General features: G+C 70.0%; 57 protein-coding genes and 2 tRNA genes (2 of these 59 only partly in view). 33 read left to right on the forward strand and 26 right to left on the reverse strand.

From position 1 onward, the window contains the following. The 4 genes in view from cobC to AB0M47_RS00815 are tightly spaced (at most 16 nt apart) and all read left to right on the forward strand, a layout consistent with a single transcriptional unit that may run on beyond the window. Positions 1-96 carry the 3' portion of an Rv2231c family pyridoxal phosphate-dependent protein CobC gene (gene cobC / locus AB0M47_RS00800; protein ID WP_363406174.1) on the forward strand. The gene continues 978 nt to the left of window position 1, outside the view, so the window shows 96 of its 1074 coding nt (coding positions 979-1074); its start codon lies off the left edge, out of view; it ends in the stop codon at positions 94-96. Positions 97-101: 5 nt separating this feature from the next. Next, a complete protein-coding gene (gene cobT, locus AB0M47_RS00805; RefSeq protein WP_363406413.1) occupies positions 102-1151 on the forward strand; it encodes a nicotinate-nucleotide--dimethylbenzimidazole phosphoribosyltransferase in 1050 nt (349 codons plus the stop codon). Next, positions 1148-2359, forward strand: coding sequence for a uroporphyrinogen-III C-methyltransferase (gene cobA / locus AB0M47_RS00810; RefSeq protein WP_363406177.1), 1212 nt, complete (start codon positions 1148-1150; stop codon positions 2357-2359). Before cobT ends, cobA begins: the two co-directional genes overlap by 4 nt. 16 nt (positions 2360-2375) lie before the next feature. Beyond that, positions 2376-3296 (forward strand): polysaccharide deacetylase family protein, encoded by a 921-nt coding sequence (locus AB0M47_RS00815; RefSeq protein WP_363406180.1) that lies wholly within the window; start codon positions 2376-2378, stop codon positions 3294-3296. Between the two features lies 1 nt (position 3297). Here AB0M47_RS00815 and AB0M47_RS00820 read toward each other — a convergent pair whose 3' ends face one another. The 8 genes from AB0M47_RS00820 to AB0M47_RS00855 form a co-directional block, all read right to left on the reverse strand. Continuing rightward, positions 3298-4449, reverse strand: coding sequence for a beta-propeller fold lactonase family protein (locus AB0M47_RS00820; RefSeq protein WP_363406183.1), 1152 nt, complete (start codon positions 4447-4449; stop codon positions 3298-3300). Between the two features lie 27 nt (positions 4450-4476). After that, a complete protein-coding gene (locus AB0M47_RS00825) occupies positions 4477-5124 on the reverse strand; it encodes a hypothetical protein (RefSeq protein WP_363406186.1) in 648 nt (215 codons plus the stop codon). Between the two features lie 342 nt (positions 5125-5466). Continuing rightward, positions 5467-8019 carry a trehalose-phosphatase gene (gene otsB, locus AB0M47_RS00830; RefSeq protein ID WP_363406189.1) on the reverse strand — a complete coding sequence of 851 codons (2553 nt, stop codon included), beginning with the start codon at positions 8017-8019 and terminating at the stop codon, positions 5467-5469. After that, positions 8019-9413 carry a trehalose-6-phosphate synthase gene (locus AB0M47_RS00835; RefSeq protein ID WP_363406192.1) on the reverse strand — a complete coding sequence of 465 codons (1395 nt, stop codon included), beginning with the start codon at positions 9411-9413 and terminating at the stop codon, positions 8019-8021. Before AB0M47_RS00835 ends, otsB begins: the two co-directional genes overlap by 1 nt. 84 nt (positions 9414-9497) lie before the next feature. Beyond that, positions 9498-11267, reverse strand: a complete 1770-nt coding sequence (locus AB0M47_RS00840) for an NAD+ synthase (protein WP_363406195.1) — start codon at positions 11265-11267, stop codon at positions 9498-9500. Between the two features lie 4 nt (positions 11268-11271). Continuing rightward, positions 11272-12288, reverse strand: a complete 1017-nt coding sequence (locus AB0M47_RS00845; protein ID WP_363406198.1) for a hypothetical protein — start codon at positions 12286-12288, stop codon at positions 11272-11274. After that, positions 12285-13196: a hypothetical protein gene (locus AB0M47_RS00850; protein WP_363406201.1), complete on the reverse strand. Its 912-nt coding sequence runs from the start codon at positions 13194-13196 to the stop codon at positions 12285-12287. Before AB0M47_RS00850 ends, AB0M47_RS00845 begins: the two co-directional genes overlap by 4 nt. Before the next feature lie 15 nt (positions 13197-13211). Then, on the reverse strand, positions 13212-13973 hold the full coding sequence (locus AB0M47_RS00855; RefSeq protein WP_363406204.1) for a hypothetical protein: 762 nt from the start codon (positions 13971-13973) through the stop codon (positions 13212-13214). A 188-nt stretch (positions 13974-14161) separates the two neighbouring features. Between AB0M47_RS00855 and glnA the strand changes: the two genes are divergently transcribed. The 3 genes from glnA (at position 14162) to AB0M47_RS00870 (ending at position 16886) form a co-directional block, all read left to right on the forward strand. Continuing rightward, a complete protein-coding gene (gene glnA, locus AB0M47_RS00860; RefSeq protein ID WP_363406207.1) occupies positions 14162-15514 on the forward strand; it encodes a type I glutamate--ammonia ligase in 1353 nt (450 codons plus the stop codon). 95 nt (positions 15515-15609) lie between these two features. Continuing rightward, a complete protein-coding gene (locus AB0M47_RS00865; protein WP_253757139.1) occupies positions 15610-15930 on the forward strand; it encodes a PadR family transcriptional regulator in 321 nt (106 codons plus the stop codon). After that, positions 15927-16886, forward strand: a complete 960-nt coding sequence (locus AB0M47_RS00870; protein ID WP_363406210.1) for a hypothetical protein — start codon at positions 15927-15929, stop codon at positions 16884-16886. The genes AB0M47_RS00865 and AB0M47_RS00870 overlap by 4 nt, the downstream gene beginning before the upstream one ends. On the opposite strand, the gene AB0M47_RS00875 is transcribed toward AB0M47_RS00870, so the two are convergent. Continuing rightward, positions 16840-17748, reverse strand: coding sequence for a 3-methyladenine DNA glycosylase (locus AB0M47_RS00875; protein WP_363406213.1), 909 nt, complete (start codon positions 17746-17748; stop codon positions 16840-16842). The two genes, AB0M47_RS00870 and AB0M47_RS00875, sit on opposite strands and share 47 nt — an antisense overlap. A 68-nt stretch (positions 17749-17816) precedes the next feature. Here AB0M47_RS00875 and AB0M47_RS00880 point away from each other — a divergent pair, with 68 nt between their 5' ends. After that, complete coding sequence (locus AB0M47_RS00880; RefSeq protein ID WP_363406216.1) at positions 17817-18620, forward strand: fumarylacetoacetate hydrolase family protein; 804 nt, start codon at positions 17817-17819, stop codon at positions 18618-18620. Positions 18621-18627: 7 nt separating this feature from the next. Here the strand turns inward: AB0M47_RS00880 and AB0M47_RS00885 are convergent, their stop codons facing one another. Continuing rightward, positions 18628-19302, reverse strand: coding sequence for a DUF1345 domain-containing protein (locus AB0M47_RS00885; RefSeq protein ID WP_363406219.1), 675 nt, complete (start codon positions 19300-19302; stop codon positions 18628-18630). 114 nt (positions 19303-19416) lie between these two features. On the opposite strand from AB0M47_RS00885, the gene AB0M47_RS00890 reads away from it, so the two are divergent. The 3 genes from AB0M47_RS00890 to AB0M47_RS00900 all read left to right on the forward strand — a co-directional run bounded on the left by AB0M47_RS00890 (position 19417) and on the right by AB0M47_RS00900 (position 20355). Continuing rightward, a tRNA-Gln gene (locus tag AB0M47_RS00890) sits at positions 19417-19488 on the forward strand. Between the two features lie 97 nt (positions 19489-19585). Beyond that, positions 19586-19658 (forward strand) — tRNA-Glu (locus tag AB0M47_RS00895). 148 nt (positions 19659-19806) lie between these two features. Next, the gene (locus AB0M47_RS00900) at positions 19807-20355 is read left to right on the forward strand and encodes a hypothetical protein (protein ID WP_363406222.1); all 549 of its coding nucleotides are present in this window, start codon (positions 19807-19809) and stop codon (positions 20353-20355) included. Between the two features lie 36 nt (positions 20356-20391). Here the strand turns inward: AB0M47_RS00900 and AB0M47_RS00905 are convergent, their stop codons facing one another. The 3 genes from AB0M47_RS00905 to AB0M47_RS00915 form a co-directional block, all read right to left on the reverse strand. Beyond that, the gene (locus AB0M47_RS00905; protein ID WP_363406225.1) at positions 20392-20571 is read right to left on the reverse strand and encodes a hypothetical protein; all 180 of its coding nucleotides are present in this window, start codon (positions 20569-20571) and stop codon (positions 20392-20394) included. A 1072-nt stretch (positions 20572-21643) separates the two neighbouring features. Next, positions 21644-22186: a hypothetical protein gene (locus tag AB0M47_RS00910; protein WP_363406228.1), complete on the reverse strand. Its 543-nt coding sequence runs from the start codon at positions 22184-22186 to the stop codon at positions 21644-21646. A 495-nt stretch (positions 22187-22681) separates the two neighbouring features. Continuing rightward, a complete protein-coding gene (locus AB0M47_RS00915) occupies positions 22682-23368 on the reverse strand; it encodes an IclR family transcriptional regulator (protein WP_253763665.1) in 687 nt (228 codons plus the stop codon). Between the two features lie 49 nt (positions 23369-23417). Between AB0M47_RS00915 and leuC the strand changes: the two genes are divergently transcribed. From leuC to AB0M47_RS00930, 3 genes are all read left to right on the forward strand, one after another. Then, positions 23418-24830, forward strand: a complete 1413-nt coding sequence (leuC, locus tag AB0M47_RS00920) for a 3-isopropylmalate dehydratase large subunit (RefSeq protein ID WP_363406232.1) — start codon at positions 23418-23420, stop codon at positions 24828-24830. A gap of 25 nt (positions 24831-24855) precedes the next feature. Beyond that, positions 24856-25443, forward strand: coding sequence for a 3-isopropylmalate dehydratase small subunit (gene leuD, locus AB0M47_RS00925; protein WP_253757127.1), 588 nt, complete (start codon positions 24856-24858; stop codon positions 25441-25443). Positions 25444-25634: 191 nt separating this feature from the next. Further along, positions 25635-26276, forward strand: a complete 642-nt coding sequence (locus tag AB0M47_RS00930; RefSeq protein WP_363406235.1) for an HU family DNA-binding protein — start codon at positions 25635-25637, stop codon at positions 26274-26276. Positions 26277-26332: 56 nt separating this feature from the next. Here AB0M47_RS00930 and AB0M47_RS00935 read toward each other — a convergent pair whose 3' ends face one another. The 4 genes from AB0M47_RS00935 to cofC all read right to left on the reverse strand — a co-directional run bounded on the left by AB0M47_RS00935 (position 26333) and on the right by cofC (position 30247). Further along, positions 26333-28390, reverse strand: coding sequence for an RNA degradosome polyphosphate kinase (locus tag AB0M47_RS00935; protein WP_363406238.1), 2058 nt, complete (start codon positions 28388-28390; stop codon positions 26333-26335). Positions 28391-28445: 55 nt separating this feature from the next. After that, on the reverse strand, positions 28446-28643 hold the full coding sequence (locus AB0M47_RS00940; protein WP_363406241.1) for a cold-shock protein: 198 nt from the start codon (positions 28641-28643) through the stop codon (positions 28446-28448). A gap of 9 nt (positions 28644-28652) precedes the next feature. Beyond that, the gene (locus AB0M47_RS00945) at positions 28653-29486 is read right to left on the reverse strand and encodes a CHAD domain-containing protein (RefSeq protein WP_363406244.1); all 834 of its coding nucleotides are present in this window, start codon (positions 29484-29486) and stop codon (positions 28653-28655) included. A 173-nt stretch (positions 29487-29659) separates the two neighbouring features. Next, on the reverse strand, positions 29660-30247 hold the full coding sequence (gene cofC, locus AB0M47_RS00950) for a 2-phospho-L-lactate guanylyltransferase (protein ID WP_363406247.1): 588 nt from the start codon (positions 30245-30247) through the stop codon (positions 29660-29662). A 130-nt stretch (positions 30248-30377) separates the two neighbouring features. Here cofC and AB0M47_RS00955 point away from each other — a divergent pair, with 130 nt between their 5' ends. From AB0M47_RS00955 to AB0M47_RS00965, 3 genes are all read left to right on the forward strand, one after another. Further along, complete coding sequence (locus AB0M47_RS00955) at positions 30378-31031, forward strand: lysophospholipid acyltransferase family protein (RefSeq protein WP_363406416.1); 654 nt, start codon at positions 30378-30380, stop codon at positions 31029-31031. Further along, positions 31028-32017 carry an NAD(P)H-dependent glycerol-3-phosphate dehydrogenase gene (locus AB0M47_RS00960; RefSeq protein ID WP_363406250.1) on the forward strand — a complete coding sequence of 330 codons (990 nt, stop codon included), beginning with the start codon at positions 31028-31030 and terminating at the stop codon, positions 32015-32017. Before AB0M47_RS00955 ends, AB0M47_RS00960 begins: the two co-directional genes overlap by 4 nt. Before the next feature lie 122 nt (positions 32018-32139). Next, entirely contained in the window at positions 32140-33243 is a 1104-nt protein-coding gene (locus AB0M47_RS00965; RefSeq protein ID WP_363406253.1) for a cystathionine gamma-lyase, read from the forward strand. Between the two features lie 103 nt (positions 33244-33346). Here the strand turns inward: AB0M47_RS00965 and AB0M47_RS00970 are convergent, their stop codons facing one another. From AB0M47_RS00970 to AB0M47_RS00980, 3 genes are all read right to left on the reverse strand, one after another. Next, positions 33347-34486, reverse strand: a complete 1140-nt coding sequence (locus tag AB0M47_RS00970) for a D-alanine--D-alanine ligase family protein (RefSeq protein WP_363406256.1) — start codon at positions 34484-34486, stop codon at positions 33347-33349. 75 nt (positions 34487-34561) lie between these two features. After that, complete coding sequence (locus AB0M47_RS00975; RefSeq protein ID WP_363406259.1) at positions 34562-35131, reverse strand: DUF3515 domain-containing protein; 570 nt, start codon at positions 35129-35131, stop codon at positions 34562-34564. Beyond that, on the reverse strand, positions 35128-35361 hold the full coding sequence (locus tag AB0M47_RS00980; protein ID WP_363406262.1) for an Lrp/AsnC ligand binding domain-containing protein: 234 nt from the start codon (positions 35359-35361) through the stop codon (positions 35128-35130). The genes AB0M47_RS00975 and AB0M47_RS00980 overlap by 4 nt, the downstream gene beginning before the upstream one ends. Between AB0M47_RS00980 and AB0M47_RS00985 the strand changes: the two genes are divergently transcribed. Next, the gene (locus AB0M47_RS00985) at positions 35353-36354 is read left to right on the forward strand and encodes a thiamine-phosphate kinase (protein WP_363406265.1); all 1002 of its coding nucleotides are present in this window, start codon (positions 35353-35355) and stop codon (positions 36352-36354) included. The two genes, AB0M47_RS00980 and AB0M47_RS00985, sit on opposite strands and share 9 nt — an antisense overlap. A 15-nt stretch (positions 36355-36369) precedes the next feature. Next, positions 36370-36834, forward strand: a complete 465-nt coding sequence (locus tag AB0M47_RS00990) for a GNAT family N-acetyltransferase (protein WP_253757100.1) — start codon at positions 36370-36372, stop codon at positions 36832-36834. Positions 36835-37179: 345 nt separating this feature from the next. Here AB0M47_RS00990 and rpmB read toward each other — a convergent pair whose 3' ends face one another. Continuing rightward, a complete protein-coding gene (rpmB, locus tag AB0M47_RS00995) occupies positions 37180-37371 on the reverse strand; it encodes a 50S ribosomal protein L28 (protein WP_253757098.1) in 192 nt (63 codons plus the stop codon). 195 nt (positions 37372-37566) lie between these two features. On the opposite strand from rpmB, the gene AB0M47_RS01000 reads away from it, so the two are divergent. Both AB0M47_RS01000 and recG read left to right on the forward strand, forming a co-directional pair. After that, a complete protein-coding gene (locus AB0M47_RS01000) occupies positions 37567-39156 on the forward strand; it encodes a DAK2 domain-containing protein (protein ID WP_363406270.1) in 1590 nt (529 codons plus the stop codon). A gap of 39 nt (positions 39157-39195) precedes the next feature. Next, entirely contained in the window at positions 39196-41412 is a 2217-nt protein-coding gene (gene recG, locus AB0M47_RS01005) for an ATP-dependent DNA helicase RecG (RefSeq protein WP_363406272.1), read from the forward strand. Positions 41413-41483: 71 nt separating this feature from the next. On the opposite strand, the gene AB0M47_RS01010 is transcribed toward recG, so the two are convergent. Beyond that, a complete protein-coding gene (locus tag AB0M47_RS01010; RefSeq protein WP_363406275.1) occupies positions 41484-43085 on the reverse strand; it encodes a cell wall anchor protein in 1602 nt (533 codons plus the stop codon). A 135-nt stretch (positions 43086-43220) separates the two neighbouring features. On the opposite strand from AB0M47_RS01010, the gene rsmD reads away from it, so the two are divergent. The 8 genes from rsmD to mutM all read left to right on the forward strand — a co-directional run bounded on the left by rsmD (position 43221) and on the right by mutM (position 48571). Further along, on the forward strand, positions 43221-43826 hold the full coding sequence (gene rsmD, locus AB0M47_RS01015; RefSeq protein ID WP_363406278.1) for a 16S rRNA (guanine(966)-N(2))-methyltransferase RsmD: 606 nt from the start codon (positions 43221-43223) through the stop codon (positions 43824-43826). Further along, positions 43823-44305: a pantetheine-phosphate adenylyltransferase gene (coaD, locus tag AB0M47_RS01020; protein WP_363406281.1), complete on the forward strand. Its 483-nt coding sequence runs from the start codon at positions 43823-43825 to the stop codon at positions 44303-44305. The genes rsmD and coaD overlap by 4 nt, the downstream gene beginning before the upstream one ends. 270 nt (positions 44306-44575) lie before the next feature. Continuing rightward, positions 44576-45073, forward strand: a complete 498-nt coding sequence (locus AB0M47_RS01025) for a hypothetical protein (protein WP_253757086.1) — start codon at positions 44576-44578, stop codon at positions 45071-45073. Between the two features lie 89 nt (positions 45074-45162). Next, the gene (locus tag AB0M47_RS01030; protein ID WP_253757084.1) at positions 45163-45729 is read left to right on the forward strand and encodes a DUF177 domain-containing protein; all 567 of its coding nucleotides are present in this window, start codon (positions 45163-45165) and stop codon (positions 45727-45729) included. 5 nt (positions 45730-45734) lie between these two features. After that, positions 45735-45908, forward strand: a complete 174-nt coding sequence (gene rpmF / locus AB0M47_RS01035) for a 50S ribosomal protein L32 (RefSeq protein WP_253757082.1) — start codon at positions 45735-45737, stop codon at positions 45906-45908. 59 nt (positions 45909-45967) lie between these two features. Further along, positions 45968-46981, forward strand: a complete 1014-nt coding sequence (locus tag AB0M47_RS01040; protein ID WP_363406286.1) for a phosphate acyltransferase PlsX — start codon at positions 45968-45970, stop codon at positions 46979-46981. Next, positions 46978-47727: a ribonuclease III gene (rnc, locus tag AB0M47_RS01045; RefSeq protein WP_363406289.1), complete on the forward strand. Its 750-nt coding sequence runs from the start codon at positions 46978-46980 to the stop codon at positions 47725-47727. The genes AB0M47_RS01040 and rnc overlap by 4 nt, the downstream gene beginning before the upstream one ends. After that, positions 47711-48571, forward strand: a complete 861-nt coding sequence (gene mutM, locus AB0M47_RS01050) for a bifunctional DNA-formamidopyrimidine glycosylase/DNA-(apurinic or apyrimidinic site) lyase (RefSeq protein ID WP_363406292.1) — start codon at positions 47711-47713, stop codon at positions 48569-48571. The genes rnc and mutM overlap by 17 nt, the downstream gene beginning before the upstream one ends. Before the next feature lie 16 nt (positions 48572-48587). On the opposite strand, the gene AB0M47_RS01055 is transcribed toward mutM, so the two are convergent. The 3 genes from AB0M47_RS01055 to AB0M47_RS01065 all read right to left on the reverse strand — a co-directional run bounded on the left by AB0M47_RS01055 (position 48588) and on the right by AB0M47_RS01065 (position 49955). Continuing rightward, positions 48588-48866: a hypothetical protein gene (locus AB0M47_RS01055; protein WP_363406295.1), complete on the reverse strand. Its 279-nt coding sequence runs from the start codon at positions 48864-48866 to the stop codon at positions 48588-48590. A gap of 12 nt (positions 48867-48878) precedes the next feature. Further along, positions 48879-49376: a spherulation-specific family 4 protein gene (locus AB0M47_RS01060; RefSeq protein WP_363406298.1), complete on the reverse strand. Its 498-nt coding sequence runs from the start codon at positions 49374-49376 to the stop codon at positions 48879-48881. Between the two features lie 78 nt (positions 49377-49454). After that, positions 49455-49955: a CAP domain-containing protein gene (locus AB0M47_RS01065; protein WP_363406301.1), complete on the reverse strand. Its 501-nt coding sequence runs from the start codon at positions 49953-49955 to the stop codon at positions 49455-49457. Positions 49956-50411: 456 nt separating this feature from the next. Here AB0M47_RS01065 and AB0M47_RS01070 point away from each other — a divergent pair, with 456 nt between their 5' ends. The 3 genes from AB0M47_RS01070 to AB0M47_RS01080 all read left to right on the forward strand — a co-directional run bounded on the left by AB0M47_RS01070 (position 50412) and on the right by AB0M47_RS01080 (position 55245). Then, the gene (locus AB0M47_RS01070) at positions 50412-50612 is read left to right on the forward strand and encodes a hypothetical protein (RefSeq protein WP_290861878.1); all 201 of its coding nucleotides are present in this window, start codon (positions 50412-50414) and stop codon (positions 50610-50612) included. A gap of 449 nt (positions 50613-51061) precedes the next feature. Next, positions 51062-54640, forward strand: a complete 3579-nt coding sequence (smc, locus tag AB0M47_RS01075) for a chromosome segregation protein SMC (protein WP_363406305.1) — start codon at positions 51062-51064, stop codon at positions 54638-54640. Continuing rightward, complete coding sequence (locus AB0M47_RS01080; RefSeq protein WP_363406308.1) at positions 54640-55245, forward strand: HAD-IA family hydrolase; 606 nt, start codon at positions 54640-54642, stop codon at positions 55243-55245. The genes smc and AB0M47_RS01080 overlap by 1 nt, the downstream gene beginning before the upstream one ends. 251 nt (positions 55246-55496) lie before the next feature. Here AB0M47_RS01080 and AB0M47_RS01085 read toward each other — a convergent pair whose 3' ends face one another. Then, complete coding sequence (locus AB0M47_RS01085; RefSeq protein ID WP_363406311.1) at positions 55497-56561, reverse strand: DUF5925 domain-containing protein; 1065 nt, start codon at positions 56559-56561, stop codon at positions 55497-55499. Between the two features lie 104 nt (positions 56562-56665). Between AB0M47_RS01085 and ftsY the strand changes: the two genes are divergently transcribed. Beyond that, a protein-coding gene (gene ftsY / locus AB0M47_RS01090; RefSeq protein WP_363406314.1) for a signal recognition particle-docking protein FtsY crosses the window boundary here: on the forward strand, positions 56666-56941 show its beginning. The gene runs 945 nt beyond the window's last position; the window shows 276 of its 1221 coding nt (coding positions 1-276); it begins with the start codon at positions 56666-56668; its stop codon lies off the right edge, out of view.

Here is a 56941-nt window from a genome sequence, read left to right on the forward strand (position 1 = left end):
TTACGCGTCGCCGTCCGTGACACGGCGACCACCGACGCGTTCGTCGAGGAACTGCGCACGGTCCTGACGGCCGATCGAGGGGAGCTTCAAGCATGAGCGAGTTGGTTCGGCGGACCGTTGACGCGATCGGGCCGCTCGACGTGTCCGCGATGGACGCCGCCCGGGCCCGCCACGGTCGCCTGACCAAGCCGACCGGGTCGCTGGGCACCCTGGAGGAGCTTTCGATCCGGCTCAGCGGCCTGGCCGGGGTATGCCCGCCGCCCTTGCTGGATCCCGCGACGGTCGCGATCTTCGCGGGCGACCACGGCGTCCACGCGCAGGGCGTCACGCCGTGGCCGCAGGAGGTCACCGCCCAGATGGTCGCCAACTTCGTCGCCGGTGGCGCGGTGGTCAACGCGTTCGCCCGGCAGACCGGCGCGCAGGTCACCGTGGTGGATGTCGGTGTCGCGGCGACGCTGCCGGATGAAGCCAAGCTCGTGGCGGCCAAGGTACGCCCCGGCACCCGGGACTTCACCGTCGAGCCCGCGCTCACCCGCGAGGAGACCGAGCGGGCGATCGAGGTCGGCATCACCGTCGCGCATCAGCTGGTCGACGGCGGGACGCGAGTGCTCGTCACCGGCGACATGGGCATCGCGAACACCACGCCGGCCGCCGCGCTGATCTCGGCGTTCACGGGCGCCGACCCCGGCCGCGTGACCGGCCTCGGGACGGGCATCGACAGCGACACCCACACCAAGAAGGTCGCCGTGATCCGCAAGGCGCTGGACCTGCACCGGCCGGATCCGGCCGACCCGATCGGCGTACTGGCGGCGGTGGGCGGCCTCGAACACGCCGCGCTCGCCGGGCTCATCCTCGGCGGGGCGGCGCGTCGCGTACCGGTGATTCTGGACGGAGTCATCGCGTGCTCGGCGGCAGTCGCCGCGGTCGAGCTCGCGCCGGACGCCGCGAGCGCGCTGATCGCCGGTCACCTCTCGGTCGAGCCGGGGGCGGCGGTCGCCCTCGCGCACCTCGATCTCGATCCGCTGCTCGATCTCGGCCTGCGGCTCGGCGAGGGGACCGGCGCCCTGCTCGCGCTGCCCATCGTCGCCTCGGCGGTACGCGTACTGCACGAGGTGGCCACCTTCGATTCGGCTGGTGTCACGGAGAAATGAGCTCGTTGTATCCCCTCGGCCTGCGGCTGGACGGCCGCCGGGTAGTGGTCGTCGGCGGTGGCGCCATCGCGACCCGCCGGATCCCGGCGTTGCTGGAAGCCGGTGCCGATCTGCTCGTCGTCGCGCCTGAGCTGACGCCTGCCCTGCAAGGGTTGCGGGACGCGGGCCGGTTCGAGTGGCGCGGCCGGGCCTTCGAACCATCCGATTTGGACGGAGCTTGGCTGGTGCACGTCGCCGTGGACGATCCGGTGGCCGCCGCCCAGGTGAGTTCGGCCGCCGAGGACTTGCGGGTGTTCTGCGTACGCGCCGACGACCGGCACGCCGCGACCGCGTGGACGCCGGCGGTGACCCGGCACGGGCCGGTGACCGTGGCAGTGCTCGGCGGCGGCTCGCCCCGGCTGTCGATGAACGTGCGCGACCGGATCGCGGCCCTGCTCACGTCCTCGGCGGACACCGATCGGCGACCCGGGACGGTGGCCCTCGTCGGCGGCGGGCCAGGCGACGCCGAGCTGATCACGGTCAAGGGACGGCGACTGCTCAACGCGGCCGACGTGGTGGTCGCCGACCGGCTCGCGCCCGGCGTACTGCTGGACGAGCTGCGCCCCGAGGTCGAGGTGATCGACGTCGCCAAACTGCCCTACGGCGCCGCGGCGACGCAGGAGCACATCAACGACCTGCTCGTCGACCGCGCGCTCGCCGGCAGATTCGTCGTACGCCTCAAGGGCGGCGACCCGTTCGTCTTCGGCCGGGGTGGGGAAGAGGCGCTGGCCTGCGCGGCGGCGGGCGTACCGGTCGTCGTCGTGCCCGGGGTCAGCAGCGCGATCTCGGTGCCCGCCGTCGCCGGAATCCCGGTGACCCATCGCGGGGTCACGCACGAGTTCACCGTCGTCTCCGGACACCTCGCCCCGTCGTCGGCGCAGTCGCTCGTCGACTGGACCGCGTTGGGCCGGTCGCGCGGCACGATCGTCGTGCTGATGGGACTCCGGCATCTGGCCGAGATCGCGTCGACTCTGATCGCGGCCGGGCGTGATCCGGCGACCCCGGCGGCGGCGATCCAGGAGGGCACGACCTCGCAGCAGGTCGTCGTGCGTGCTCCGCTGACCGAGATCGCCACTGCGGCGGCCGATCTGCGTACGCCCGTCATCACTGTCATCGGTGAGGTCGTTTCCGTGCCTATGTCCGGAACTGCGCCATTTGATGATATTTAGCCGATATAACTAGTGGGTGAGTGCTACAGGCAAACTTGGGGCGATCAAGTGGGTCGGCCTGGCGGGCATAGTCGTCGTCCTCCTCGGCACCGGGCACATCCTCGGCCGGATGACCGGCAGCAAACCCCACGCCGCCCCCAGCTCCAGTGCTGCACCCGCTGAGCAGCTGAGCAAGGAAGGCACAGAAGCCGGCGTCGCCCAGGGCCCGGCGCTCGCGGCGGTGCCCGCGCCCCGGCGCGTGCCGATCACCGGGCCGGGTCGGCCACCCTTGCCCCGCGAAGCCCGGGGTCCGTTCGGCAGCCGGGTCACCACCGGCTATCCCGACATCGCGTTGACCTTCGACGACGGGCCCGACCCCCAATGGACGCCACAGGTGCTGTCGCTGCTCCGCGCGTACCACATCAAGGCGACCTTCTGTGTGATCGGCCTGATGGCGGCCGAGTTCCCGCAGTTGGTCCGGGAGATCGTGGCCGAAGGCCACACGTTGTGCAATCACAGCTGGCAGCACGACGTGGGGTTGGGCCTGCGGAGCGAGGCCGCGATCACCGCGGACCTGAGGCGGACCAACGAGGCGATCCGCCGCGCGGTGCCGGCGGCCAAGGTCTCCTACTTCCGCCAGCCGGGCGGGGCCTGGACCCCGGCGGTCGTCGCGGCGGCGACGCGCCTGGGGATGAGCCCGCTGCACTGGCAGGTGGACCCGCGAGACTGGGCGAAGCCACCGTCGCGCAGCATCGCGATGACGGTGATCACCCAGACCGGGCCGGGCTCGATCGTGTTGATGCACGACGGCGGCGGCAACCGGCAGAACACCGTCACCGCCCTGCACTCGGTGCTGCCGAACCTGGTGACCCGCTTCCACCTGGAGGCGCTGCCGCCCGGCGTCGACCCGCCGAAGCTGTACGGTGTCAGCCAGCCGCTGCACGCGGGGCAGGTCTAGCTCAGCGGATGTTGCCCGTGTGGCCCAAGGAGTACTGACCCGGCTGCGGCCAGATGAGCAGCCCGTGCGGACCCGATCCCACCGGGATGCGCGCGCGGAGCTGACCGGTGTTCACATCGATCGCGTACACCTCGCTGTGGTAGCGCCCGGCCAGCCACAACGTCTTGCCGTCGGCCGAGACCCCGCCCATGTCGGGGCTGCCGCCGCCGGGGATGCGCCACTTCGTGATCGGCTTGCGGGTCGCCACGTCCAGCACCGAGATGCTGCCCTCGTCGCGATTGGAGACGAAGGCACGCTTGCCGTCCCGGCTGAAATAGATCCCGTGCGCGCCCTGTCCGGTGGGGATGAAGCCGGTACGCCGATTCGCCTGAGCGTCGAAGACGTAGACCCCGTTGGCGTGCATGTCGGCGGTGAAGAACGCCGACCCGTCCGGCAGCAGCCGTGTGTCCTGCGGCATGCCCTCCGGCACGACATCCAGCGGCAGGTCCCGGACCAGTTTGCCGGTCGCGACGTCGATGACCACCATGCGGTTGGCGAACTCGCAACTAGCGAGGGCGAGCTTCCCGTCCACGGTGAAGTCCATGTGGTTGATCCCCTCGCACTGGGGGAAACTCGCCGACTTCACCAGCTTCCACGACTTCGGGTCGTAGAAGTCGATCCGCTGGTACGCCTCGGCCACCACCCAGGCGTACTGGCCACCCGGGGTGAAATAGAGGTTGTAGACGTCCTGCACCGGGATGATCTTCCCGGGCTTGCCCGTCCGGGGATCGATCGGCAGCACCGACCCGCCCGGCACTCGGCTCGACGTCACATAGAGCGTACGCATGTCGTAGGACGGCACGACATGCTGCGGTTCCGCGCCACCGTAGAAGTGGTCGACCACTTTGTAGGTGACCGGATCGATGACGTCCACATCGTCGCTCTGCGTGTTCGGCACGTAGACCAAAGCCTTGTCTGCCTTCACATCCGCGCGCAGATGATTGGCCGCCGCGTCGGCGTACACGTTGAGTTTGCCGTTGGTGGGGCTCGCGCTCGGACTCGCGGCACTGGCCGGCGGTGCCGCGTTGTCGGCGGTGTCCTTGCTCGGGCTCTCCGCGCAGGCCGCAGGGAGCGCTAGGGCACAGGTCAGCAGGAGAGCGGTGTATCGACGCACTCTGGTGACGATATGTGTGATTTGTGGCTACGGGGTGGCAATTCGCTGGCGTGGCACCGGGTTTCCGCCGATCAGGACGGGCAACGGGTCCTGCGTCAGGCTCCATCCGCGCATCTCCGGCGACAGGTACCCCAAAAGCTTGTGGATGGTGATGTGGTCCGCGGCGAGATGGCGGTGATAAATGGGCTCGTGGTGCCCGATGCGGTTGCGCAGATGGAGCACGAACTTCAGCTCGCTTCGCAGCGTGCCACGTGGGCCGTGGAAGTGGGGGAAGGCCCGGTGCAGGCCGCGGCGCCAGAGTTCGACGTCGAACTGCGAGTTCAGGAGGCCGACCCAGAAGCCGAAGGACATCTCCGCGACGAGTGTGTCGCGGGTCAGCGGCCGCCGCTCGAACTGAAGCCGACTGATTCCTTCAGCGGTCCTGGCGCTGAGCTTCGAATCTTGGCGAAGCGTCGGGTGCTCCCACCATTCATGCGGGCTGGCAAGGACCTCAAGTTGATCGACGAGTGAGTTTCTCAGCGTCACTTCGAGATTGCACAATGGCCGCAGAAAACTCCCCGCGATGTCCTGGTTCCAGCGGTAGAGACTCAACGCTTTAGTAACGTCACCCTCAGTCGCTCTTAGGTAGGTTGCCATGCGTGCAGGCGAGATGGCGTCACACACTTCGGTGAGCACTTGCGAAACCTCCCAGGTGCTGGCTAAACTGAACACAATGGGCCCCGGGACCGCCTCTGCGAAAGCAAGCACCCGGGGCAAGCTCTTTTTCTGGCTCAGGGCAAATTAGACCCTCGCCGAATAGTCGCGCAAGTTGCTCGCGAATCAGCTTGTGGATAACGCTGTTCATTACCGCATTCTGTGGATAAGAAATGGGGTCCGCCTTTTTCTGCGGACCCCATTATTAGTCAGAAGTGCGGTTTGTACGCCGGAGACGGGTGATCTCCGGAAGCCGGCGTACCTCATCCACGAGCGGTTGGGTACACGGGCTTCCGGAGATCACCGAACGAGCCGCGGTGCGGGTTATGAGTCGAGCAGGGTGGCGCAGCGGATCAGGCCGAGGTGGCTGTAGGCCTGCGGGTGGTTGCCCAGCCCGCGCTCGGAGTCGGGCTCGTACTGTTCAGGCAGCAGCCCGGTCGGTCCGGCCGTGTCGATCATCAGCTCGAAGAGTTCCTCGGCGTCGGCCCGCCGGCCCGTCCGCAGGTACGCCTCGATGAGCCAGGCGGTGCAGATGTGGAAGCCGCCTTCGCGACCGGGCAGGCCGTCGTCCCACCGGTAGCGGTAGACGACCGGGCCGCTGCGCAGGTCGGCTTCGATGGCGAGCACGGTGGACAGGAAGCGGGGATCGTCGTCGGCGAGCAGACCGGACAGTCCGATCCAGAGCGACGACGCGTCCATCTCCGGGTGCCCGTACGCCACCGAGTACGCCTGGACTTCCTCGTTCCAGCCGTAGGTGAGGACGTTCTCCGCGATCTTGTCCCGCAGGGCGATCCACGCGCTGTGGTCGGCGGTGCTGTGGTGGCGGGCGACCGAGATGGCGCGGTCGACCGTCATCCAGCACATGACCTTGGAGTACACGTGGTGCCGGGGCGCGATGCGGGCTTCCCAGAGGCCGTGGTCGGGCTCGTGCCAACGGCGTTCGACCGCCTGGACCATCGCCTCGAGGACTCGCCATTCCTCGTCGCGTACCTTGCCGCGCTTTTCGACGACCGCCGCGAGGAGGTCGGCGATCGGGCCGAAGACGTCGAGCTGGAGCTGGGCGTCGGCGGCGTTGCCCACCCGGACCGGCCGGGAGCCGGCGTACCCGGGGAGGGTGTCGATGACCGCCTCAGGGCCGAGCGGGTAGCCGTCGATCCCGTAGAGCGGGTGCAGCCGTTCCGGGTGCCCGCCCGTACGCTCGACGCAGCCGTCGACCCAGCGCAGGAAGGCCTCGGCTTCGTCCAGCGAACCCAGGTCCACCAAGGCGCGAGCCGTCATGGCCGCGTCACGGAGCCAGCAGTAGCGGTAGTCCCAGTTGCGTACGCCGCCCAACTCCTCGGGGAGCGACGTGGTGGCCGCCGCGAGGATGCCGCCGGTGGGCTGGTGGCAGAGCCCGCGCAGGGTCAGTGCGCTGCGGAGGGTCAGTTCGCGGTGCTTGGCCGGCAGTTTCAGCGTGCCCGCCCAGTCCCGCCACGGCCGTTCGGAGGACTCCAGCCGTTCGATGGACGGGATCGGGTGCGGTGTCGCGTCGTGTGAGCCGAACTTGAGGTCCAGGGTCAGCTCCCCGCCGAGGGCGGCGAGGTCGACGCGGGCGCGGGCGGACCCACGGTCGGTGTCGATCTCCCAGTCCACGCCGGGGCTGCAGAGCGCGGCCGGCTCGTTCGAGCCCAGTACCAGGACGCCGCCGTCGCCGATGGGCTGCAGGCTCACCGCCACTTGGCCGAATCCGGGGCGGGGCGCGAACTCCAGCATCGCGGGAACGTTTCCGGTGATCCGCCGGACGAGCGAGTCCCCGGCCAGCCAGTCCGTGACCGTCAACCCCGACCATCGAGTCTCGACAGTCATGGTGCCGGGCCGGTAGCGCTGCCCGAGCGGCGTACCGCCGCGTTCCGGCCGGACCGTGAAGTGCCCGGCCGGCGAACCGCCGACGAGGTCGGCGAAGATCGCGGAGGAGTCGGGTCGCGGGTGGCAGAGCCAGGAGACCCGGGCGTCCGGGGTCACGAGCGCAACGGTGTTGCCGTCGGCCAGCATCGAATGCCGCTCGATCGGGACGGCCCGTTCGCCGAACAGCCAGTGCCGCCGCGTCTCCAGCAGCAGCCCGAGTACGCGAGCCGCCTGGAACGGGTCGGCGACGCGATACGGCGCGGCCGTCTCACCTGGGCCGACCTTGATGCCGACGTCCGGCCCGTGCAACTGCTTGAAGGCGTTCTCGTCGGTGACGTCGTCGCCCACGAAGAGCACTGCGCTCGCCGACAACTGCGTACGCAGAGCGTCGATCGCGGTGCCCTTGTGCGTCGAGATCACCGACAGCTCGATGACCTCCTTGCCGTGCGTCACATGCACATCCGGCCAGGACGCCGGGCCGCTGCGCACCGCGTCGGCGGCGGCCGTCGCGATCGCCGGTTCGACGCCGCGCGTGTGGAAGGCGATGGACGCCGGCTTGGCCTCCAGGCGTACGCCGGGGAACTGCACGCAGATGGCGGTGAGTTCCGCCTGAAGTCGCGTACGCAATGCGACCAGCTCCGGAGCGAGACGTTGGACGAAGCCGACGTCGAACTCCGAGCCGTGCGATCCGACCAGATGGACCTCACTGGGCAGCCGCGACAAGGCGGCGAGGTCACGCAACGCGCGGCCGGAGACGACCGCGACGGTGGTCTGCGGGAGGGCGGCGAGGGATCGGATGGCCGCTACCGCCTCGGGGAGGGGTTTGGCCGCGGTCGGGTCTTCCACGATCGGCGCGAGGGTGCCGTCGTAGTCGCAGGCGACAAGCAGCTGCGGCACCCGGGCGATCCGGGTGACCGCCAGGCGGAGGTCGGGGTCGAAGCCGTCCGCGGAGACCACGTTCTCCGCGGCGGCGATGGAAAGTGCTGTGTTCATTAGAGGCTGCCCAGCTCGGTGAGGAACGATCGTGCCCAGTGCGCCACGTCGTTTCGGCGTAGGTGGCGTTGCATGATGGACATACGTTTGCGGGCTTCGTCCGGGTCAACGTGTACGGCTCGCAACAACGAGTCCTTGACGGCGTCCAGGTCATGTGGGTTGCACAGGAAAGCCTGGCGAAGCTCCGAGGCGGCACCGGCGAATTCGCTCAAGACGAGCGCGCCGCCCGCGTCCGCGCGGGCGGCGACGTACTCCTTGGCGACCAAGTTCATGCCGTCCCGTAGTGGAGTGACCATCATGACGTCCGCCGCGCGGTAGAGCGCGGCGAGTTCACTGCGACTGTACGACTGGTGCAGATAATGCACAGCAGGCACGCCGACACGCCCGTAATCACCGTTGATCCGACCGACCTCACGCTCGACTTTCACCCGCAGGGCTTGGTAATGCTCGACTCTCTCGCGGCTGGGCGTGGCCACCTGGACCATCACCGTCTCGGGGACGGTCAGCCGTCCCTCGGCGAGCAACTCCCGGAACGCCTTCAACCGGTGCTCGATGCCCTTGGTGTAGTCGAGCCGGTCCACGCCGAGGATGACCGTCTTCGGTTCGCCCAGCTCGGTGCGGATCTGTTCGGCGCGCGTACGGATCAACGGGTTGTCGGCCAGCCGGTCGATCTCGCCCACGTCGATCGAGATGGGGAACGCCGCCGCCTTGACGCGGCGGTCCTCGTACTCGATCACACTGCCGGACACCGGGCAGCCCAGCACGTGGTGGGCCAGCCGGACGAAGTTCTGGGCGGCCAGCCGCTGCTGGAAGCCGACCAGGTCGGCGCCGAGCAGCCCGCGCATGATCTCGGCCCGCTGCGGGAGCTGCATGAACAACTCGATCGGCGGGAACGGGATGTGCAGGAAGAACCCGATCCGCAGGTCGGGCCGCTGCTGCCGGAGCATCGCCGGGACCAGCTGGAGCTGGTAGTCCTGAACCCAGACGGTCGCGTTCGGCGCGGCGACCTGGGCGGCCGCCTCGGCGAACCGGGCGTTGACCTCCCGGTAGGAGGCGGCCCAGCGACGCCGGAAGATCGGCGGCTCCACCGCGTCGTGGTAGAGCGGCCAGATCGTCGAGTTCGACATGCCCTCGTAGTACCGGGCGATCTCGTCGGCGTCGAGCGGCACCGGGTGCAGGCGGATGCCGTCCACCATGAACGGCGCGGGCGCCGGCCCGGCTGATCCGGCCCAGCCGATCCACGTGCCGTCCCGTTGGACGAGGACCGGGTGCAACGCCGTCACGAGCCCGCCGGGGCTACGGCGCCAGCGCCGCCCGCCGGCCCGTTCCTCGTCGGGCACTTCGTCGACCGGAAGTCGGTTGGCGACCACCACGAACGAGCTACGTCCCGTCATGACCTGCATCCTATCGTGGCGATCTTGCGCTATTTCTCCCGGACGCGACGTTTGTACCCACGCATGTCTGGGTAAACCCGCTGCTCAGGACCCTTCGCGCCACCGATTGGTAATCGGCAGGCGGCGGTCGCGCCCGAAGGCCTTGAAGCTGATTTTCGTTCCCGGAGCGGACTGGCGGCGCTTGTATTCGGCACCGTCCGTCATCCGGATGACCCGGTCGACCAACGCCACGTCGTGCCCGGCCGCGATCAGCTGGTCCCGGCCCAGGTCGCCGTCGACGTACCCGGCCAGGATGGCGTCCAGCAGCTCGTAGTCCGGCAGGCTGTCCGAGTCGAGCTGGCCCGGCCGCAACTCCGCGCTCGGCGGCTTGCTGATCGAGTTCTCGGGGATCGGATCGGCGATCCCGCCGAGCGCGACCGTGTTGCGCCACCGGGCCAGCTGCCAGACCAGCGTCTTGGGCACGTCCTTGAGCGGGTTGAATCCGCCGACGGAGTCGCCGTAGAGCGTCGAGTAGCCGACCGCCAGCTCGCTCTTGTTGCCGGTGGTCAGCACGAGGTGACCCTCCTGATTGGACAGCGCCATCAGCACCACTCCGCGTACGCGGGCCTGCAGGTTCTCCTCCGCCAGCCCGGTCAGCGTCATGTTCGCGAGGAAGGCGTCCACCATCGCGGCGATGGGTTGTTCGCGATAGTCCAGGCCGGTGCGTTCGGCCAGGTCCACGGCGTCGCTCTTCGAGTGCTCCGACGAGTACCCGCTCGGCATGCTGACGCCCACGACCCGTTTCGGGCCGAGCGCGTCGACCGCGATGGCCGCGACGACCGAGGAGTCGATGCCGCCCGACAGACCCAGGACGACGGACTTGAAGCGGTTCTTCTCGACGTAGTCCCGCAGGCCCAGGACGAGCGCGCCCCAGACCTCGGCCTCGTCCGGCAGCCGCTCGGCGACGCCGCCCACCGCCCGGTCGCCCTCCGGTTCCGTCCATGAGGTCGCCAGCGTCTGAAGTCGCAGCGACAGCCCGGCCGCCGCGCCGGGCGGCGTCCACGCCGGGTCGGCCGCGGGCAGGTCCAGGTCGTGCACGAGGAGTTCCTCGGTGAACTGGCCCGAGCGGGTGAGCAGCTCGCCGGCCGGTCCGACGATGATCGAGTCGCCGTCGAAGGTCAGCTCGTCCTGCCCGCCGATCATGTTCACGTACGCCACCGCCGCGCCCGCCTCGACGGCTCGCCGCGCCACCAGCGGGAGGCGTACGTCGTCCTTGTTGCGCTCGTAGGGCGAGGCGTTGATGTTGACGACCAGGGCCGCGTGGGCCGCGCCGGCGGCGGTGAAGGGGCCGCCCGGCTGCCAGATGTCCTCGCAGACGCTGAGCGCGATGTCGGCCGCCGTGCCGTCGGCCCAGACCGCCCGCACGACCGTGAGGGTGTCGCCGGGGACGAAGTAGCGGTCTTCGTCGAAGACGCCGTAGTTGGGCAGGTGGTGTTTGTCATAGGTGGCCGCGACGGAACCCCGGTGCAGGAGCGCGAGCGAGTCGCGGGGGCCGCGCCGGACGGTCGAGTCGGCGCCCAGCCGGGCGGGCCCGTCGGCGTCCAGGTAGCCGACCACCACGGCCACCTCGCCGAGCCCGTCGGCGGCCAGCTCCTCGGCCAGCTTGGCCAGCGCCGCCTTCGAGGCCTGCACGAACGACTCGCGGAAGGTCAGGTCCTCGATGGGGTAGCCGGTCAGCATCATCTCGGGAAAGGCGACCAGGTGGGCGCCGGACTCGTGGGCCCGCGCCGCGAAGGCGCGCACGGTGGCGGCGTTGCCGGTCAGGTCGCCGACGGTGGAATTGACCTGGGCCAGAGCGATGCGCAGTGTCGGCATGCCCTCATTGTGCCTTTACCGCCCGCCGTTGGTTGGCGATGAGGTGCGTCACGTTCGTCACCACGATGGCCGGCGCGACGACCGCGACCACGCCCCGGAACGTCGGTTCCAGCTTCAGGGCCAGCACGATCGCGGTGATCCCGTTCTGCTGGGCCAGCCGGAGATGCGCCTGGTCGACCGCGGGCATCCCCCGGGTCAGCCAGGCCGCCACCACCCACTGCGCGACGAACGCGGCCAGTCCCAGCGTCAGCCCGCGCAGCGGGTCCACCCCGCCGATCAGCAACGCGCCGAGCAGCAGCACCGCGCCCGCGAGCGCGGCGTTCACCAGCGCGGGCAGGGCCGCGGCCAGCCGGCGCGGCCGCAGGAACAACCCGACCAACGCGATCGCCAGGAGCCACAACTGCCACACCGCCACGGCCGCCGCGAGGATCAGCAGGCCCACGCGCCACCAGTTCCGCTTCGGCCCCCACTGGTACGTGATGAAGGCGCCGGCGGCGAGGGCGAGGTTGCCCCCGAGTTCGACGGCGTACGCCGTGATCCCGGCGAGCAGGCTGTCGCCGGGGTGCCCGCGCAGCTCGCCGACCACGCTCGCGGCGGAGACGGCCAGCACGACGGTCAGCGGATCGTCGAACGACGCCCACGCGGCCAGCAGCGACCGGGCGCGGCCGGACATCCGCCCGTCGCCGAGGGCCGCCGCGACCGACAACGGGTCGATCTGTGCCACGACGATGCCGAGCAGCAGGAAGAGCGGGTCTCGCCAGGCCAGGGCGAGCACGACACCGATCAGCGTCGCCTTCACCAGTACGCCCACCGTGACGGCGAGCAGGATGAGCCGCCGATCCCGGCGCGCTTCGGTCAGGTCGATCCCGTACGCGCTGCCGTAGAGGCCGACCGCCAGCAGCGTCGCCGTGACGTACGGATAGGCGGCGTACGCGATGATCTCGGTCGGCTGCGTTCCGGTGAGCCAGGCGACCGCCAGCCCGGCCGCCGCAGTGGCCAGGAGCAGCGCCGCCCGTTTCACTTGCGTGGCTCCAGCTCGGTCATCCGGGGGAAGCCGAGTGCGTGCCGGAGATCGTCGACGAGCCGGGCGACCTTGGTGTCCGTGCGGTGGACCTGTTCCTGATCCAGCGTGACCGCCAGGACGTAGCGGCCGGTGTCCCGGTCGACCGCGAAGTAGTAGACCGCGCCGCGTTCCACGTCGAGGACGAGCCGGATCATGACGCCTACGTCCAGGCCGCTGAAAGTGCGGTTGAAGCTCTCCAGCGCCGCCTCGACGGTCGGACCCTGCGCGTCGTACGCCTCCCGCCGGGACTGCGGCTCGACGAGCCCGTGGAACGACCCGAGGGTGGGATCGTCGAGCATGTCGACCCGGAAGACGCATTCGTGCCCGGCGTAGTACGCGATGTAGTGCAGGTCGCCGGCGGACAACCGGCTCCGGCACAGCTCGGCCAGATTCTGATGCGCCTCGGGGCGGTAGCTCGCGAACCGCTTGACGTTGATCGACCGCGCCGGGTCCAGCTGCGCCGGGATCGTCACGGGCTGCTGCCGCCACGCGTCGCCGAAGGCGTACACGCCGATGGAACCGACGATCAGCCCGAAGCAGACCGAGACCGCGCCCACCGCGGCGTGGGCGACGCGGCCGTTGAACATGCCGTCGACCGAGGCGATGAGGAAGCCGTAGAGCGCGAGCATGATCCCCGCGGCCAGGAGGAAGACCGCCATGCTGAGCCGGAACGTGACCGCCGACGGCCGGCTGAGGTAGAGCACCAGGGAGATCAGGCCGACGACGCCGACGACGGTGGCGGCGCGGCTGAGGTTGTAGGACTCGCCCTTGATCAGCGCGAGCAGGAACTCGACGGCGATCGGGACGACGAGCGAACCGACCAGAATGGCGGCGAGCTTGCGGGTCCAGGAGGGGGTGAGGGGCACCCCCGGCATAGTAAATCAGCGATGCGCCGGGGCGGTCCCCAGCAGACTGGGATCGCCCAGCACCACGAGCTTGTCGAGCGCCCGGCCGACGAGGTCCTGGATCTGGCGGTCCAGCACCGGGCCACCGGCCGGCCCGGTACGCCGCAACACCGAGACGGTGTCGCCGACCCGGCTGATCGCGAGATACCCGGTCTGCTGCCCGGACTTTGTCGTGAGGGTCATACTGACCGTGTAGGCGTCGCCGATGAGCAGACTCTCCACACTGGTCGAAGTGAGCTTGACGCGCGCCTTGGTGCCGTCGTCGAGGCGAGCCGTGAAGGCGCCGCAGGACTTGGCGGTCTTGCGGATCACGTCCACCGCCTCGGTTCCCTGACCCCGGCCGAAGATCTGCACCGCCTGATCCAGTACGCCCGAGTCGGCCCCGACGTGCCGGGCCGTCACCGGCGTCGGCGAGGAACCCGGCGTCGGCAGCAGCGAACGCAGCAGCGCTGCCGGATCGGCGACGAGACTTTGGCACCGCTCCGTACGCTTCGGCGGAGGCGCCTTCGGGGTGGGCGTCGGCCGCACCTCGAACGAGGCGGGCAGGTCACCTGCCTCCAGCAGCGCCGTCTGGAGACTGGGCGCCGCCGACGTGGGACCGGCCGGGTCCGCGACCGGTGTGCGCGGCCGCAACCCGATCACGGCCAGCACGCTCAGCGCGACGACGGCGGCGCCGCCGACCGCGATGCCGGTGAGCACGGCGTTCCGGCGAGCGGGCGACAGGTACAGCTTGGCCACGTGCTGATCAACGCCTGGGCTTTCCCGGCGTGACGTGAGCAGCCCCGGTAACACCCGCGTAACGTGATCGGTGTTGACTGACCGTCAGCCTCGCGCGCGCTGATGGGGCCGCGAGCGGCCGCCTCACACCAGCGCAAGCGAGGCCGGCACAAAGCAGAAACAAGCCATGCCAGAGGGGTCGTAACGCCGTGGACCGTCAGCAGGAGTTCGTGCTCCGGACGTTGGAAGAGCGCGACATCCGATTTGTCCGGTTGTGGTTCACCGACGTGCTCGGCACCCTGAAGTCGGTCAGCGTCGCGCCGGCCGAGCTGGAGGCCGCCTTCGACGAGGGCATCGGCTTCGACGGCTCGGCGATCGAGGGCTTCGCCCGGGTCTACGAGTCCGACATGGTCGCCATGCCCGACCCGACGACCTTCCAGGTCTTCCCGTTCGAGGGCGGCTCGTCCGGCGAGAGCGCCCGGATGTTCTGCGACATCCTGCTGCCCGACGGCAACGCGAGCTGGGCGGACCCGCGGCACGTGCTGCGCCGGTCGCTGTCGCGGGCGGCCGAGAAGGGCTTCACCTTCTACACCCACCCCGAGATCGAGTTCTTCCTGCTGGAGGGCGGCCCGAACGACGGCGGCGTGCCCACGCCGGTCGACTCGGGCGGCTACTTCGACCACACCACGCACGCCGTCGCGCGCGACTTCCGCCGCCAGGCCGTGCTGGCCCTGGAGCGGATCGGCATCTCGGTGGAGTTCAGCCACCACGAGGTCGCGCCCGGCCAGCAGGAGATCGACCTCCGGTACGCCGACGCGCTGACCACGGCGGACAACATCATGACGTTCCGGCACGTGATGCGGGAGGTGGCGCTGTCGCACGGGGTGCAGGCGACCTTCATGCCGAAGCCGTTCACCGACCAGCCCGGCAGCGGCATGCATACGCACCTCTCGCTGTTCGAGGGGGAGCGCAACGCCTTCCACGATCCGGCCGACCCGTACAAGCTCTCCGATGTGGCCCGTGCGTTCATCGCCGGCATCCTCACCCACGCCCGGGAGTTCACGGCGGTCACCAACCAGTGGGTCAACTCGTACAAGCGGCTCTTCCCGCAGCAGCTGCCCGACCGCATCACGGAGGCTCCGGCGTACGTGTGCTGGGGGCACCGCAACCGGTCGGCGCTCGTGCGCGTGCCGGCGTACGGCAAGCCCAACTCGGCCCGCGTCGAGGTGCGGTCGCTCGACAGCGCCTGCAACCCCTACCTGGCGTACGCCGTGCTCCTGGGCGCGGGGATGAAGGGCATCGAGGCCGGATACGAACTGCCGCCGGGCGCGGAGGACGACGTCTGGTCGCTGTCGAACTCCGAGCGCAAGGCGATGGGCTACGAGTCGTTGCCGGAGAACCTCTCCGAGGCGATCGACGTGATGGCCGGGTCCGAACTGGTCGCCGAGATCCTGGGCGAGCACGTCTTCGACTTCTTCCTGCGGAACAAGCGAGCCGAGTGGGAGGAGTACCGCCGCGAGGTCACGCCGTACGAGCGGCGTCGCTACCTCGGCGCACTCTGACTCGCGAAGCGAACCCCGACAAAAGAGAACCCCGACACTCCGTCGGGGTTCTCTTTTGTTGACGGTACTTCGGTTAGCGCAGTAGTGTGCTGTGCGTGGATACGACCCAGCTCCTCAAGGGCGTACTCGATCTCGCCGTGCTCGCGGTCCTCCGGGAGGAGGACGGCTACGGTTACGACATCCTGCGCCGTCTGCGGAGCGCCGGGCTGGACGAGATCGGCGACGCCTCGGTCTACGGCACGCTGCGCCGCCTCTTCGCGGCCGGCTACCTGACGACCTATGTGGTGCCCTCCGAAGAAGGACCGCACCGGAAGTACTACTCGCTGAACCCGTCCGGTCGAAGCCAGCTGAAAAACGGCGGCGAGACCTGGCGCGGGTTCGCCGCCACGATGGACGCCCTGCTGGAGAGCCGATGAATCTCGACATTGCGCACTACGCGGCCGCCGTCGGTGCGGCACTCGCCGACCTGCCCGACGACATCCGCGCCGAGCTGCTGGAAGACCTGCCCGCGCACCTTTCCGAGGTCGCGGCCGAGGTCGAGGCGGAGGGCGGCACGCTCGAGGATCGGCTCGGCCCGCCGGCCGCCTACGCCGCCGAGCTGCGTGCGACCCTCGGCCCGTCGGCCCCGCCCGCCCGCGGGGCCCGGCTGTCCGCGCTCGTGACCGAGGCCAAGGGGCGGCTGCGGACCACCGACCGCCAGATCGGCAAAATCATCGGGTACGCGAGCCTCAGCGAGTTCGGCCAGTTGCTGCGCCCGGCGTGGTGGGTCGTCCGGGGCTACCTGGCGGCCTGGATCCTCTGCTCGGTCGTCTCCGCCGGAAACGGCCCGCAAGGCGCGCTGCCCCGCATCGGGGACAGCGTCGTGGGTGGACTGATCGTGACGGTCGCCCTGATCGTCGCGTCCGTCTGGCTGGGCCGCACCGCGAGCACCCGGGTCAAGCGCTGGCAGCGGGTCGGGGCCGGCCTGGTGTCGGCGGCCCTCGTGCTGTTCGGGATCGGGCTGCTCGTCACCGTGGACGACGCGGCGACCCGGGACTACAGCAGCTACCAGGAGTACCCCGGCCAGTGGGTCGACGCCTCCTGGCAGGGTGGCGGCAACCTCGTGGTGGTGGACTCGAAGGGCCAGGTGCTCAGCCAGGTCTCCATCATCAACCTGGACTCCGAGTCCTACGTGGACGCGAAGATCCACAACTGCGAGGCCATCCTGGCCTGGGAGTACGAGCGCTGGCCGGTGCTGGCCCGGCTGTGCCGCCACCAGGGCCTCTACCCGAGCGAATCGCCGACCGACGTCCCCACCGCCACACCGTCGGCCACCACGACCGCGGCTACCCCGTCCGCTTCCGCGACGGCGTCCCCGTCGCCGACCCGCTGACGATCAGGAGGTCGTCGCAGGCTTCGATGAGCCGGGCGCGCAGCGGAGCGGCGCGCTCGGCGAAGTCCTTCTGGCTCAAGGCGTACGCCGCCCGCCCCTCCGGCGTCTCGATCCGAACCGGTGGGTAGCCGAGGTCGGCGAGGTCGTAGGGGCTGGCCCGCATGTCGAGTTCGCGGACGGCCCGGGACAGTTCGAAACAGTCAGCCACCAGTTCGCTCGGCACGAGCGGGGACAGCTTGTACGCCCACTTGTAGAGATCCATGGTGGCATGCAGGCAGCCCGGCTGCTCCAACTCCGCCTGCCGGTCGCGGGTGGGCGTCAGGATGTTCAGCGGACGGGCCGGTTCGGTGAAGAACCGGTACGCGTCGAAGTGCGTGCAGCGTACCCCTCGCTCTTCGACGACCTGGGCGGTCGCGGCTGGGGAGAGGCGCAGTGGCCAGGCGTTGTGGCGGACCTGGTCCTGGGTCTGGCGGTAGACCATGGCCCACTCGTGCAGGCCGAAACAGCCGAGCTGGGGCGGCCGCGACGCGGTCGCCGCGAGGAGATCGCGGATCCAGCGGATCGAGTCCGAGCGGCGGTGCGGCAGGTCCGGGTCGACGGTCGTGCCGCCCGGTGCCGGAACGTACGGCGGCTGGGCCGGGCCGTCGGCCAGGACCACGCCGAAACCGGGGTGCCACCGGCGGAGTTGAGCCGGGCGATGCGAGTAGTACGTGAACAGGAAGTCCTCGACGGGATGCTTGACGCCGTCGCGACGGCGGGCGAGGTGACGACCCAGCCAGTGATCCACCCGGGCCTCGTGCGCGGCCTGGCGCTCGTGCCATTGCCGGGCCGGCAGGACGGCGGACTGGACCTTCTCGCTCACCGTCCCAGGGTACGGCGATAGATTGGGCCTTGGAGATCGCGGGAGATCGCGAGGTACTGGGGGTTGTGGTGCGGATCGCACGCTTTGTTCATTCCGGTGGGATGTCCTTCGGCGTCGTCGAAGGCGACGCGGCCGGAGCTGGGACCGAAGGCCTGACGGTCGCGGCGATCAACGGGCACCCGTTCGGCGAGATCGAGCTGACCGGCGACCGGTGGGCGCTGGCCGACGTCCGGTTGCTGTCGCCGATTCTGCCGAGCAAGGTCGTCTGTGTCGGGCGTAACTACGCCGAGCACGCCGCCGAACTCGGCAACGCCGTGCCGAAGGAGCCGCTGCTGTTCCTCAAGCCGACGACCTCGGTCATCGGCCCGAACGACCCGATCCGGCTGCCTCCGCAGTCGCATCAGGTCGAGCACGAGGCCGAGCTGGCCGTCGTGATCGGCGCCACCGGGGCCCGCCGGGTCGACCGGGCCGACGCGCTCAAGACCGTGTTCGGCTACACCTGCGCCAACGACGTGACCGCCCGCGACCTGCAGAAGGCGGACGTCCAGTTCACCCGGGCCAAGGGCTTCGACTCGTTCTGCCCGCTCGGCCCGTGGATCACCACCGGGATCGACGCCTCGGACCTGGAGGTGCGCTGCGAGGTGGGGCGCGCCGGCGAGGAGCCGGACGTCCGCCAGCTCGGGCGTACCAGCCAGTTCGTCTTCGACGTGGCGACCCTCATCTCGTATGTGTCGCACGTGATGACGCTGCTGCCGGGGGATGTGGTCCTCACCGGTACGCCGGCCGGCGTCGGCGTACTGACCGAGGGCGATGTCGTCTCGGTGAGCATCGAGGGTGTCGGCACGCTCTCGAATCCGGTGCTGAACCTCTGACAGTCGCTCAGAGGATGTTGATCGCGCGGGCCACGACCAGGGCCACCACCACGACCGAGACGGCCGACTCGAACATCATGGTCAGCTTGGCCCACTTGGTCATGGGCATGGTGTCGGTCGGGCTGAACGCGGTCGCGTTGGTGAACGAGACGTAGAGGTAGTCGACGAAGCCGGGCTCCCAGTCCGGCTTCGCGAGATCCCGCGCGGTCATCTGCGGGAAGAGGAAGTCGGGGCGGTCCTTGCGCGCGTTCGCACGCGCGGCGGGGCCGCCCGAGTCCAGTTCCCAGTACCAGAGCGCGAAGACGATGACGTTGCTCAGCCACACCGCCGCGCCGGTCAGCAGCAGCACGCCCGGCGTGAGCCCGTTGACCTCGGCGTGCTTGGTGGCGATGTCGACGACGAGTCGGGCGGCGGCGTACGCGTTGAGGACGCTGGCCGCCGCGACGAGAGTCAGCCCGCTCAGGCGCAGCCAGCGGGTCTCCCGGTTCACCCGGCCCGGGTTCGTCGAAAGCAACACCAACAGCAGTACGCCCTCGACCGCCGGGACCAACCAGCCCGGCTGGATGTGGAGCGCGTGCGAAACCTTGAGCTGCAAGCCGATCATCACCACGACGGCGACCGCGGCCGGCGTACGGTGTTCGCCCCGGGTGGGGCGCAGCCAGGCGGGAAGGACATCGACCACATCCGCAGCGTAGTGCGCCTCACGAAACACAGGGGGATACCGGTTTGGCGCGCCCCGCGCCGGTCGGGTAAAGTTCCTCCTCGGCACAGCAAACCTCAGGGCTAGCGGTGCCGATGGGGTATGGGGTAATTGGCAGCCCAACTGATTCTGGTTCAGTTAGTCTAGGTTCGAGTCCTGGTACCCCAGCAACCAAGCGCGGAAGGCGATTTCGCGCGAGGGAGCTGGATCTGGTAAGGTTCAGCTGCCGCCGGAAGGCGGCAAAAGTGTGAATACGGAAAGTTCTGGCCCCGTCGTCTAGCGGCCTAGGACGCCGCCCTCTCAAGGCGGTAGCGCCGGTTCGAATCCGGTCGGGGCTACAACGTAAAGCCGCAGGCCACATCCCATTACAGGGTGTGGCCTGCGGCTATTTGATCTAGTTCTCGTCCTCCCCCGTCAGCGGATCGTCAGCAACCCGTCTCCACAGGGGTGCCCAGTCGCCCTGGGCCGCAAGTTATGGTGCTGCTCGTGCAAGCCATGAAGCCCGAGGACTGGCAGTCAGTCGGGGCTATCGCCACTGCCGTCGGCGTTCTCGTTGCCCTTGCCGGTGTCGTCGTGACGCTGATCTTTACGATTCGCTCGGAGAAGCTAACCCGCGCTGGCCAGAAGACAGCCCAGGAGCAGGCCGAAGCGGCGGCGCAACGAAGTGAAGCGGCTGCAAGGCTCACGGAGGAGTACACCCGTCGCCTGGTGGATGCAGTCGAGACCATGGCCAAGAACGGCGGCCTTGGGACTGCCGCCAGTCCGGGCGTCCGGTGGTCCCTCCGGTTTCACCAGGGAGATAGTTACCTGTTGGAAAACGTCGGTGACCGGATCGCCCACAAGGTGCAGGTCGAGTCACACGAGAGCCTTGTGCTCAGGAAACCCCCCGTGCAGGACGTCGCGCCATCGGCGGCAATCAAGTTCATCGCGGCACGCAGCATGGCGACCAGCGATAGCACCATCACCGTGCGGTGGACGGATGATGGTGAAGAAGCGAGTTGGAAATACCCTCTGCCGCCGAAGAACCCGCGATAGGGGGCGGCCCATACCGGGCCGCCCCCTGTTCGAGAGTCACTTGTCGTCAACGTCGCCGCTGTATGGCTGGTCGAAGACCTCCCGAACGCGCTTGTCGAAGTCACTCGGCGCGTGTGTGTAGAGGTTGGGTGGGATCGGGTGTTCCAGGTAGATGTATGCCGCATCTGCGGCACTGTCATAGGTGCAGCGCAGCGAAACGGTTGCCTCGACGTACATGGCGGTAAGGCTGACATAGGACGAGTGCCGTCAGGGGGCAACGTGGTGTGCGGGCGACGCCTAGCCTTGCGTACGTGGCTGATGACATTTGTCCGCAGTGCGGGCACCTCGTAGATCCACACGCGGTTCTCTCCGTGACGGGAGTGGCCGAAGACGGCGGGATAATGTTGTGTCCGGTGGCGGGATGCGAGTGCTACTCGACGTGGGGCTTGAACGGTGGCCCAGCGCGCGTGGTGCCGGACCAGGGCCAAACCGTGGCGCTGCGCAAGCAAGTCCAAGATGGGCCCTAGGTCCTAGATCCCTGCGCAAGGTGTCGTTTCGCTCCAAGCGGTGCTTCCTAGACCCAGGAGTGATCGCTCCTAGGTCTAGGAGCACGCCGCAGGGCGACACGGGGCGCTAGGGGGCTAGTTCCGTGGTCGCCGCAGGGATGAGGCGCTAGCGGTGGCGCTAGACCTAGCGGCTCCTGGGGCTAGGTCTAGCGCGTGGGCGAGTCGCCGCTGTCGGCCCGCTGAGACGGCCGTAGAACCAAGATCTGCGCTTGTGGAGGGTGCGGACAAGGGTGTCCCCGGTCGCGTAGTCACTCTTGATGGCCGCTGACCTGGATTTGTCCCAGGGACACGGGGACATCGGGGACACGTCGCGTAGGGCCGCCCGCGACGGGTCGCGGGAGGAGCAAGGGCGGTCTGGCGTTCGGCCAGCCTCACCGCCAGCGGATGGCCGACGTCACGGCCCAGCAAGTCCCCCGCGCTCAGCTCGACGCCACGGTGGGAGATGGCATCCATTTCTTGGGCGGTCGCGTTGCGGCACGGAAGGCCATAGCGAGCCACTGAGGCTGATTTCGCGGCTCGGCCGGCAAAGCCGCGACCCGCGACCTTCGGACGTTTGCGCAAGTCAAGCGGGATCGAGGCCAGTCGCGGTGGGGTCGCGCTAGCGCGACCCCACGGTCAGGCGCGACCCCCGCCGCGACCAACGACGGGCGCGACGCCCCTGGGAAGGCGCTCACCGACTTCGAGGGGGCGGGGCCACCTCCTCCGGCCGTCAGCCACGGCCACGAGACGAGTCGTCTGAGGCTCTAACGGTGCTCGGAGATCACATACACGGAGGGCTGCCCTGACCGAAGATCGACCGAAGCGCTGAGCCGGACGCTTTCGGATGGCGTGCCGACATAGGTGGAGTTCGACGAGTAGATGGTCCACCCGTACTCCTTCGGGACGTTCAGCGGAGGAAACGTGAAGTTCTCGGTGGGGAATAGCGCGTTGTGGCGAAGGAAGGCATCAAGGCACTCAGGCGAGGTGTCGAAGTGTAGGAACAGCTGGCCCATCGAGCCGTAGTCCTCCCACTCGGCGAAGCGCAGGTGCTCGACGCCACAAGGCAGCTTCACCAGGAAGTGGGGCAGCAGATCCTTCTCCAAGTCGCCGTCGCCCTTCGTGATGTGCATCGGACCGTCTACGCGGGGGTATTCGCGGGAGTCACGGAAGAGGGCCCATACGAAGTCGGGACTCTGATTCCACCAGCTCCAACAGCAGCAGACCGGACCGATCACAGTGAACAGCGCAATCATGGCGAGGACGATGGTCCAGCGGCGCTTCTTGGTTGCACGGGTTGCCTCAGCCACCTGCGCATCCTACGAGCGGCGCGCCGACTACGGCGTACCCGCTTGAGCGGCAGCCTCATTCAGTGCGATGGGCACGGGCTAACGACACCGGTCGATACGGTCACGGTGTGCAGACGTCAGCGGATCGTCATCCCGAGCGCTCGCAGAGATCAACAACAGGCCGCAACGGATGGCATCGCGTCCGTGCTGAACGGCAGTCAGCCATGATCATTGAGAGCCTGATTTCCGAGGTAGACGCCCTCTCAAGGCGGTAGCGCCGGTTCGAATCCGGTCGGGGCTACAAACAAGCGCCGCACTCTTCCGAGTGCGGCGCTTTTCGTTGCTCTCCTCTGCTCGCCACCGTCCCGTCCACGCCGACGGGTATGGGCGTCCCGTCCACGCCGACCTTTATCGGCTGGATCAGGGATCTGTGTCGAATCTTGGCTCAAGATTCGACACAGATCCCTGATCCAGTGCCAAAGCGGATCGGCGATCCAGCGCCGGCGAGCTGGAAGGTCAGAGGCCGGAGAGGCGCTGGCCGGCGCGGACGACCGCCATCGCGTGCCGGTCGCCGGGCCGGCGGCCGAGGCGCTCGATCGGGCCGGAGACGCTGATCGCGGCGATCACCCGGCCGGTGCGGTCCCGGATCGGGGCGGAGACGCTGGCCACACCGGCTTCCCGTTCGGCGACCGACTGCGCCCAGCCACGACGGCGTACCTCGGCGAGGGTCTTTCCGGTGAACTTGCAGCGCGGCAGCAGCGGCATGACCGCCTCGGGCGGCTCCCAGGCCAGCAGCACCTGTGCTGCCGAACCAGCCGTCATCGGCAGTATCGAACCGACCGGCACGGTGTCGCGCAGACCGGAGGCCCGCTCGGCGGCGGCCACGCAGATGCGCTCGTCCGCTCGACGGAGGTAGAGCTGGGCGCTTTCGCCCGTGTTGTCGCGCAAGGCGGCCAGGAGCGGCTCGGCGGCGGTCAGCAGGACGTCGGGCGCGGCGTTGGCGAGCTCCCCGAGCCGGGGCCCCGGGCGCCAGCGGCCCTGCGTGTCGCGTACCAGCATGCGATGGATCTCCAGGGCCTGCGCCAGCCGGTGCGCCGTTGCCCGCGGCAGCTTGGTGCGATCGACGAGTTCAGCGAGGCTCGCGCCGTCGACGCAGGCGGCCAGAATCACTACCGCCTTGTCAAGGACGCCCACGCCAGACATACTGTGTCCCACACACCGAAACATACCTCCCAAAAGCTGGGATGTCCATATGGTGGGAGTAACAGTGACCAAGACGTTGGCCCAGAAGGTCTGGGACGCGCACGTAGTCCGATCCGCAGCCGGCGAACCCGATCTGCTTTACATCGACCTGCATCTGCTCCATGAGGTGACCAGCCCGCAAGCCTTCGACGGCCTGCGGATGGCCGGCCGCCCGGTGCGGCGGCCCGATCTCACGATCGCGACCGAGGATCACAACACCCCCACGGACAACCTCCTCACGATCGCCGATCCGGTCAGCCGGACCCAGATCGAGACGCTGCGCCGCAACTGCGCGGAGTTCGGCGTCAAGCTGCACCCGCTGGGCGACCCCGAGCAGGGCGTGGTCCACGTCATGGGGCCGCAGCAGGGCCTGACGCAGCCCGGCACGACGATCGTCTGCGGCGACTCGCACACCTCGACGCACGGCGCGTTCGGCGCGCTGGCCTTCGGCATCGGCACCAGTGAGGTCGAGCACGTCCTCGCCACGCAGACGCTGCCGCAGGCGCGGCCGAAGCAGATGGCCGTGAACTTCGTCGGCGAACTGCGGCCCGGCGTGACCGCCAAGGACCTGATCCTGGCGCTGATCACGCAGGTCGGCACCGGCGGCGGACGTGGCTACGTGGTGGAGTACCGCGGCCCGGTCATCGAGCAGCTCTCCATGGAGGGCCGGATGACCATCTCGAACATGTCCATCGAGTGGGGCGCCAAGGCGGGCCTCATCGCGCCGGACGAGACCACCTTCGCCTGGCTCAAGGGCCGCCGGTTCGCGCCGCAGGGCGACGCCTGGGACGCGGCCGTGGAGCACTGGCGTACCTTGCGCACCGACGACGGTGCGGTCTTCGACCGCGAGGTGACCCTGGACGTCAGCCAGGTCACCCCGTTCGTCACCTGGGGCACCAACCCGGGCCAGGGCGCGCCGCTGGACGCCGCCGTGCCGGACCCCGAGTCGTTCGTGGACGAAGGCGAGAAGGCCGCCGCCGAGCGGGCGCTGGCGTACATGGGGCTCACCCCGGGGCAGAAGTTGCGGGATGTCGAGGTCGACGTGGTCTTCGTCGGCTCCTGCACGAACGGGCGGCTGGAGGACCTGCGGGCCGCCGCGGGCGTGCTGAAGGGCCGCAAGGTGGCCGAGGGCGTACGCATGCTGGTCGTCCCCGGTTCCGCCGCGGTCCGGGCGGCCGCCGAGGCCGAAGGACTGGACCAGGTGTTCACCGAGGCGGGCGCCGAATGGCGGTTCGCGGGGTGCTCGATGTGCCTGGGGATGAACCCGGACACGCTGAAGCCGGGGCAGCGCTCGGCCTCCACCTCGAACCGCAACTTCGAAGGCCGGCAGGGCAAGGGTGGGCGTACGCATCTCGTCTCGCCGCCCGTCGCCGCCGCCACCGCCGTCACGGGCCGCCTGGCCGCGCCCGCCGACCTGGCCTGACCGAGGGAACCGAGGAACACGAGACATGGACAAGTTCACCAGCCACACCGGTGCGGCGGTCCCACTGCGCCGCTCTAACGTGGACACGGATCAGATCATCCCGGCGGTTTACCTGAAGCGGGTCACCCGCACCGGGTTCGAGGACGGACTGTTCAGCGCCTGGCGCGAGGATCCCGCCTTCGTGCTCAACGACCCGGCGTACGCCGCCGCCACGATTCTGGTCGCCGGCCCCGAATTCGGCACCGGCTCCTCCCGGGAACACGCCGTGTGGGCCCTGCGTGACTGGGGCTTCCGGGTCGTCATAGCCCCCCGATTCGGTGACATCTTCCGGGGGAATTCGTTGAAGCAAGGCCTGTTGACGGTCGAGCTTCCCATCGACGCAGTCGAAAGTCTTTGGGCCCGTTCGGAATCCGACCCGACGGCGGAGGTGACAGTGGACCTCGCCGCGCGAGAAGTCCGCGCCGGGGCTTCTACCTGGGCTTTCGAGCTGGATGACTTCAGTCGTTGGCGGTTGCTGGAGGGCTTGGACGACATCGGCCTGACCCTTCTGCACGCCGATTCGATCACCGCTTTCGAGGCCACACGCCCGGTGTACCAACCGGTTGTCGCCTGACTCCACGAATGCCTGAGGCCCGCGCTCAACGAGCGCGGGCCTCACTTTTGTTGCACACTGCCAGTTAGAGACATACGCGCGACACAAATGCCGTTTACCCGTCACGTGTTTGGAAATGTGTATGGCAGGGCTTAGCGTGCGCGAAGAATGACTGGTTGAAAGTCCAGTAAGGAAACACTCGGGAGGGAACCGTGAACAAGGCCGAGCTCATCGAGGCACTGGCCGCCCGGTTGGGGGATAAGAAGACCGCAACCGCCGCGCTGGACGCCGTTCTGGCCGAAATCGAAACCGCTGTCACCAAGGGCGACAAGGTGTCGCTGACCGGATTCGGTGTCTTCGAGAAGCGGCAGCGGGCCGCCCGGACGGCGCGTAACCCGCGCACCGGCGAAGCGGTGAAGGTGCCGAAGACGGCCGTTCCGGCGTTCCGCGCCGGCGCCGGCTTCAAGGAGGCGGTGGCGAGCGGCAAGCAGCCCGCCGCCGCGAAGAAGACGGCGACCACCGCGGCCAAGAAGACCGCGGCCGCCAAGAAGACCACGGCGACGGCGGCAGCCAAGAAGACCACTGCTGTCAAGGCCGCTACGAAGAAGGCGGCGCCCGCCAAGAAGGCGACCGCGACCAAGGCCGCCGCCGCCAAGAAGACGGCTCCGGCGAAGAAGGCCACGACCAAGTCGGCGCCCGCCAAGAAGTCGGTGGCGGCGAAGAAGGCTCCGGCCAAGAAGGCCGCGACCAAGGCGACTGTGGCGAAGAAGGCCCCCGCGAAGTCGGCTGCCAAGGCGACGGCGAAGAAGGCGCCCGCCAAGAAGGCTCCGGCTAAGAAGGCTGCTCGACGCTGAGCAAGTCCCTACCTGACAGGCGCCCGTGCGACCACGGGCGCCTGTTCGCATACCCGTCAGGTGTTCTGGGCGGTCGCCCCGGTGAGCAGCAACTTCTGCGGATCCAGGCCGGTACGCCGATGCCACACCCCGTCCGGGGCGAGATCGAACCCGCCGGACTCGTCGGTGAGGTACAGCTCCATCATCGAGCTGAGCTGCTGGACCGAGACCGGATCGGTGACCCGGACGAGCGCCTCCACCCGTTGGTCGAGGTTGCGGCGCATGACGTCGGCGGAGCCCAGCCACCACTGGGCCACCGCGCCCTGGCCGAAGCGGAAGACCCGGGAATGCTCCAGGAACCGGCCCAGCACCGAGCGCACCCGGATGCGATCCGACAGGCCGCGTACGCCGGGCCGCAGGGTGCACATGCCGCGGACGACCAGATCCACCTGCGTTCCGGCCCGGGAGGCGGCGTACAGGGCGTCCACGACGTCCTCGTCGACGAGTGAGTTCACCTTCATCTGCACCAGTCCCCGGCGACCACGCCGAGCCTGGCCCTCGATCAGCTCCAGGAGACCGGATCGGACGCCTTCCGGCGCGACCAGGAGCCGCCGGTACGACGGCGGCCGCCCGTAACCGGTGAGGCGGTTGAACAGCTCCGTGACGTCCTCGCCCACCTCCGGCGCGGCCGTCAGCAGGCCGAAGTCCTCGTAGAGCCGAGCCGTCTTCGGGTGGTAGTTGCCGGTCCCGACGTGGCAATAGCGGCGCAGGATCGCGCCCTCCTCCCGGACGACGAGGGCGATCTTCGCGTGTGTCTTCAATCCGACCAGCCCGTAGACCACGTGGCAGCCGGCGCGCTCCAAGGTCCGGGCCCAGCCGATGTTGGCCCACTCGTCGAACCGGGCCTTCACCTCGACCACCACGACGACCTGCTTGCCGGCCTCGGCCGCGTCCACGAGCGCGTCCACGATGGGGGAGTCGCCGCTGGTCCGGTAGAGGGTCTGCTTGATGGCCAGCACGTGGGGGTCGGCCGCGGCCTGCTCGATGAACCGCTGCACGCTCGTCGAGAACGAGTGGTACGGGTGGTGCACCAGGATGTCGCCGTCCCGGATGACCGAGAAGATGCTGCGTTCGCCGTCGCGCAGGCGGGGATGCGTCGGCGGGACGAAGCTCGGTTCCTTCAACTCCGGTCGATCCGCTTCCTCGTAGATCTGCCACAGCGCAGACAGATCCGGCAACCCCGGTACGCGATACACGTCGCGCTCGTCCATGTCGAGTTCCCGGACCAGGGTCTCCAGGACGTCCGGGCTGATCCCCTCGGCGACCTCCAGGCGTACCGGGGGACCGAAGCGCCGCCGGGCCAGTTCCCGTTCCAGCGCCTGCAGCAGGTCCTCGTCCCGGTCCTCCTCGATCTCGACCTCGGCGTTGCGGGTCACCCGGAACAGGTGATGCTCCACGATGGACATGCCGGGGAACAGCCGGTCGAGGTGGACCGCGATCAGCTCCTCGACCGCGATGTAGCGCCCGTGGCCGAGCCCGGTGAACCGGGGGACGTTCGCCGGGACCTTCACCCGGGCGAACAGGTCGGGGCCGCCGTCGGGGTCGCGGATGACCACGGCGAGGTTGAGCGACAGCCCCGAGATGTACGGGAACGGGTGCGCCGGGTCGACCGCGAGCGGGGTCAGCACCGGGAACAGGTGCTCCAGGAAGTACTCGTGGAGCCGCGCCTGCTCCTCCTCGGAGAGCTTGCTCCACCGTTCGACCACGATCCCGGCGTTCTCCAGCTCCGGGCGTACGTGTTCCTCGAAGCACGCGGCGTGCCGGGCCACCAGCTCGGCGGCCCGCGACGTCACCAGGTCGAGCTGCTGCCGCGCGGCCGGCTTGCGGTCGGCCCCCCGCAGCGGCAGGCCGGTCTGCCAGCGCCGTTGCAGCGCGGCGAAGCGGACCATGAAGAACTCGTCGAGGTTGGTCGCGAAGATGGCGAGGAACTTCGCCCGTTCCAGCAGCGGGGTGGCGGGATCCTCGCCGAGGGCGAGGACGCGGGCGTTGAAATCGAGCCAGGACAGCTCGCGGTTGAGGAACCGATCCTCGGGCAGGTCGGCGGCGGGGGTGGCGACTGGTGCGGAGGAGCTCACCTACTCATTCTTGCCAGGCCCAGGTGACGCGAAGGTGAACTTCCCACAACTCGGCTCAGGGCAGCGTGGGTAACGTCACGCGCACGACCTCGCCGGCTTCGTCGTGTTCCAGCCGGAGCCGCTGCCCGAGGCGCAGCAGCCGCAGCCCGCCCGCGGCGAACGCGGCCGGTGAGAACCGGACCTCGGTGCCGTCGTCGAGCAGCACCGCTCCGGCACGGGTCTGCGGATCGAACTCCGAAACGGTGCCCTGCATGGGGTCAGCCTACCGACCGGGGATCGACGGCGTGGCGAGGAAGGCGGCCCGCGCCCGTTCGGCGGCGGCGCGTTCCCGTTCGATCAGGCGCAGGGCGGTCTCCGGGTCGGCCGAGCTCAGCTCGCGCCAGGCCTCGGCGGCCACCACTGCGTCCTGGTGCTCGCCGAGCAGGCTCTGCACCTTGGCCAACTGCTTGGCCTCCCGGCGGCGACCGGCCAGGTCCACGGCGTACCGGGCGCGCTTGGCCAGGATGCGGACCTCGTGCCACTGCTCGTCCGGCGCCTCGTCGGTCAGGTCGGCCACGGCGTCCTCGTACTTCCACACCTGGACGTCCGCCAGCGCGGGCAGGACGTCGGCGGCCGGTCGCCGGGCCCGGCCCCGGAACCCGGGCTCGCCCAGCATCGCCACCAGCAGCGGGAAGCGTGCGCTGTCCAATGCCACCAACAGGTCCGCGCGGGCGCTCACCGCCCGCTCCCGGAGCGCCTCGTCGAACGCGCCCACGGCCAGGGCCGGCCGCCCTCCTGGCGGCTCGTCCCAGTGGCTCCCCGGCGACGCGGTCTCGCGCAGCCGGGCCCGCAGGACCTCCGCGTCGCGGGCCGCCCCCAGCAGATCCGCGAGCCATTTCAGATTCGCCCGCACGCGCCGGGTCCACGGTTCGTCCAGCAGTCTCCGGAAGGTACGCACATCGGAACGCAGCCGGCGGCAGGCCACCCGGGCGTTATGCACCGGGGTGTCGCCGTCCGGCATCAGGCTGTCCGCGCGAATCACCGGCTGCGCGGCGAGCAGCCGGTCGGCGCAGCCGTCGGCAGCCCGTCGCAGGACCGCAGCGGCCGTGCGTGGCATGCCTCAAGCGTAGGGCCTGTCGCTCGGATCGTTCGCGGCCGTTGGCGGGCCCAGACGACGATCGGCGTCGCTTGATCTTCGCCGGCAGGACAACCAGCCTGACGGCGAAGATCAAGCTAGCCGAGTCGCCGCCTGGACACCGCCACCGACTCGCGAGATCCGAGCGGCAGGCCCTAGGAGAGATCGGGGATCCAACCCAGGTCTACGGCATCTGCCAGATCGGCCGGGGTGTCCACGTCGCGGCGAAGGGTCGGCCACAGTCCGTCGAGCCGGTTGGCTCCGGAGCGCGCGTGCGCGGCCGCCGAATCGGGGCCGAACAAGGGGCGCAGCGTCGCACCGGCGGGGGCGGCGAGCAGGACGGTGCCGTCGCCGGGCAGGTCCGGGACGAACGACCGGACCTCGGCCAGCGCCAGCGCCTCCGCCAATTCGACCGGGCGCAGCGCCGGGACGTCCCCGGTCAGGGCGGCGACGGGCCGACCGGCTCGGGCTTCGGCCGCCGCCACGAGGGAACCGTTGAGCGACCCGGCGTCGTCGGCGAACCGTACGCCCAACGGCGTCAGCTCGCGGCGGAGCCGCTCATCCCCGGTCACCACGACGACCTCCGCTACGCCTTCGGCGCGCTGCGCTGCGCGTACCGTCGAAAGAGCGAGAGCCACGACGAGTCGTTCGTGACCCACTCCGGCGAGCGCGCCGCGCAGCCTGGTCTTCGCCCCCGGCAGTGCCTTGAGCGGCACGAGCAGCGACCATCCCACCGGCAGCATCTTGCCAGTCTGACTGGCCGCCGCCCCGGTCGGGCAGGCATGATGACTCCTCGACGGGTGCGGGAAAGGCGGAGGCGTGCGCAAACTGGGATTCTGGCCGCGATTCGCGGTGATCTTGGTGAAGCCCCTGATGGCGGCGCTGTCCCGGCGCGACTGGCGAGGGTTCGAGCACATTCCGGCGACCGGCGGGGTCATCCTCGCGTTCAACCACGTCTCGCACGCCGATCCGTTCACCGCCGCCCACTACGTCTACGACAGCGGACGCTGGCCGGAGTTCCTCGCCAAGGAAAGCGTGTTCCGCATCCCGGTGGCCGGCAAGATCCTCCACTGGTGCCGTCAGATCCCGGTGTTCCGCGGCACGGTCGACGCCGGCAAGGCGCTCGACGCGGCGATCTCGGCCGTGCACGCGGGCGACTGCGTCGTGATCTACCCCGAGGGCACGACGACCCGCGAGCCCGACCTCTGGCCGATGAAGGGCAAGACCGGGGTGGCCCGGCTGGCGCTGGCCACCGGCGCGCCGGTCATCCCGGTGGCACAGGACGGCGCGCAGCGGCTCTTCGATCCCCGAACGAAGAAGTTCCGGCTGAGCCGCGTGCCGGTGTCGGTCTGGGCCGGTCCACCGGTCGATCTGAGCGAGTGGGCCGACGCCGAACCCACCCGGGCGGTGCTGGACGAGATGACCGACGAGATCATGAACCGCATCCGCGAGCTGGTCGGCGAGATGCGGGGCGAGACGCCGCCGCCCATCTACATCCCTTCTCGCGCTGGAAAGGGGCAGGCGTGAGAGCCGCCGTCCTGGGTGCCGGATCCTGGGGCACCACGTTCGCCAAGGTCCTGAACGACGCCGGGAACGACGTGGTCCTGTGGGCCCGCCGGTCCTCCGTCGTCTCGGCGATCGCCGCCACCGGCGTGAATCCGGGCTACATGGAGGGCCAGATCGGCTCTCGGGTCACGGCCACCACCGACGTCTTCGAGGCGTTGCGGGACGCCGAGCTCGTGGTCCTGTCGGTGCCGTCCCAGACGTTGCGGTCGGTGCTGGGGTCGGTCGGGCCGCACCTGGACTCCGATTCGACGGTCGTCTCGCTGATGAAGGGCGTCGAACTCGGCACGACCCTGCGGATGAGCCAGGTCATCGTCGAGGTCACCGGGGTCAAGCCGGACCGGGTCGCGGTCGTCACCGGGCCCAACCTCGCCCCCGAGATCGCCGCCGAGCAGCCGACCGCCACCGTCGTCGCCTGCGAGGACATCGACCGGGCCGCCCGCGTGCAGAAGGCCGTGTTCACGCCCTACTTCCGGCCTTACACCAACGACGACGTGGTCGGCTGTGAACTCGGCGGGGCCGTCAAGAACGTCATCGCCTTGGCGTACGGGATGGCGCAGGCGATGGGCATGGGCGACAACACCCGTGCCTCCCTCATCACCCGGGGACTGGCCGAGACCGCCCGCCTCGGCGTCGCGCTCGGCGCGGACCCGCTCACCTTCTCCGGCCTGGCCGGGCTGGGCGACCTGGTGGCGACGTGCTCGTCCCCGTTGTCGCGCAACCACACCTTCGGCGAGTACCTCGGCCGGGGCATGACCCTGGAACAGGCCCAAGAGGCGGCCAAGTACACCGTGGAAGGCGTGAAGAGCTGCCTGTCCATCCGGGACCTGGCCCGCGCCCACGGAGTCGAGATGCCGATCACCGAACAGGTCGAGCGGGTCTGCCACGAAGGACTCGATCCGCGGGTGGCCGTCCGGTCGCTGATGACTCGTGAGGTCAAGGCGGAGTAGTCGCGCTCTGGATCCTTCGGTTTTGGATCTTGAACGGTCGCCGTCGCCGGGGCGACGTTTTCTGTTCAAGATCACCCCTGTCAGCGGTCCTCGGCGGGGGTGAGGGGCGTTAGTCTCGCGCCATGAGCACACTCGGCGACTCCACCCGCTGCGTCCACGCCGGCGTGCCGGCGCTGTCGCCCGGCGATCCGCTGCAGCCGGGGCCGGTCTTCGCCGCCCCGTACGCACTGCCCCCAGACGGGTACGAACCCGGCACCGACGGCTACGGACGGGGCGACAACCCGACCAGACGCGTACTGGAGGCCGCGATCGCCGATCTGGAAGGTGGGGACACCCTCGCCTTCCCCAGCGGCCAGGCAGCCGTCTCAGCCGTGCTCATGACGGTCCTGCGTCCCGGCGACACCGTGATGCTGCCCGCCGACGGGTACTACAACGTGCGTACGTTCGCGTCGTCGTTCCTCACGTCGTCCGGGATCAGCGTGGTCGAGGCGCCCACCGCCGGGCCCTATCCGTCCTTCGACGGCGTACGCCTCGTGCTGCTGGAATCGCCCGCGAACCCGTCGCTGGACGTCGTCGACATCGCCGAGGTCAGCGCGGCGGCGCACGCGGCCGGCACGCTCGTCGCGGTCGACAACACGGCCGCGACGCCCTTGGGCCAGCGCCCCCTGGACCTGGGCGCGGACATCTCGGTCGCCTCCGGGACCAAGGCCCTCAGCGGGCACTCCGACCTGCTGCTGGGCTACGTCTCGACGCGCTCGGCGGCGCGCTACGAGGCCATGGCCTCCTGGCGTACCCTCGGCGGCGCGATTCCGAGCCCGTTCGACGCCTGGCTGGCCCGGCGCTCGCTGTCCACACTCGACCTGCGGTTGCGGCAGCAGACCGCGAACGCCCGCGCGCTGGCGACGTTCCTCCTCGAACATCCGGCGGTGACCGGCGTGCGCTGGCCCGGCCTGCCCACCGACCCCTCGTACGCCGTCGCGACGCGGCAGATGCGCCGAATCCCCGGCATCATCGGCTTCACCCTGCCCTCAGCCGCCGCCGTCGCCGACTTCCTCCGGGCGTCGAAACTGGTGACCGCCGCGACCAGCTTCGGCGGCCTCCACACGACCGCCGACCGGCGGGAACAGTGGGGCGACCGGACCACGCCCGGATTCGTCCGGCTGTCCTGCGGCATCGAGGACACCGACGACCTGCTGGCCGACTTCACCTCGGCCCTGCCCGCGTGACCGGGGTCTTTCCGCGTGATCATGAACTACCGGTCGTGATCGACCGGCGTGTCGTGTCCACTAGTCCCTGATCGATCCCGCGAGACGATGATCAACGAGCCGCTCAGTGCAGGCCGGTGCCCCGGCGCAGGGCGGTACGCACCAACCGGGTGACCAGCTTGGGGTAGTCCACTCCGCTGGCCGCCCACATCCGGGGGAACATGCTCGTCGGCGTGAACCCCGGCATGGTGTTGATCTCGTTGAGGTAGACCTCGCCGTCGTTCGCCACGAAGAAGTCCACCCGAGCCAGGCCGGCGCAGTCGAGCGCGCTGAACGTACGCCTCGCCAACTCCTGGATGCGGGCCGTCACGTGCGGCGGCAGGTCGGCGGGGATGTCGAAGGTCGTGGCGTCCTCGAGGTACTTCGCCTCGAAGTCGTAGAAGACGTGGTCCTGGCTGACGTGGACCTCGGCCAGCGTCGACGCCTCCGGCGCCCCGCCGAACTCGCCTTCCAGCACACCGCATTCGATCTCGCGGCCGAAGATCGCGGCTTCGACGAGAACCTTGGGGTCGATGGCGCGCGCGGTGGCGATCGCGGTGTCGAGGTCGGCCCAGTCGTTGACCCGGGTGATGCCGAAGCTGGACCCGGCTCGGGACGGCTTGACGAAGACTGGCAGTCCCAGCCGCTCCTTGTCCTGTTCGGTCAGCGACTGACCGGCGCGGAGGACGGCGTACGGGCCGACCGGGATGCCGTCGACCAGAGCGAGCTTCTTGGTGAACTCCTTGTCCATCGCCGCCGCCGACGCGAAGACGTTCGCGCCCACGTAGGGGATTCCGGCCATCTCCAGCAGACCCTGGATCGTGCCGTCCTCCCCGTACGCCCCGTGCAGCGCCGGGAAGACCACGTCGATGTCGGCCAGCGCGGTCGAGCCGTGGCTGGGCTCCAACGTGGTCAGTTCCCCCCGGGAGGCCATGACGAGGTCGGAGCCGGTCGGGTCGCCGGGCAGGATGATCTGGTGGCCGGATTCGGCGGTGATCTCGGGTAGCCGCGCCCGGCCGTCCGCCGCCGCGATGGACAGCTGCGACGGATCGCCCGAGGTGAGGACCCAGCGCCCTTCGCGGGTGATGCCGATCGGCACCACCTCGTACTCCGCCGGATCCAGCGCGGCCAGGATGCTGCCCGCGCTGACGGCGGAGATGGCGTGCTCGGTGCTACGGCCGCCGAAGATCACGGCGACCCGGGTCTTCCGGGGCGTCTCACTCACGCCGCTGACCCTACCCGCTGCTCACGGCGTGATCATCCCCGCAGCGCAGTTTCGACCGGGTTCGAAGGCGCGCGGTCAGGACCCGGCGGCAGCCGAGATCGACGCCGTCGGCACGGCCGCGGTGGTACACCCACTGGGCGTGGTCGAGGCGCTCGGTACGGTGGACCCGATGGCGGTGGTCAGCCCGATCACCCACTGCGACGAGCCGTCCTTCGCGCCGGGGACACTGACCTGCACCGGGATCTCCCGATCGACGGTCTGCCAGACGGTCGAGCCGGAGTCCTCGGTGGCGTGCCAGCAGACTCCGTTGAGCAGCCAGACGTCGTCGGTGCTGGGGAAGCTCGGCGCCGGCACGCCGCACGACACGACGAGCGCGGGATCGCCGTACGCCGCGTTCTGCTCCGACCCGGCGGTGACGGGGCGACGGGCGGCGGTGCGTACGCGATCGGGCAGCTTGGCGACCAGCGCGCGGCAGACGACGGTGGCTCGTTCGCCCAGTTGCCGGTCGGCGACGGTCACCGGACCGGTCGCCGTCGCGTTGGGCTGTTCGGAAGTGTTGCCGGGCATGCCCATGGCGAACACGACCGCGCCGGTCAGCAGCGCGACCGGCACGGCGACGAGGGCCGCGAGGAGGCGTGGGCTCAAAGCTTGACCACCGAGCAGGTCAGGGTACGGGTGATGCCGGGCACGGCCTGCACTTTACTGATAATCAACCGGCCGAGTTCGTCGACGTTGGGGCTTTCGGTGAGCACGACGACGTCGTACGGACCGGTGACCGCGTCGACGCGGACCACACCCGGGATCTTCTCGATCTCGGCGGCCACGTCGCGAGCCCGACCGACCTCGGTCTGAATCAGGATGTAGGCGTGGACCACGACGTTGAAGCTACCGCACGTGACAGACGTGTTTCTTCCGGTGTCCGGTTAAACGGCACAGGAGAGTTCGGTCTCATCGATCGAATGACGGCGCGCCTGCCCCAGGGCGAGATCAGTCTGCTGGGCCCCGGGGACGACGCCGCGATCGTCGCGGCGCCGGACGGCCGCGTCGTGGCCTGCACGGACGCGCTCGTCGAGGGCCGGCATTTCCGCCGGGACTGGTGTGACGCGGCCGACGTGGGGCACCGGGCCGCCGCCGCGAATCTCGCCGACGTCGCGGCGATGGGCGCGGTGCCGACCGCACTGCTGGTGGCCCTCTGCGCGCCGGGCGACCTGCCGGTCCAGTGGGCCGAGGAGTTCGCCGAGGGCGTCGCGGACGAGGCCGGCCTCGTCGGCGCCAGCGTGGTGGGTGGGGACACGACCTCCTCCGCGCTGCTCACGATCGTGGTTACGGCACTCGGCGATCTCCAAGGGCGAGATCCAGTGGTACGCAGTGGGGCGAGCCCGGGTGACGTAGTGGCCTTGGCGGGGCGGGTCGGCTGCGCCGCTGCCGGGTACACCGTCCTGTCGCGGGGGTTCCGGACGCCGAAGATCCTCGTCGACGCGTACCGGCGGCCGGAGGTCGACTATCGGGCCGGTCCCGCCGCCGCGATCGCGGGCGCGACCAGCATGATCGACGTCTCCGACGGGCTGCTGGCCGATCTCGGGCACATCGCGAAGGCCAGCGAGGTGCACATCGACGTGACGAAGGACGCGTTCGGGCTGCCTCAGCAGCTGCGGGACGCCGCCCGGGCGCTGGGCGTCGACCCGTACCAATGGATTCTGGCCGGCGGGGAGGATCACGCCCTGGCCGCGACGTTCCCGTCGCACGCGTCGCTGCCGCCGGGTTGGCTGATCGTCGGCAAGGTGAGCCGGGGCGAGGGGGTCACCGTCGACGGCCGGGATTGGGTCGGACCACGGGGCTGGGACCACTTCACCCGCAGCGGCTCTTGATCTACTCTCACGCTCGTGAGTGATCTTCAGATTCGTCCCGTTCGCTACGGCTCGCCCGTCGCCCAGCGTCTCGTCCAGGCGATCTACGCCGATCAGGAGGAGCGTTACGGCTCCAGCGACGGCGCTCCGGTGGAGGCGATGGAGTTCGATCCGCCCGACGGCGGTTTCCTGGTCGCGTACCTGTCGGGGGAGGCCGTCGGGTGCGCGGGCTGGCGCAGTCACGGCGAGAGCGAGGAGATCGCCGAGCTGAAGCGGCTCTACTGCGCGCCCGCGGCGCGGAACCGGGGCGTCGCCAGCGCGCTGGTGGCGGCGGTCGAGGAGAACGCCCGCGAGCACGGCCGGAAGCGGATGATCCTGGAGACGGGCGACCGGCAGCCCGAGGCGATCGCGCTCTACGCCAAGCTCGGGTACGCCGACACCGAGCACTACGGCTTCTACAAGGACGAGTCCGGCGTGGTCAGCATGGCCCGCGACCTCTAACCCCACCCTCCCGCCCACACCTCTCCCCGTCGCCGCCCCCTCCCACACCTCTCCCCGCCGCCGCCCGCCCCCTCCCCACCGCCCCCCTCCCTCACCTCTCCCCGTCGCCGCCCGCCCCTCCCACACCTCTCCCCGTTGATCATGGAGTTAACTGTGGTGTCGGCGGCGTGTCGAGGGTGCGAACTCCATGATCAACGCGGCGGGCGGCCGAGTGGCGAGGGTTGCCGAGTGGCGAGGGTGGCCGAGTGGCGAGGGTGGCCGAGTGGCGCGGGCCGACCGGTTCCCGGGTACGCGGAAAGACCGCCCGTCGACGACGAGCGGCCTTTGCCGAAGCTCAGGCTGGAATCAGCCCCGGACGACCTTGCCGGCCTTGATGCACGAGGTGCACGCGTTGACCTTGCGGGTCGTCCCGCCACCGGCCGGGGTGCGAACCGTCTGGATGTTGGGGTTCCAACGACGGTTGGTCCGCCGGTGCGAGTGGGACACGTTGTGGCCGAAGCCCGGCCCCTTGCCACAGACGTCGCACACGCTTGCCACGGGATACTCCTGAGGTGGATAAACCCCGCGGTGAGCGGGGACGGATCTGGACCCGCGTCAGCGGGCAACCTGGCCAGGATACCTGACCGGACCCGGACACACCCAATCGGGCCGCCCGGCAACCGGGAGAGCTTAGCGTAGTGCGCCGGGCGCGCAGCCGGGTGGGTGTCGGGAGTCACGACTAGGCTGGGCGTCGTGCTGGAGGTTTTGGACGCGGCGGCGGTGCGGCGCTTCGCCGAGCGGGCGGTGACCGCGCTCGGCCGTCATCGGGCGGAGATCGACCAGCTCAACGTCTATCCGGTGCCGGACGGCGACACCGGGACGAACATGCACCTGACGATGGTCGCCGCCCGGGACGAGCTGGCGGTGCACTCCGACGAGACGGCTTCGGCCCCGACGTCGGAGGCCGCCGGGCTGCTGGCGCGCGGCGCGTTGATGGGAGCCCGGGGCAACTCCGGAGTCATCCTGGCGCAGCTGTTGCGGGGGATCGCCGACCTCATCGCGGACGGCTCGCCGGGCGCGGTCGCGGCCGGGCTCGGCGAGGGCGCGAAGGCGGCGCGGGCCGCGGTCGCCCGCCCCGTGGAGGGCACCATCCTCAGCGTCGCCGACGCGGCGGCTCAGGCGGCGCGCGACGTCGCGCTGCGGGCCGGGTCGCTCGCCGACGTCGTCGGGGCCGCGCTCGGCAAGGCGGTCCGGGCGTTGGCGCAGACGACCGAGCAGCTCCCCGCGCTCGCCGCGGCCGGCGTGGTCGACGCGGGCGGTCGCGGTCTGGTGGTGATCCTGGACGCCTTGCGGGGCGAGGTCACCGGCGAGGAGAGCCACCTGCCCGAGGTCACCGGCGCGGCGGTGATCAACTCGGCGACGGCCGCGACCGAGGAAGCGGTCGGCCAATTCGGTTACGAGGTGCAATACCTCCTCGACGCGCCGGAGCCGGCGGTGGAGCGGTTGCGGGGCACACTCGACCGGCTCGGCGACTCCCTCGTCGTGGTCGGCGGGCCGGACACCTGGCGGGTGCACGTGCACGTGGCCGACGTCGGCGCGGCCATCGAGGCGGGCGTCCGGGCGGGCCGGCCCTACCAGATCGGCGTGACCGACCTCACGAAGCAGGTCGCCGGGCGGCAGTGTCTGGACCCGGAGGCGCGCGGAGTCGTCGTGGTCGCGGCCGGCGACGGGCTCGAGGACCTCTTCCAGGCCGAGCAGACGGTGACGGTGGGCGCCAACCCGTCCCCGGCCGAGCTGCTGGCGGCGATCCGCCGGGCGGCGGCCGGACGGGTGGTGGTGCTGCCCAACGACCCCGATACCCAGGCCGTCGCGACGGTGGCCGCCGGGGAGGCGTACCACGAGGGCATCAAGGTCCGGGTGGTGCCGACGAAGTCGCCGGTGCAGGCGATCGCGGCGCTGGCCGTGCGCGACTCCGGCCGCCGGTTCGAGGACGACGTCATCGCCATGGCGGAGGCCGCCGGCAAGTGCCGCTACGCCCAGGTCACCAAGGCCGCCCGGGAAGCGTTGACAGTGGCCGGGCCATGCCGCCCGGGTGACGTGATCGCGCTCGTCGAGGGCGAGGTGCATGTGATCGGCACGGATCTCGGGCAGGTCTGCCAGGATCTGCTGGACCGGTTGCTGGGCGGCGGCGGCGAGCTGGTCACGCTCCTGATCGGAGCGGACGCGCCCGACGAGCTGGCGGCGGCGCTCGTCGGCCACCTCGCGACGGCCTGGCCGTTCGCCGAGGTCCAATGCCTGTCGGGCGGGCAGCCGCACTACCCGCTGATCGTGGGCGTCGAATGACCCGCCACGCCTGTGCGCCCGCCGAAGGATGGTGATCGCATGACCACGGTGACCGCGCCCGAGCTGGCGACGCCCCTGAAGAAGCTGGTGGGGGAGAAGACGGCGAAGGCCCTGTCCAGCCATCTCGGTCTGGAGACCGCGGGCGACCTGCTCTACCACCTGCCGCGGCGATACGACCAGCGCGGCGAGCACACCGCGATCCGATCGCTGGAGGTCGGCGAGGAGGTGACCATCCTCGGCCAGGTGCTGACGACCAACCAGCGCCGGATGCGCGACCGCCGGGGCAACATCCTCGATGTGGTGGTCGGCGACGACGCGGGCGGCCGGATCAAGCTGGCCTTCTTCAACCAGGCCTGGCGGGAGAAGGATCTGCGCCCCGGCCGGTGGGGTCTGTTCGCCGGCAAGGTCAGCGAGTTCCGGGGGGAGCGTCAGCTCGCCCATCCCGAATACGTGCTGCTCGGTGACGACGGGGCCGATCCCGGCGAGGTCGCGTTGGCGGCCGAGGCCGAGGTGGAGGAGTTCGCCGGGGCGTTCATCCCGATCTACCCGGCGGCGAAGGCGTTGCCGACCTGGGTCATCGCCAAGTGCGTACGCGTCGTTCTGGACACGGTGCGGCTCACCGAGGATCCGATGCCGAGCGAGATCCGGGTCGAGCGCAGGCTCGTCGACCTGCCGACCGCGCTCCGGCAGATCCACCGCCCCGAGTCGCAGGGTTCGCTGGCGACGGCGAAGAAGCGGCTGGCCTGGGACGAGGCGTTCGCCGTCCAGCTGACGCTGGTGCAACGACGCGTACGCGCCGAGCAGTCGCCCGCAGTGCCCCGTCCGCCCCGGTCAGGCGGTCTCCTGGAGCGGTTCGACGCCCAGTTGCCGTTCACCCTGACCGAGGGGCAGCAGACGGTCGGCGAGGAGCTGTCGGAAGGGATCTCGGCGGCTCATCCGATGCACCGCCTGTTGCAGGGCGAGGTCGGCGCGGGCAAGACGATGGTGGCGTTACGGGCCATGTTGCAGGTCGTCGACGCGGGCGGCCAAGCCGTTCTACTCGCCCCGACCGAAGTGCTGGCCTCGCAGCATCACCGGTCGATGCACAAGCTGCTCGGTCCGCTGGGCCGGGCCGGGGAACTCGACGGCGACCTGGACGGGACCCGGATCGTCCTGGTGACCGGCTCGCTGCCCGCCGCCGCCCGGCGGCAGGCGCTCGCCGAGATCGCCGACGGCCGGGCCGGTCTGGTGGTCGGGACGCACGCGTTGCTCTACGACGGCATCGACTTCGCCGACCTCGGCCTGGTCGTGGTCGACGAGCAGCACCGGTTCGGCGTCGAGCAGCGGGACGCGTTGCGCGCCAAGGCCGGGCAGCCGCCGCATGTGCTCGTCATGACGGCCACTCCGATTCCGCGGACGGTCGCGATGACGGTCTTCGGCGATCTGGAGGTCTCCACGCTGGCCCAGCTGCCGGGCGGCCGGTCGCCGATCGCGTCGCATGTGGTGCCCGCCGCGGAGAAGCCCGCGTACCTCGATCGGGCTTGGCGGCGGATGGTCGAAGAGGTCGGCAAGGGGCATCAGGCGTACGTGGTGTGCCCGCGGATCGGGGAGTCGGCTGCGGAGGAGGACGCGGAGCCGACGGGCGCGGAGGACGACGGCCGCCGCCCCCCGATCGCCGTCACCGAGGTGGCTCCGCTGCTGGCAGAGGGGCCGTTGAAGGGCCTGCGGATCGGTGTGCTGCACGGAAGGCTGGCCGCGGACGAGAAGGACGCGGTGATGCGCGCGTTCTCGGCGGGCGACCTCGACGTGCTGATCGCGACCACCGTCATCGAGGTCGGCGTCGACGTGCCCAACGCCACGATGATGGTGATCCTCGACGCCGACCGGTTCGGCGTCTCCCAGCTGCATCAGCTGCGCGGCCGGGTCGGCCGGGGGTCGGCGCCCGGCTTGTGCCTGCTGGTGACCGAGGCGATCGAGGGCAGCCCGGCGCGGGAACGGCTCGACGCCGTGGCGTCCACCACCGACGGTTTCCGGCTGGCCGAGATCGACCTGGAGCAGCGGCGTGAGGGCGACGTGCTGGGTGCGGCCCAGTCCGGTCGCCGTTCGCATCTCAAGGTCCTGTCGTTGTTGCGGGACGCCGACATGATCGGCGACGCGCGGGCGACGGCCGAGCAATTGCTGACGGGCGATCCCGAGCTGGCCAAGCATCCTCAGCTGGCGGCCTCGATCGCCGCTCTCGTCTCGGACGACCGGGCGGAGTACCTCGAAAAAGGGTGAGCCGCCGAGCCCCGGATACGCCGAAGGCGCCGCGTCCCCTCGGGATCGCGGCGCCTTCAGTCATAGAGCTGTTACTCGATCTCGGTCAGCTTCCGCCGGCGCGCCATCATCAGGAGCACCGCGCCGCCGCCCAGCAGCAGCGCCGCGACTCCGGCGATCAGGCCGACCTGGACACCCGTGACCGGCAGGCCCGGGGTCGAGGTCGAGGTGCTCGGCGACGGGGTCGTCGACCCCGGTACGCCCGGCGAGCTGGCCGACGGGGACGGCGACGGCGTACCGCCGGCGCACTCGGTCGGCTTCACGTAGGTGACGGTGACTTCCTTGTCGAAGTCGGGGAAGCTCACCGTGGCCTCGGTCGCGTCACCGGGGGTGAACGTGACCGTCTCCGTCTTGCCGGGCTCGACCGTGAGCTTCTTGCTCTCCGAGCCGTAGGTGACGACGGCGTCGGCGGCGAGGTTGCCCTCCGGGTTGCTCACCGAGACGGTGAACTTGTCGCAGGTGGACTCGCTGGACACGGTCGGCGGGGTGCAGTGGCCGGGCTGCCACATGCCCTCGGCGACGAAGTCCTTGCCGGAGCTGACCGAGATCTTCCCGGACTTGTCCGCGGGCACGACGACGTCGACGGACTTGCCCGGCTGGACCGTGACCTCCTTGACGAACGAGCCGTCGAGGCCGGCGACGACCTTGAACGGCGCGTCGTACTTGGCGTCCTTGCCGGAGTTGGCGAGGTGGACGGTCACCGTGCCGTCACAGGCCGAGACCATGGTCGCCTCGGGGGTGACACAGGCCTTCGAACCGCCGTTGAACCAGGCCTGCGGGCCCTTCGACCGGTTGCCGGGCGCGCCGGACGAGCCGAGCTTGCGGTCGTTGTACCGCTCGCCGTTGGCCACCATCGGGTTGATGAGCTTGTCGCCCCAGACCAGGTCGACCTGCGTGTAACAGGCCGGAACGTTGACCTTCAGGTCGGCGGTCGGGTGCTCGGCGTCGATGACGCCCACGACGGAGTCGTACTTGTACTGCGGCCAGGTCGCCGAGGAGGACGGCGCGTAGTACGAGACCAGCAGGAAGGACTGCGATTGGCCGGAGCACAGCGGCAGCTCGCCGGCGAGCTTGATGGTCGAGCTCGCGGTGGAGCCGGTGACCTCGAAGGTGTGCGTGTACTTGGCGGCGTCCGCCTTGACGCACTGCTCGGTCGGCTTGCACTCGCCCTTCAGCCGGACGGTCTCGCCGACCTTGTCGGTCACACCGTCGTTCGGCTTGCCGTGCTCCTTGGACCAGACCACGGTGAAGGAGAGCTTCGCCGACTTCGCGTCGCCGGCGACGAGCTGCGTCGCGGTCAGCTGGCCATTGACGTTGCGGTCCTTCTGCGGGACGACCGCGCCCGCGAGCGGCACGGCGGGGTCGCCGACCGTCACGTCGCCGGCCGGGTCCGACTGGACCTCGGTGATGGTCGCGTCCCGGTTCCACTTGTTCGTGAGGGTCCAGGTGACCCGCCATTTGCCGGTGCTGGTGTCGCACTGCGCGGCGGATCCTTCGAGGACGAATTGGTTCTTGTGGTGATCGTCGCCGGTCTGCACCGGGCCAGAGGCGAGCGCCTGGCCCGCGCCGAGCAGCGCGAAGGCCACGCCCGCCACGGCCACGAGGGCACGCCGGACGGAGGTGTGGGGGGTCATCCGTTCTCCAGGGGTTGGGCACGGCCTCCCCGAATGGGTGCCAGCGCCGGAGATCCACGACAAAAGTCGGCCAACGATATCGACATCACGTCGTTACGTCATCTCCTACTTTCGGACATCGCGTAGCGTCAGAGGGTGACCAGAATCGTGGCGGGGATCTACGGCGGTCGGCGGCTGACCACTCTGGCCGGACCGAACACCCGGCCCACCGCCGACCGCGTACGCGAGGCGCTGTTCTCCTCCCTGACCAGTGAGCACGGCGGTGACCTGGAAGGACTGCGGTTCGCCGACCTGTACGCCGGATCCGGCGCGATCGGCCTGGAGGCGTTGTCCCGCGGAGCCGCGTACGCGTTGCTGGTCGAGTCCGACCCGAAGGCTGCCCGGGTGATCCGCGCGAACCTCACCGCCCTGAGTGTCGGGTCGGCGGCCGAACTGCTCACGGTGAAGGTGAGCGCGGCCGTCGCTGGGCCGCCGCCGGGCGGTCCCTTCGACGTCGTCTTCGCCGATCCCCCGTACGCCATCGGGGAGGACGAGCTGAAGACGGTCCTCGACGGGCTGGCCGGGCAGGGCTGGCTGGCCGACGACGCCCTGATCGTCATCGAGCGCGCCCGGCGGTCGCCGGAGCCGCCGTGGGTGCATCACATCACCGGAGAGCGGTCACGCCGTTACGGTGAGACGACTCTTTGGTACGGTCGCGCCGACCGAGGGGTAAACGCGGCAGCAGAAGGAATAGCGCAATGAGGCGTGCAGTCTGTCCCGGTTCGTTCGACCCGATGACGAACGGGCATCTGGACATCATCGTCCGGTCGGCCCGGCTCTTCGACGAGGTCATCGTCGGAGTCCTGATCAACGCGTCGAAGTCGGCGGTGTTCACCGTGGACGAGCGGATCGCGATGCTGCGGGAGGCGACCGCGAGTACGCCCAACCTGCGGATCGTGGGCTTCCATGGGCTGCTGGTGGACTTCTGCCGCGAGCAGGGCGCGCAGGTCGTGGTCAAGGGCCTGCGCGCGGTCAGCGACTTCGACTACGAGTTGCAGATGGCGCAGATGAACATCGGGCTCTCGGGCGTCGAGACCTTGTTCATGCCGACCAACCCGCTCTACTCGTTCATCGCGTCGAGCTTGGTGAAGCAGGTCTGCAAGCTCGGCGGGGACGTCTCTCAATACGTCCCGAAGGCGGTCGAGGAGCGTCTCGTCGCCAAACTGCGACCGGCCCCATAGCGACCGGCCCCAGCGACCGGCCCGACGGCGACCGGCCCGACGGCGACCGGCCCGACGGCGACCGGCCCAACGGCGACCGGCTCACTAGGTCGCCCGACGATCGGCCCCGTAACGGCCGATTCAGCAGCTGAACCGTGCATCACGGACGAAACGGGACGCGACACGCCCCGGCCGTTCGTGCGACACGCGGCCGGACGTCCGGTCGGCCCATCCATGGCGGAGACGACGCATGATGGATCAGCTACGACTGCAACTAACGAGGAGTGTTCGGTGGACCCGCTCGACCGCATCGATGAGATCATCGCCATGGTGGAGAGCGCTCGGTCGGTGCCCATGTCGCGCAACTGCATGGTCGACCGCGGAGAGATGATCGGCGTGCTCGACGAGCTGCGCGCGGATCTTCCCGCCGAGCTGCGTAAAGCAGCGGCGCTCCTGGAGGAACGCGACAACATCCTGGACGCCGGCCAGCGCGAGGCGGACCGGATCATCAACGAGGGCGAGCGGGAGCATCACCGGCTCGTCGCGATGCACGAGATCACCGTCTCGGCCGAGCACGAGGGCAACCGGATCATCTCCGAGGCCCGCGCCGAGGCGCAGCGCCTGCGGGAAGAGGTCGACGACTACGTCGACACCGCACTGGCCAACTTCGAGCAGTTCCTGACCCGGGCGCTGGCGTCGATCGAGCGCGGGCGGGACAAGATGCACGCGCTGCGCGAGATCGGGCAGTTCGTCCCCGGTGAGGACGAACGTCCGCTTCCGTCCCTCTGACCCCTGTGAGGTCCAACCCCCAGTTGGACGTCGACCCGGCCGCCCAGGTAATCTTCTACGTCGGCCTCACCTAGGCCGGAGTCTTAACTATGCGTGATCATCAGCCGAAGCACCTCGATGCCCGGGCGCCGCTTGTCCTCGATGCGAGGGAGCTGCCGCGCCGCCCGGGGGCGATGCGTGCCCTGAAACTGGTCGTTCCCGCACCGGCGGACCTCGGCTTGGAACTGATCGGCGTGCCGGAAGGCGGCGACCTCACCCTCGATCTGAGGATGGAGTCCGTCTCCGAGGGCGTGCTCGTCTCCGGCACCGCACACGGTGCCCTGGAGGGCGAGTGCGGCCGGTGCCTGCGCCCGATCACCGACGAGATCACCGTGCGGATCCAGGAGCTTTACGCGTACCCGGACTCCGCGACGGACGAGACGACGGACGAGGACGAGATCGGCCGGCTTCAGGACGACCTGTTCGACCTGGAACCGGCGCTGCGGGATGCGGTGGTGCTCGCACTGCCGGTCAACCCGCTCTGCGAGCAAGACTGCCCGGGACTGTGCCCCGACTGCGGGGTGCATTGGGACGAACTGCCCGAGGGTCATACCCACGAGCAGGTCGACCCGCGCTGGGCGGCCCTGAGCAACCTGACCGTGAGCACTGAGGAGTAACTACCGTGGCTGTCCCGAAGCGGAAGATGTCGCGCAGCAACACCCGTCACCGCCGGGCGCAGTGGAAGGTCTCCGCTGTCGCGACCGTCGCCTGCCCGCAGTGCAAGTCGCCGAAGCTCCCGCACGGTGCCTGCACCGTCTGCGGCACCTACAACGGCCGTCAGGTCCTCTCGGTCTGACAGCCTTTCCGGTGACGCTCAAGGTCACCCGGAAAGACGATCTTCGCGCCGGTCGGTCCGTGGACAACGGGCCGGCCGGTGACGCGTCGTCAGGGCCTGTCAAGATCGCCGTCGACCTCCTCGGCGGGGACGATGCTCCCGCCGTCGTGGTGGGCGGCGCTCTTCAGGCACTGGCCGTCGATCCGGGTCTGCGCCTGATCCTGGTCGGCCCGCCCGATGCGGCCGACGCGGTGATCCGCGCCCTGTCTCCCGCCGATCGCGAGCGGGTCGAACTTCACGCCGTCTCGGGTGCCGTCGCCATGGCCGATCCCCCGGTACGCGCGGCTTCCCGCGAGACGAGCATCCGCGCCGCCGCGCACGCCGTGGCGGTCGGAGCCGCCGACGCCATGGTCTCCGCGGGCTCCTCCGGCGCCACGGTCACCGCCGCCGTGCTGGCCCTGGGCCGGTCGTCCGGCGTACGCAAACCGCCGCTGGCGGCGTGGTTGCCGACCGTCCGGCCAGGTCAGGAGACACTGCTCCTCGACGTCGGAGGCTCGATGGACTGCACCGTCGCGGTGCTCCAGACCCACGCGGGCCTCGGGACGGCGTACTGGTCGCAGCACACTGGACAGGCCCGTCCCCGGATCGGGCTGCTCTCCGTCGGCCGTGAGCCGGGCAAGGGAGACCGCGTACGCCGCGCCGCCGAGAAGGCGTTCGCGGCGACGGACGGCTTCGTCGGCCTGGTCGAAGGCGACGACGTTCTCCTCGGCGACCGGGCCGATGTCGTGGTCACCGATGGCTTCACCGGTAATGTGCTGCTCAAAGGGATCGAAGGCGCGTACCGCCTGGCGACAGTGGGAGTGGACGGAGCGTCGCACGGGATGGCCCGCGCGGCGGTGATGCTGGGGGTGCCCGGCGTGGTCGTGGTCTGCCACGGCGCGGCCGACGACGGCGACCTGGCTTCAGGGATCGCCGAGGCGGCCCGGCTGGCGCGGAGCCGCCGGGACGGCCGGGCCGAGCACACCCGCGCGGGGCAGCGCATCCGGGCCGAGCGAGACGTCCGGGCCGAGCAGGAGCAGGAGGGCAACCGGTGAAGAAGCGTCCAGCACTGTCGCATCTGGAGGAAGCCCTCGGCATCACGCTCGAGGAACCGCTCCTGGAGCTAGCGCTCACCCACCGGTCGTACGCGTACGAGAACGGCGGCATTCCCACCAACGAGCGGCTGGAGTTCCTCGGCGACGCCGTCCTGGGCGTGGTCGTCACCGACGCCCTCTTCCGCGACCATCCGGACCTGGCCGAAGGGCGGCTGGCCAAACTGCGGGCCAGCGTCGTGAACTCGCGAGCCCTGGCCAGCGTCTCCCGGACGCTCAGCCCGTACGGCCTCGGCGCGTACCTGTTGCTGGGCAAGGGCGAAGAGGGCACCGGCGGCCGGGACAAGGACTCGATCCTCGCCGACGCGCTGGAGGCGGTGCTGGGCGCGATCTACATCGAGCACGGCATCGAGACCGCCACCTCGGTCATCCTCAAGCTCTTCGACCCGCTGATGAGCGAGTCCGCCCGCAAGGGCGTCGGCCTGGACTGGAAGACCAGCCTGCAGGAGCTGACCGCGATGAACGGCTGGGGCGTGCCGGAGTACGAGGTCACCGAGGAGGGCCCGGACCACGCGAAGGCGTTCACCGCCTGGGCCGTCGTCGGCGGCGAGCGGTTCGGCGGCTCCCGGGGCCGGACGAAGAAGGAGGCCGAGCAGCGCTCGGCCGAAGAGGCGTTCCTCGTGCTGAGCAATCGCGCGGTGGACCAGAGTCATCCCGAGGCGGAGGGGTCCGATGCCGGAGCTGCCTGAGGTCGAGACCGTCCGCCAGGGCATCGAGCGCTGGGTCACCGGCCGGACGGTCGCCGCGGCCGAGGTGCTTCATCCACGCGCGATCCGGCGGCACATCGCCGGCGCGGACGACTTCACGGCGGCCCTGCGCGGCGTCAAGGTTCTCGGTGCGCGGCGCCGTGGCAAGTACCTGTGGCTGCCGCTCGACAGCGGGGACGCCGTCGTCGGCCACCTCGGGATGTCCGGCCAGCTCCTCGTGCAGCCGCCGGGCGCCGAGGACGAGAAGCACCTGCGCATCCGGTTCCGCTTCGAGGACGGCGAATCCGAGCTGCGGTTCGTCGACCAGCGGACGTTCGGCGGGCTCGCCCTGTCCCGGGGCGGCGCTGAGCTGCCGGACGAGATCGCGCACATCGCCCTCGACCCGTTCGACGCCGCGTACCGCGACGCTGTGGTCGCCGCGGCGCTGCGGGCCCGCAAGACCGAGGTCAAGCGCGCGCTGCTCGACCAGACTCTGATCTCCGGCGTCGGCAACATCTACGCCGACGAGGCGCTCTGGCGGGCCAAGCTCCACGGCGCGCGGCCCACCGACCGGCTCAGCCAGGCCGCCGCGCTCGCCCTCCTCGGCCACTGCCGGGACGTCATGGCCGAGGCCATGGTCGCGGGCGGCACGAGCTTCGACGCCCTCTACGTCAACGTCAACGGCGAGAGCGGCTACTTCGACCGGTCGCTCAACGCGTACGGCCGGGAAGGGGAGCCGTGCTCGCGCTGCGGGGCCGCGATCCGGCGGGAGTCGTTCATGAACCGCAGCTCGTTCAGCTGCCCCCGCTGCCAGCCGCCGGGGAGGGCTCGCCCGAGCCGCCAGTAGCGCTTTCAGCCCCGGGTCACTGTGCGGTGACGTACAGCTCGAAACCCTTGTCCCGGCAGGCTTTCTTCGCGCGGTCCACGTCCGGTCCCTGCACATAACAGACAGGGGTACGCCCAGCGGCGAGCACGTCTTTCACCACTTCGGGACTGGCCCCGAACGCGTCGAAGACGGCGACCTCGTCCGGGGCGTACTCGTCGGGGTTGAACTCGCGCAGGTCAGGCCGGGCGCGGCCGATCACCATGAAGATGACGACGATGGCCGAGCCCAGCGCCAGAACCTTGACGATCTTCTTCACCGCTGCGCTGCCTCACGCGGTGGCCAGCGCCGGAACGAGGCAGCCGGCCGACGTCGCGACGCCCCAGGCCGCGCCCCGTCCCCGCATCAGCTCCAGGCACTGCTCCATGTTCTCGCCCGGGATGCCGTGGACGACATGCCCGTCACCGGGGCGTACGCCGTCCTCGGTGCCGGACTGGTAATCGATCCAGTCGCCTTCGAAGGTGCAGATGATGGCGCCGAGCCCCCGATAGAGGCTGTCCGTCGGGCGGCCCGGATTGAGCAGGATCGTGTCGAAGCCCAACCGGCGCGCCGCGCGTACGGCCATCGCGACCGGGCCGATCGAGAACGGGCTGGTCGGGACTTGGTCGAAGAAGAGGCCGCCGACGGCCTGCGCGCCCCACTCGTCGAGTTCGGCCTTGACCGACTCGACCGGACGCGCGCCGAAGGCGAGGTCGAGGTACCCCAGCGGGACGCCGGCGTTGACGGGTCCGGCGACCGGATGCGCGTAGATCGTCAGGTGTCTGCCCACACCGTCGTCAACGATTTGCCCGTTTGAGTCGAGACTGTCGCTGAATTGACAGGCCTGTTGACGGCGGCCCCGGCGGTGCTACTGCCGTCCGAAGTCCTGCGTCCAGTACGGTGTCGACTTCCGGTATGCCAACCCGACGCCGATCGCCTTGAGATCGCAGTTGAGGATGTTGGCCCGGTGCCCCTCGCTGTTCATCCAGCCCTTCATCACGGCCGCCGCGTCCGCATACCCGTACGCGATGTTCTCGGCGCCGGCCGCGTTGCGCGGGTAGCCCGTCGCCGCGATCCGGTCGACGAAGGACGATCCGTCCGGGCCGGTATGGCTGAAGAAGTTCTTCTCCGCCATCAGCGCGCTGTAGGAGCGGGCCGCTTTGTGCAGGCGGGAGTCGTTGCGCAGCTTGCCGCAGCCGGCCTTCACCCGTTCGGCGTTCACCAGGTCGAAGACCTTGTTCTCGACCGACGTGATCTTGTCCAGCGCGGTCGGGGACGCCTTGGTGGGCGACGGCTTCGGCGAGGCGGAGGCCGGGGACGTACTCCCCGAGGGGGTCACTGGGCTGGGCGAACCTGAGACGGTCGCCACCGGCTCAGGGGACCCGGAGGCGGAGGATGAGACATTGACGCCGGGATCGCCCGATGCCGATGAGGGCGAGAAGTTGGGGGCGAAGTGCGCGACGGCGGCGAAAAGCCCGACGATCAGGGCCGCGGCGAGCAGTAAGGCGAGCACCAAAGGCAGCGGTGACCTGCTCGGAGCCCGGTGCATCGGCCTGTTGGGGGAGGGGTGCACTCGCCGAAGCTATCCGGACGGCTGGACAGGGGCAACCCAGACGATGTGTCAGATCACGACAGATCGGGATGAGGGCGTAACGGGTCTCACGGGGTGGCGCAGCTTGACTCCGACTCCCGATCGGCGGAGTATGGAATCCGACGCCGTATCGCGCCCTAACCGTGTCCACCCACATGCGCCGTGGGCCGGCTGCCGCGAGACAAATGGGCGCGTGTCGACCGGCATACCGGTGGCGCAGAACAAGGAGATGAAATGGCGAAGGCCCTCTTTGGCCACGTCACGATGGCACCAGACCGGCGCCTTCTGGACGAGGTCACCAAGTTGCGTGCCCGGGTGAACTCGCTGGAGTTCGAGAACACTCGCCTGCGGGCGGAGAACGATCGGCTGGCCGCTGCGGTCGCCGGGAGCGAGAACGACGAGTTCCTCCGTCTCGCCGAGACGGCGATGGCCTGATCGACCCGGGCCGAAGAACCTGATAGCGCGCCTGCCACCTCGTGGCGGCGCGCTGTTGTATCTCTGCATCCCCCCGCCCCCGCCGCCCTTACCCTCGCCGCCTACCGGCTGCTCGCCCCCCGGCCTCGCCGCCTACCGGCTGCTCGCCCCCGCCGCTCCCGGCCCCACCCCGTTGATCATGGAGTTAACTGTGGTCTCGGCGGCGTGTCGAGGGTGCGAAGTCCATGATCAACGCGACGGTGAGCGGAGCGACGGCGGGTGGAGCGTGGGCGAGCGGAGCGACGGTGAGTGGAGCGTGGGCGAGTAAGGGTGGGGTCGAGCTGCGCTTGTGTGGGGCTGTCGGATAGTGGGTAGGTGGCAGCGGCACCTCGTCCCGCCGCGCCGCCGCCGACGCCGGACCCCCAGCGGGTAGGCTCCACCTCTGCACCTTCACGAGACAGCGGAGACCCGTGCACCTCAAGACCCTGACGGCGAAGGGGTTCAAGTCCTTCGCCTCCACGACCAAGCTGCAGCTGGAACCGGGAATCACCTGCGTGGTGGGGCCCAACGGCTCCGGCAAGTCGAACGTGGTCGACGCCATCTCCTGGGTGCTCGGCGAGCAGGGCGCCAAGGCACTGCGCGGCGGCAAGATGGAAGACGTCATCTTCGCCGGGACCGCCGGCCGCCCGCCGCTGGGCCGGGCCGAGGTTACGCTGACCATCGACAATGGTGACGGCGCGCTGCCGATCGACTACTCCGAGGTGTCGATCACGCGGCGGATGTTCCGCTCCGGCGAGAGCGAGTACGAGATCAACGGCGACCGGTGCCGGCTGATCGACATCCAGGAGCTGCTCTCCGACTCCGGCATCGGCCGGGAGATGCACGTCATCGTGGGCCAGGGCCAGCTCGACGCGGTCCTGCACGCCAAGCCCGAGGACCGCCGCGCGTTCATCGAGGAGGCGGCCGGCGTACTGAAGCACCGCAAGCGCAAGGAGAAGGCGCTGCGGAAGCTCGACGCGATGCAGGCCAACCTCAACCGGCTCAACGACTTGACGACAGAACTCCGTCGCCAGCTCAAGCCGCTCGGCCGGCAGGCAGAGATCGCTCGCCGGGCCGCCGGCATCCAGGCCGACCTGCGGGATGCCCGGCTCCGGCTGCTCGCCGACGACCTGCACACGTTGCGCAGCACCCTGGATCGGGAGATCGCCGACGAGGCCGCCCTGCGGGACCGGCGGCGTACGGTCGAAGCGGATCACGCTGAGGCTCAGCGGTCGCTGCACGAGCTGGAGACGGCCCACGCCGCTGACGCGCCGGCTCTGCAAGCCGCTCAGGACACCTGGTACCAGATGTCCACTCTGCAGGAGCGCTTCCGGTCGACCGCGCAGCTCGCGGCGGAACGTCTGCGGCACCTGTCCGCCCCGACCGAGGACGAGCAGCGCGGGCGCGACCCCGACCAGCTCGTCGAGGAGGCCGAGGCGGTCCGCGACGAGGAGATCGCGCTCCGCGAGGCGCTGGAGATCGACAAGGACCGGCTGGGCGAGGCGGTCGCCGCCCGGCAGCGCCTGGAGCACGAACTGGCCGCCGCCGAGAAGGCACTCGTCGCCGCGGTCAAGGCGATCGCCGACCGCCGCGAAGGGCTGGCCAAGCTCGCCGGGCAGGTCGCCAGCGCGCGTACGCGGACGACGACGGCCGCCGAGGAGATCTCCCGGCTCAGCGCCGCACACTCCGACGCCGCCGCCCGGGCCGGCCAGGCCCAGGAGGAGGTGGACGTCGCCAACGCCGAGTCCACCGAGGCCGATCGGGACAACGTCGCCCTCGACGAGGCGCTCGCCGTCGCGACCGCCGCCCTCACCGAGGCCAACGAACAGCTGAAACTGCTCTCCGACGCGGAACGCACGACGGAGAAGGACGCGGCGAGCTGGCGGGCGCGGGCCGAAGCCCTGTCCCTCGGACTGCGTCGCAAGGACGGCGCGGGCGCGCTGCTCGCCCGGTCCGGCGACGTACCGGGGCTGATGGGAAGCGTCGCATCCCTGCTCACCGTCGAGTCGGGCTATCAGGGCGCGATCGCCGCGGCCCTCGGTGGACTGGCGGACGCGGTCGTGGTCGCCGGGGTCGACGAGGCCGCCGAGGCGATGCGCCTGCTCAAGATCTCCGACGCCGGGCGGGCGTCGATGCTGGTCGGCGGGCGTGGAGTCAGCCGGCCGCCGGCGGTCGCGCTGCCCGACGGCGCTCGGTGGGCGAGCGACCTCGTGCGGTGCTCCGAGGAGCTGCGCCCGGCCGTGGACAAGGCACTCGCCGAGGTCGCGGTCGTTCCCGATCTGCGCCGGGCCACCGAGCTGGTGTCGGCGTACCCGCAGCTCCGGGCGGTCACCCCGGAGGGCGACGTCATCGGGGCGTACGCCGCCGCGGGCGGGTCGGCCAAGGAACCCAGCTACATCGAGACCCAGGCCGCAGTCGACGAGGCCGACCAGAAGCGGGCCGCCGCCGAGGCGGAGTTGTCCCGGCTGCGCCACCAGATCACCGCGTCCCGCGAAGTCATCGCCGTACGCAAGAAGGCGGTCGACGAGGCGGCAGCGGCCAAGCGCGCGGCCGAAGGCGAGCGCAACGCCGTCGCCCGGCAGCTCGCCGAACTCGGCGCGGCCGCCCGGTCGGCCCGAGCCGAGGCGGATCGGCTCGCCGTCGCCCGGGACAAGGCGGTCGCCAGCCGCGAAGAAGACCTCGAACGCCTCGCCGAGCTGGAGGAGCGCCTCGAACTGGCGCAGGACAGCCCGATCGAGGAGGATCCCTCGTCGGCCGAACGCGATCAACTCGCCGCGTCGGTGCCACAGGCTCGGCAGAATGAGATGGAAGTCCGCCTCGCTGTGCGTACAAGTGAGGAACGCGTCTCGAGCATCGCGGGCCGCGCGGACTCCTTGTTGCGCCAGGCGCAGGCCGAACGGGCCGCGAGAGAACGGGCTGCCGCGCGGCGTGCGGCCCGGGAGCGTGGCGCCGGCATCGCGCGAGCCGTGGAGAGCGGCGCGCGACTGGCCCTCGGGCAGCTGTCGGGCGCCCTGACGATGGCCGCGAGCCGCCGCGACGAGCTGGCTGAGGCGCGGACCGCGCGGGAGGCCGAGCTGGCCGAGGTACGCGCGGACGCCAAGCGGCTCGGTGGCGACCTGGACCGGCTGACCAGCGAGGTGCACCGCGACGAGGTGGCCCGGGCCGAGCAGCGACTGCGCATCGAGCAGCTGGAGGCGAAGGCCGCCGAGGAGTACTCGATCGACGTCGACACCCTGCTCGGCGAGTACGGGCCGCACGTTCCGGTGCCGATCCTCACCGAGGAAGCGGCGAAGTCGGCGCCCGCCGAACCCGCCGAGGGCGAGCCTGCCGCCGAGACGCCGACCATTCCCTACGACCGGGCGATCCAGGAGAAGCGCGCGGCCAAGGCGGAACGGGAGCTGGCCCTGCTCGGCAAGGTCAACCCGCTCGCGCTGGAGGAGTTCGCCGCGCTGGAGGAGCGCTACAAGTTCCTCTCGGACCAGCTCGAAGACCTCAAGGCGACCCGCAAGGACCTGCTGACCGTCGTCAAGGACGTCGACGACCGCATCCTGCAGGTCTTCGCCGACGCGTTCCACGACACCGCGCGGGAGTTCGAGCAGGTCTTCAAGGTGCTCTTCCCCGGTGGCGAGGGCAGGCTGATCCTCACCGATCCTGAGGACATGCTGACCACGGGCGTCGAGGTCGAGGCACGGCCACCGGGCAAGAAGATCAAGCGGCTGTCGCTGCTCTCCGGCGGCGAGCGCTCGCTGACCGCGGTCGCGTTGCTCTGCGCGATCTTCCGCGCTCGCCCCAGCCCGTTCTACATCATGGACGAGGTGGAGGCGGCGCTCGACGACGTCAACCTCGGCCGCCTGATCACCCTCTTCGAGCAGCTCCGCGAGAAGAGCCAGCTGATCATCATCACGCACCAGAAGCGCACGATGGAGGTCGCCGACGCGTTGTACGGCGTCACCATGCGCGCGGGTGTGACCGAAGTGATCAGCCAGCGACTGTCGCGTGAGGACGATTGATGACCGGCGTACGCGAACCTGCGAAAGCCCTGCTCATTGACCTGGACGGAGTGGTGCGGCACTTCGACGGCGCGATCGACGCGGCGATCGAGGACCGGCACTTCCTCGAACCCGGGGCGATCTTCCAGGCGGCGATGGAGCCGGACCGGTATCGGACCCTGGTCACCGGCGGGTGGACCCGGGCCGAATGGCTCGCGGACGTCGGCGCCGCGCTCGGCCTGACTGAGTCTGATGTGGACGAACTGGCCCGATACCGGGGCTACCTCGACCGCGAGGTGCTGGAATTCGTCCGGGAAGTACGCGCGGCCGGCATACCCGTCGCGTTGTGCAGCAACGCACCCCGTGACCTCGCGGACGACCTCGTCCAACTGGGCATCGCGGAGGACTTCGACGCCGTCGTCAACTCCTCCGACCTCGGGTACGCCAAACCCCAGCCCGAATACTTCCAAGCCGCCTGCGTCGCCGTACGCACAGTGCAGCGCTACTGCCTGTTCGTCGACGACTCACAGCGCAACGTCGAAGGCGCACGGCGGGTCGGGATCGCCGCCTTCCGGTGGAGCGGACGCTCCGACCTTCCCTACCTGAAGGCCGCACTGGGCCTTTGAGCTTTTGGGCTCGCTTCGGGCCGCTTCGGGCTCGCTTTGGGCCCGCTTCCGGCCCGCTTTTGGGCGCGCTTCGGGCCCGCTTTTGGGTGCGCTTCCCGCCCGCTTTGGGCCCCCTTCGTGCCCGCTTTTGGGCACCAGATCATGGATATGCATGCGATCTTGGGCACTTTTAGCAGGCATATCCATGATCTAGTGCCTACGCCGGCGGCGTGCCCAAGCGGGCGGCGTGCCCAAGCGCACGGCAGCGAGCGTCAGAGATACTGCCCGACGCGCTCCTCTTCGACCGGCGCGGTCAGTGTGCCGGAGCGGAGGGCGTACAGCTCGGCCAGGGTGGCGCCGGTCGCCGGGATGCCTGTCGGCGTCCCCAGCCAGGTGGCGGCCTCGGCGTGCGGGAGTGGCGTCACCTCGATCCGGGCCAGGCAACGTCCCGGGCGCAGGACCGCCGGGTGCAGCCGGGCGAGATCCTCGTTCGTCGTGATCGCGACGAGCACGTTGCGCCCCTGCCCGAGCAGCCCGTCGGTCAGGTTGAGCAGCCGGGACAGCGCCTGCCCGGTCGACTGCTTCGCCTCGCCCCGGATCAGCTCGTCGCAGTCCTCCAGCAGCAGCATCCGCCAGCGCGGGCCCTCTTCGTCGTCGTCCACGCCGACCGCCATGCTCATCAGGTAGGACGGCGTACCGAAGAGTGTCTCGGGGTCGATGACGGCGTCGATCCGGCACCATGAGCGCCATTCGCGGGCGAGGCTGCGCAGAGCGGTGGTCTTGCCGGTGCCGGGTGGACCGTGCAGGAGCAGCAGCCGTCCGTCGATCGTGTCCGGCGTGAGCGTCATCAGCCGGTCGAACTGCGCTGCGACCGCGGTCGCGTAGTTCGACCGCAGCTCGGTCCACGGAGTCGTGGCGATCTTGCGTACGGCGCGCCGGGGGCCGTGGCCGGTGAAGTGGGCGAAACCGACCTCGACCGTCTCGACCTCGGCGGTCTCCGGCTCCTGGACGTCCTTGACGCTCTCCTCCAGGACGGTCCGGGCCAGTTCGGCGGAGGCGGCCGTGACGGTCACCACAGCCGAACCGCCGCGCCAGCGTACGGCGCGCAGTGTCCAGCCGTCGCCGGTGGCGAGGTGGGAGCTGGTCCCGTCGTCTCGGGCGGCCCGCCGGATCTCGGCCCCGGCCGGCAGCAGCAACGCGTCCGCCCGCACCCGTTCCAGGCGCTGCGTACGCGCGAAGGGCTGAGCGCCCGTCGCGAACTCGGCGAGCGCCATGGCGTCGATCACGTCGACGGGAGAGTCGGCGTCATCCAGGTAAAAGGTGTGCGGGAAAGACACCTGACCATGATCGGTCCAGGGCCCCACATCGATCAACGGATTTCGGGTGGCGGCGAGCGCCGCCGTGCCGACGCCGGGCGGCGCGAGTCTGAGAGGATGAACGGATGGAAAACCTCGTCATCCCTCTGGTGGTGTTGATCGTTCTGATCGGTGCCGCGCTAGTCGTCTTCGCGGTTCGCCGTTCCCGCCGCAGCGTTCCGCCGCAGCCGTCCGCGCCGCGTACCGAGGTCACGACTCCTGACGAGGTCACACCGCCGGCCGGGGCTCCGACCGGCGTGATCGTCGAACCGAAACCCACGGCGGAACCAGAGGCGGCACCAGAAGCGGCGCCGGAGGCGAAACCTGCGCCGAAGCCGGCGGAGAAGCCGCAGGTCGAGGTT

It is taken from the genome of Hamadaea sp. NPDC051192, from assembly GCF_040682475.1.
Classification (GTDB): domain Bacteria; phylum Actinomycetota; class Actinomycetes; order Mycobacteriales; family Micromonosporaceae; genus Hamadaea; species Hamadaea flava.

Coding starts and splice junctions, on each gene's coding strand:
- AB0M47_RS00905 (WP_363406225.1), bottom strand. CDS start 20,571: ATGTACGTCGAGGCAACCGTTTCGCTGCGCTGCACCTATGACAGTGCC.
- AB0M47_RS00840 (WP_363406195.1), bottom strand. CDS start 11,267: ATGCCGACACTGCGCATCGCTCTGGCCCAGGTCAATTCCACCGTCGGC.
- AB0M47_RS00835 (WP_363406192.1), bottom strand. CDS start 9,413: ATGACGGGACGTAGCTCGTTCGTGGTGGTCGCCAACCGACTTCCGGTC.
- AB0M47_RS00870 (WP_363406210.1), top strand. CDS start 15,927: ATGAATCTCGACATTGCGCACTACGCGGCCGCCGTCGGTGCGGCACTC.
- coaD (WP_363406281.1), top strand. CDS start 43,823: ATGAGGCGTGCAGTCTGTCCCGGTTCGTTCGACCCGATGACGAACGGG.
- leuD (WP_253757127.1), top strand. CDS start 24,856: ATGGACAAGTTCACCAGCCACACCGGTGCGGCGGTCCCACTGCGCCGC.
- mutM (WP_363406292.1), top strand. CDS start 47,711: ATGCCGGAGCTGCCTGAGGTCGAGACCGTCCGCCAGGGCATCGAGCGC.
- cofC (WP_363406247.1), bottom strand. CDS start 30,247: ATGCTGCCGGTGGGATGGTCGCTGCTCGTGCCGCTCAAGGCACTGCCG.
- cobA (WP_363406177.1), top strand. CDS start 1,148: ATGAGCTCGTTGTATCCCCTCGGCCTGCGGCTGGACGGCCGCCGGGTA.
- AB0M47_RS00915 (WP_253763665.1), bottom strand. CDS start 23,368: ATGTCTGGCGTGGGCGTCCTTGACAAGGCGGTAGTGATTCTGGCCGCC.
- leuC (WP_363406232.1), top strand. CDS start 23,418: ATGGTGGGAGTAACAGTGACCAAGACGTTGGCCCAGAAGGTCTGGGAC.
- AB0M47_RS01080 (WP_363406308.1), top strand. CDS start 54,640: ATGACCGGCGTACGCGAACCTGCGAAAGCCCTGCTCATTGACCTGGAC.
- AB0M47_RS01030 (WP_253757084.1), top strand. CDS start 45,163: ATGCGTGATCATCAGCCGAAGCACCTCGATGCCCGGGCGCCGCTTGTC.
- AB0M47_RS00945 (WP_363406244.1), bottom strand. CDS start 29,486: ATGCCACGCACGGCCGCTGCGGTCCTGCGACGGGCTGCCGACGGCTGC.
- AB0M47_RS00955 (WP_363406416.1), top strand. CDS start 30,378: ATGGCGGCGCTGTCCCGGCGCGACTGGCGAGGGTTCGAGCACATTCCG.
- otsB (WP_363406189.1), bottom strand. CDS start 8,019: ATGAACACAGCACTTTCCATCGCCGCCGCGGAGAACGTGGTCTCCGCG.
- AB0M47_RS00940 (WP_363406241.1), bottom strand. CDS start 28,643: ATGCAGGGCACCGTTTCGGAGTTCGATCCGCAGACCCGTGCCGGAGCG.
- recG (WP_363406272.1), top strand. CDS start 39,196: ATGACCACGGTGACCGCGCCCGAGCTGGCGACGCCCCTGAAGAAGCTG.
- AB0M47_RS01070 (WP_290861878.1), top strand. CDS start 50,412: ATGGCGAAGGCCCTCTTTGGCCACGTCACGATGGCACCAGACCGGCGC.
- AB0M47_RS00965 (WP_363406253.1), top strand. CDS start 32,140: ATGAGCACACTCGGCGACTCCACCCGCTGCGTCCACGCCGGCGTGCCG.
- AB0M47_RS01010 (WP_363406275.1), bottom strand. CDS start 43,085: ATGACCCCCCACACCTCCGTCCGGCGTGCCCTCGTGGCCGTGGCGGGC.